The organism is Sphaerotilus uruguayifluvii (genome assembly GCF_013294065.1).
Taxonomy (GTDB): domain Bacteria; phylum Pseudomonadota; class Gammaproteobacteria; order Burkholderiales; family Burkholderiaceae_C; genus Sphaerotilus; species Sphaerotilus uruguayifluvii.
Window position 1 is genome coordinate 21941 of the sequence record NZ_JABSNM010000013.1, and the last position, 54333, is coordinate 76273.

The 54333-nt window shown below is 70.4% G+C and carries 52 protein-coding genes and 3 tRNA genes (1 of these 55 running past the window's edge); 42 read left to right on the top strand and 13 right to left on the bottom strand.

The annotated features are described in order from the left end of the window. The 3 genes from HNQ01_RS14455 to HNQ01_RS14465 form a co-directional block, all read right to left on the bottom strand. Positions 1-85: transfer RNA gene (locus HNQ01_RS14455), tRNA-Leu, on the bottom strand. A gap of 53 nt (positions 86-138) precedes the next feature. Further along, positions 139-223, bottom strand: a tRNA-Leu gene (locus tag HNQ01_RS14460). Positions 224-306: 83 nt separating this feature from the next. After that, positions 307-391: transfer RNA gene (locus HNQ01_RS14465), tRNA-Leu, on the bottom strand. A gap of 110 nt (positions 392-501) precedes the next feature. On the opposite strand from HNQ01_RS14465, the gene rnr reads away from it, so the two are divergent. Beyond that, positions 502-2778, top strand: a complete 2277-nt coding sequence (gene rnr, locus HNQ01_RS14470; RefSeq protein ID WP_173806245.1) for a ribonuclease R — start codon at positions 502-504, stop codon at positions 2776-2778. A gap of 10 nt (positions 2779-2788) precedes the next feature. Here the strand turns inward: rnr and HNQ01_RS14475 are convergent, their stop codons facing one another. The 3 genes from HNQ01_RS14475 to HNQ01_RS14485 are packed head-to-tail and all read right to left on the bottom strand — an operon-like array spanning position 2789 to position 6251. Beyond that, positions 2789-4408: an NAD(P)H-hydrate dehydratase gene (locus tag HNQ01_RS14475; RefSeq protein ID WP_173806162.1), complete on the bottom strand. Its 1620-nt coding sequence runs from the start codon at positions 4406-4408 to the stop codon at positions 2789-2791. Continuing rightward, a complete protein-coding gene (locus tag HNQ01_RS14480) occupies positions 4405-4908 on the bottom strand; it encodes a PIN domain-containing protein (RefSeq protein WP_173806163.1) in 504 nt (167 codons plus the stop codon). Before HNQ01_RS14480 ends, HNQ01_RS14475 begins: the two co-directional genes overlap by 4 nt. Then, positions 4905-6251: an amidase gene (locus tag HNQ01_RS14485; RefSeq protein ID WP_173806164.1), complete on the bottom strand. Its 1347-nt coding sequence runs from the start codon at positions 6249-6251 to the stop codon at positions 4905-4907. Before HNQ01_RS14485 ends, HNQ01_RS14480 begins: the two co-directional genes overlap by 4 nt. Positions 6252-6462: 211 nt before the next feature. Here HNQ01_RS14485 and rpsB point away from each other — a divergent pair, with 211 nt between their 5' ends. From rpsB to HNQ01_RS14565, 16 genes are all read left to right on the top strand, one after another. Beyond that, positions 6463-7206 (top strand): 30S ribosomal protein S2, encoded by a 744-nt coding sequence (gene rpsB, locus HNQ01_RS14490; protein ID WP_173806165.1) that lies wholly within the window; start codon positions 6463-6465, stop codon positions 7204-7206. Positions 7207-7278: 72 nt separating this feature from the next. Then, the gene (gene tsf / locus HNQ01_RS14495) at positions 7279-8175 is read left to right on the top strand and encodes a translation elongation factor Ts (RefSeq protein ID WP_173806166.1); all 897 of its coding nucleotides are present in this window, start codon (positions 7279-7281) and stop codon (positions 8173-8175) included. Between the two features lie 130 nt (positions 8176-8305). Further along, entirely contained in the window at positions 8306-9016 is a 711-nt protein-coding gene (gene pyrH, locus HNQ01_RS14500) for a UMP kinase (protein WP_173806167.1), read from the top strand. A 33-nt stretch (positions 9017-9049) separates the two neighbouring features. Beyond that, entirely contained in the window at positions 9050-9610 is a 561-nt protein-coding gene (gene frr / locus HNQ01_RS14505; RefSeq protein ID WP_173806168.1) for a ribosome recycling factor, read from the top strand. Between the two features lie 4 nt (positions 9611-9614). After that, positions 9615-10379, top strand: coding sequence for a polyprenyl diphosphate synthase (gene uppS / locus HNQ01_RS14510; RefSeq protein WP_173806169.1), 765 nt, complete (start codon positions 9615-9617; stop codon positions 10377-10379). 43 nt (positions 10380-10422) lie between these two features. Beyond that, positions 10423-11259 (top strand): phosphatidate cytidylyltransferase, encoded by an 837-nt coding sequence (locus tag HNQ01_RS14515; RefSeq protein ID WP_173806170.1) that lies wholly within the window; start codon positions 10423-10425, stop codon positions 11257-11259. Next, positions 11256-12482, top strand: coding sequence for a 1-deoxy-D-xylulose-5-phosphate reductoisomerase (gene ispC / locus HNQ01_RS14520; protein ID WP_173806171.1), 1227 nt, complete (start codon positions 11256-11258; stop codon positions 12480-12482). Before HNQ01_RS14515 ends, ispC begins: the two co-directional genes overlap by 4 nt. A gap of 6 nt (positions 12483-12488) precedes the next feature. Further along, positions 12489-13853: an RIP metalloprotease RseP gene (gene rseP, locus HNQ01_RS14525; RefSeq protein WP_173806172.1), complete on the top strand. Its 1365-nt coding sequence runs from the start codon at positions 12489-12491 to the stop codon at positions 13851-13853. A 4-nt stretch (positions 13854-13857) separates the two neighbouring features. Next, positions 13858-16167 (top strand): outer membrane protein assembly factor BamA, encoded by a 2310-nt coding sequence (gene bamA / locus HNQ01_RS14530; RefSeq protein ID WP_173806173.1) that lies wholly within the window; start codon positions 13858-13860, stop codon positions 16165-16167. 23 nt (positions 16168-16190) lie between these two features. Continuing rightward, positions 16191-16718, top strand: coding sequence for an OmpH/Skp family outer membrane protein (locus HNQ01_RS14535; protein WP_286180826.1), 528 nt, complete (start codon positions 16191-16193; stop codon positions 16716-16718). After that, the gene (gene lpxD, locus HNQ01_RS14540) at positions 16715-17776 is read left to right on the top strand and encodes a UDP-3-O-(3-hydroxymyristoyl)glucosamine N-acyltransferase (protein WP_173806175.1); all 1062 of its coding nucleotides are present in this window, start codon (positions 16715-16717) and stop codon (positions 17774-17776) included. The genes HNQ01_RS14535 and lpxD overlap by 4 nt, the downstream gene beginning before the upstream one ends. Next, the gene (gene fabZ / locus HNQ01_RS14545; protein ID WP_286180827.1) at positions 17773-18270 is read left to right on the top strand and encodes a 3-hydroxyacyl-ACP dehydratase FabZ; all 498 of its coding nucleotides are present in this window, start codon (positions 17773-17775) and stop codon (positions 18268-18270) included. Before lpxD ends, fabZ begins: the two co-directional genes overlap by 4 nt. Positions 18271-18284: 14 nt before the next feature. After that, positions 18285-19073, top strand: a complete 789-nt coding sequence (gene lpxA / locus HNQ01_RS14550) for an acyl-ACP--UDP-N-acetylglucosamine O-acyltransferase (RefSeq protein WP_173806176.1) — start codon at positions 18285-18287, stop codon at positions 19071-19073. 18 nt (positions 19074-19091) lie between these two features. Next, positions 19092-20240, top strand: coding sequence for a lipid-A-disaccharide synthase (lpxB, locus tag HNQ01_RS14555; RefSeq protein WP_173806247.1), 1149 nt, complete (start codon positions 19092-19094; stop codon positions 20238-20240). After that, positions 20212-20868 carry a ribonuclease HII gene (gene rnhB, locus HNQ01_RS14560; RefSeq protein WP_173806177.1) on the top strand — a complete coding sequence of 219 codons (657 nt, stop codon included), beginning with the start codon at positions 20212-20214 and terminating at the stop codon, positions 20866-20868. Before lpxB ends, rnhB begins: the two co-directional genes overlap by 29 nt. After that, positions 20865-21644, top strand: a complete 780-nt coding sequence (locus HNQ01_RS14565; RefSeq protein ID WP_173806178.1) for a TrmH family RNA methyltransferase — start codon at positions 20865-20867, stop codon at positions 21642-21644. Before rnhB ends, HNQ01_RS14565 begins: the two co-directional genes overlap by 4 nt. A gap of 18 nt (positions 21645-21662) precedes the next feature. Here HNQ01_RS14565 and ppsR read toward each other — a convergent pair whose 3' ends face one another. Further along, entirely contained in the window at positions 21663-22484 is an 822-nt protein-coding gene (ppsR, locus tag HNQ01_RS14570) for a posphoenolpyruvate synthetase regulatory kinase/phosphorylase PpsR (RefSeq protein WP_173806179.1), read from the bottom strand. Positions 22485-22734: 250 nt separating this feature from the next. Here ppsR and ppsA point away from each other — a divergent pair, with 250 nt between their 5' ends. The 9 genes from ppsA to glmM all read left to right on the top strand — a co-directional run bounded on the left by ppsA (position 22735) and on the right by glmM (position 31710). Continuing rightward, positions 22735-25134 (top strand): phosphoenolpyruvate synthase, encoded by a 2400-nt coding sequence (gene ppsA / locus HNQ01_RS14575; RefSeq protein ID WP_173806180.1) that lies wholly within the window; start codon positions 22735-22737, stop codon positions 25132-25134. 178 nt (positions 25135-25312) lie between these two features. Next, positions 25313-25597: a DUF4212 domain-containing protein gene (locus HNQ01_RS14580; RefSeq protein ID WP_173806181.1), complete on the top strand. Its 285-nt coding sequence runs from the start codon at positions 25313-25315 to the stop codon at positions 25595-25597. Beyond that, positions 25594-27705 carry a VC_2705 family sodium/solute symporter gene (locus HNQ01_RS14585; protein WP_173806182.1) on the top strand — a complete coding sequence of 704 codons (2112 nt, stop codon included), beginning with the start codon at positions 25594-25596 and terminating at the stop codon, positions 27703-27705. Before HNQ01_RS14580 ends, HNQ01_RS14585 begins: the two co-directional genes overlap by 4 nt. A gap of 93 nt (positions 27706-27798) precedes the next feature. Continuing rightward, positions 27799-28161 (top strand): 30S ribosomal protein S6, encoded by a 363-nt coding sequence (gene rpsF, locus HNQ01_RS14590; RefSeq protein WP_173806183.1) that lies wholly within the window; start codon positions 27799-27801, stop codon positions 28159-28161. Positions 28162-28190: 29 nt separating this feature from the next. Further along, on the top strand, positions 28191-28499 hold the full coding sequence (gene priB, locus HNQ01_RS14595; protein WP_173806184.1) for a primosomal replication protein N: 309 nt from the start codon (positions 28191-28193) through the stop codon (positions 28497-28499). A 9-nt stretch (positions 28500-28508) separates the two neighbouring features. After that, positions 28509-28793 (top strand): 30S ribosomal protein S18, encoded by a 285-nt coding sequence (gene rpsR, locus HNQ01_RS14600; RefSeq protein ID WP_173806185.1) that lies wholly within the window; start codon positions 28509-28511, stop codon positions 28791-28793. 11 nt (positions 28794-28804) lie between these two features. Then, positions 28805-29257: a 50S ribosomal protein L9 gene (gene rplI / locus HNQ01_RS14605; RefSeq protein ID WP_173806186.1), complete on the top strand. Its 453-nt coding sequence runs from the start codon at positions 28805-28807 to the stop codon at positions 29255-29257. Positions 29258-29360: 103 nt separating this feature from the next. Further along, on the top strand, positions 29361-30245 hold the full coding sequence (gene folP / locus HNQ01_RS14610) for a dihydropteroate synthase (RefSeq protein WP_173806187.1): 885 nt from the start codon (positions 29361-29363) through the stop codon (positions 30243-30245). A gap of 124 nt (positions 30246-30369) precedes the next feature. Beyond that, positions 30370-31710 carry a phosphoglucosamine mutase gene (gene glmM, locus HNQ01_RS14615; RefSeq protein ID WP_173806188.1) on the top strand — a complete coding sequence of 447 codons (1341 nt, stop codon included), beginning with the start codon at positions 30370-30372 and terminating at the stop codon, positions 31708-31710. A gap of 158 nt (positions 31711-31868) precedes the next feature. Here glmM and HNQ01_RS14620 read toward each other — a convergent pair whose 3' ends face one another. Continuing rightward, positions 31869-32363, bottom strand: a complete 495-nt coding sequence (locus tag HNQ01_RS14620) for a fasciclin domain-containing protein (protein ID WP_173806189.1) — start codon at positions 32361-32363, stop codon at positions 31869-31871. 200 nt (positions 32364-32563) lie between these two features. On the opposite strand from HNQ01_RS14620, the gene pstS reads away from it, so the two are divergent. From pstS to phoR, 7 genes are all read left to right on the top strand, one after another. After that, entirely contained in the window at positions 32564-33601 is a 1038-nt protein-coding gene (gene pstS / locus HNQ01_RS14625) for a phosphate ABC transporter substrate-binding protein PstS (RefSeq protein ID WP_173806190.1), read from the top strand. Positions 33602-33810: 209 nt separating this feature from the next. Beyond that, complete coding sequence (gene pstC / locus HNQ01_RS14630; protein ID WP_286180829.1) at positions 33811-34779, top strand: phosphate ABC transporter permease subunit PstC; 969 nt, start codon at positions 33811-33813, stop codon at positions 34777-34779. Position 34780: 1 nt separating this feature from the next. Continuing rightward, a complete protein-coding gene (gene pstA, locus HNQ01_RS14635) occupies positions 34781-35647 on the top strand; it encodes a phosphate ABC transporter permease PstA (RefSeq protein WP_173806192.1) in 867 nt (288 codons plus the stop codon). A 28-nt stretch (positions 35648-35675) separates the two neighbouring features. Then, complete coding sequence (gene pstB, locus HNQ01_RS14640) at positions 35676-36461, top strand: phosphate ABC transporter ATP-binding protein PstB (RefSeq protein ID WP_173806193.1); 786 nt, start codon at positions 35676-35678, stop codon at positions 36459-36461. A gap of 28 nt (positions 36462-36489) precedes the next feature. Then, complete coding sequence (gene phoU / locus HNQ01_RS14645; RefSeq protein WP_173806194.1) at positions 36490-37194, top strand: phosphate signaling complex protein PhoU; 705 nt, start codon at positions 36490-36492, stop codon at positions 37192-37194. Between the two features lies 1 nt (position 37195). Further along, positions 37196-37897 (top strand): phosphate regulon transcriptional regulator PhoB, encoded by a 702-nt coding sequence (phoB, locus tag HNQ01_RS14650; RefSeq protein ID WP_173806195.1) that lies wholly within the window; start codon positions 37196-37198, stop codon positions 37895-37897. Positions 37898-37913: 16 nt separating this feature from the next. Further along, positions 37914-39269, top strand: a complete 1356-nt coding sequence (gene phoR, locus HNQ01_RS14655) for a phosphate regulon sensor histidine kinase PhoR (protein WP_173806196.1) — start codon at positions 37914-37916, stop codon at positions 39267-39269. Here the strand turns inward: phoR and HNQ01_RS14660 are convergent. From HNQ01_RS14660 to trxA, 4 genes are all read right to left on the bottom strand, one after another. After that, positions 39251-40894: a hypothetical protein gene (locus tag HNQ01_RS14660; protein WP_353621708.1), complete on the bottom strand. Its 1644-nt coding sequence runs from the start codon at positions 40892-40894 to the stop codon at positions 39251-39253. The genes phoR and HNQ01_RS14660 overlap by 19 nt on opposite strands. Before the next feature lie 151 nt (positions 40895-41045). Beyond that, complete coding sequence (locus HNQ01_RS14665; RefSeq protein ID WP_149503281.1) at positions 41046-41303, bottom strand: type B 50S ribosomal protein L31; 258 nt, start codon at positions 41301-41303, stop codon at positions 41046-41048. 125 nt (positions 41304-41428) lie between these two features. After that, positions 41429-42691 carry a transcription termination factor Rho gene (gene rho / locus HNQ01_RS14670; protein WP_173806198.1) on the bottom strand — a complete coding sequence of 421 codons (1263 nt, stop codon included), beginning with the start codon at positions 42689-42691 and terminating at the stop codon, positions 41429-41431. A gap of 258 nt (positions 42692-42949) precedes the next feature. Next, positions 42950-43279 (bottom strand): thioredoxin TrxA, encoded by a 330-nt coding sequence (trxA, locus tag HNQ01_RS14675; protein ID WP_173806199.1) that lies wholly within the window; start codon positions 43277-43279, stop codon positions 42950-42952. Positions 43280-43548: 269 nt separating this feature from the next. Between trxA and HNQ01_RS14680 the strand changes: the two genes are divergently transcribed. The 8 genes from HNQ01_RS14680 (at position 43549) to HNQ01_RS14715 (ending at position 53221) form a co-directional block, all read left to right on the top strand. Next, positions 43549-45303, top strand: a complete 1755-nt coding sequence (locus tag HNQ01_RS14680; protein ID WP_173806200.1) for an HDOD domain-containing protein — start codon at positions 43549-43551, stop codon at positions 45301-45303. A 54-nt stretch (positions 45304-45357) separates the two neighbouring features. Further along, positions 45358-46191, top strand: coding sequence for a TatD family hydrolase (locus HNQ01_RS14685; RefSeq protein WP_173806201.1), 834 nt, complete (start codon positions 45358-45360; stop codon positions 46189-46191). Continuing rightward, positions 46188-46706 carry a DNA-deoxyinosine glycosylase gene (locus HNQ01_RS14690; protein ID WP_173806202.1) on the top strand — a complete coding sequence of 173 codons (519 nt, stop codon included), beginning with the start codon at positions 46188-46190 and terminating at the stop codon, positions 46704-46706. The genes HNQ01_RS14685 and HNQ01_RS14690 overlap by 4 nt, the downstream gene beginning before the upstream one ends. Continuing rightward, positions 46703-47539: a spermine/spermidine synthase domain-containing protein gene (locus HNQ01_RS14695; RefSeq protein WP_173806203.1), complete on the top strand. Its 837-nt coding sequence runs from the start codon at positions 46703-46705 to the stop codon at positions 47537-47539. Before HNQ01_RS14690 ends, HNQ01_RS14695 begins: the two co-directional genes overlap by 4 nt. Continuing rightward, the gene (locus tag HNQ01_RS14700; protein WP_286180830.1) at positions 47536-49353 is read left to right on the top strand and encodes a GspE/PulE family protein; all 1818 of its coding nucleotides are present in this window, start codon (positions 47536-47538) and stop codon (positions 49351-49353) included. The genes HNQ01_RS14695 and HNQ01_RS14700 overlap by 4 nt, the downstream gene beginning before the upstream one ends. 148 nt (positions 49354-49501) lie before the next feature. After that, the gene (locus tag HNQ01_RS14705) at positions 49502-49969 is read left to right on the top strand and encodes a tripartite tricarboxylate transporter TctB family protein (RefSeq protein WP_173806204.1); all 468 of its coding nucleotides are present in this window, start codon (positions 49502-49504) and stop codon (positions 49967-49969) included. A gap of 36 nt (positions 49970-50005) precedes the next feature. Further along, positions 50006-51520 (top strand): tripartite tricarboxylate transporter permease, encoded by a 1515-nt coding sequence (locus HNQ01_RS14710; protein ID WP_173806205.1) that lies wholly within the window; start codon positions 50006-50008, stop codon positions 51518-51520. Positions 51521-51601: 81 nt separating this feature from the next. After that, positions 51602-53221 carry an MFS transporter gene (locus HNQ01_RS14715; protein WP_286180831.1) on the top strand — a complete coding sequence of 540 codons (1620 nt, stop codon included), beginning with the start codon at positions 51602-51604 and terminating at the stop codon, positions 53219-53221. Here HNQ01_RS14715 and HNQ01_RS14720 read toward each other — a convergent pair. Continuing rightward, positions 53152-53751: a phage integrase N-terminal SAM-like domain-containing protein gene (locus HNQ01_RS14720; RefSeq protein ID WP_286180832.1), complete on the bottom strand. Its 600-nt coding sequence runs from the start codon at positions 53749-53751 to the stop codon at positions 53152-53154. The two genes, HNQ01_RS14715 and HNQ01_RS14720, sit on opposite strands and share 70 nt — an antisense overlap. 335 nt (positions 53752-54086) lie before the next feature. On the opposite strand from HNQ01_RS14720, the gene HNQ01_RS14725 reads away from it, so the two are divergent. After that, on the top strand, positions 54087-54333 hold the start of the coding sequence (locus tag HNQ01_RS14725; protein WP_173806206.1) for a toll/interleukin-1 receptor domain-containing protein. The gene runs 548 nt beyond the window's last position; the window shows 247 of its 795 coding nt (coding positions 1-247); the start codon lies at positions 54087-54089; its stop codon lies off the right edge, out of view.

Below are 54333 nucleotides of genomic sequence, written 5' to 3' on the forward strand. Positions count from 1 at the left end.
TGGTGCCCAGGAGAGGACTCGAACCTCCACGGAGTTACCCGCTAGTACCTGAAACTAGTGCGTCTACCAATTCCGCCACCTGGGCCTTGAAATCCTTGACTACGAACGATGACCCGGATCTCGAAGATCATCGCAAGATGGTGCCCAGGAGAGGACTCGAACCTCCACGGAGTTACCCGCTAGTACCTGAAACTAGTGCGTCTACCAATTCCGCCACCTGGGCCTTGAAATCCTGATTACGAGCACGGACCTGGATTTCAAAGGTCTGTGCAAGTTTTGGAATCTCGCGTATGCTGGATTCGCTGTTGGTGCCCAGGAGAGGACTCGAACCTCCACGGAGTTACCCGCTAGTACCTGAAACTAGTGCGTCTACCAATTCCGCCACCTGGGCTCTTGCGCTGTTTCGAAATTTTGTTCCGATCAGCGAAGAACGACAGTGTAGCATGAGAAAAATTCGATCCGCAAGCGTTTTGAGAAGGAATTTCGTTGAACAGCACGCTGATGAGTGAAGTGGAAGGCACGGTGCAAGGCCACCGTGACGGTCACGGCTTCGTGGTGGTGGAGGGCGGCGAGGCCGACATCTATCTGGCGCCGCAGGAGATGAGGGCGGTGCTGCATCGCGATCGGGTCCGGGTGCGCATCGTGCGCTACGACCGCAAGGGCCGCCCGGAAGGGCGGGTGCTCGAGATCCTGGAGCGGCGGCGCGCGCCGATCATCGGCCGGCTGCTGCTGGAGAACGGCGTCTGGATCGTCGCGCCGGAGGACAAGCGCTATGGCCAGGACATCCTGATCCCGAAGAACGCCACCGCGAAGGCCGAGGCCGGCCAGGTGGTCGCCGTCGAGCTGACCGAACCGCCGTCGCTGCATTCGCAGCCGGTCGGGCGCATCACCGAGGTGCTCGGCGACATCGACGATCCCGGCATGGAGATCGAGATCGCGGTGCGCAAGTACGAGGTGCCGCACCGCTTCTCGCCGGAGACGCTGGCGCAGACCGGCAAGCTGCCCGACCGGGTGCGCGCGGCCGACATGAAGCAGCGCATCAACCTGACCGACGTGCCGCTGGTGACGATCGATGGCGAGGACGCGCGCGACTTCGACGACGCGGTCTACTGTGAGCCGGCCAAGGTCGGTCGGCGCAAGGGCTGGCGGCTGGTGGTGGCCATCGCCGACGTCAGCCACTACGTCAAGCCGGGCGACCCGCTCGACGACGATGCCTACGAGCGCGCGACCTCGGTCTATTTCCCGCGCCGCGTCATCCCGATGCTGCCGGAGAAGCTCTCGAACGGGCTGTGCTCGCTCAATCCCGAGCAGAACCGGCTCTCGATGGTCTGCGACATGCTGGTCGATGCCACCGGCGAGGTCGCGGCCTACCAGTTCTATCCGGCGGTGATCTGCTCGCATGCGCGGCTGACCTACACCGAGGTCGCCGCGGTGCTGTCGAACACCCGCGGCCCGGAGGCGCAGCGCCGTGCCGACCTGGTGCCGCACCTGCTGCACCTGCACGAGGTCTACCGCGTGCTGCTCAGGCAGCGCGGCACGCGCGGCGCGATCGACTTCGAGACCACCGAGACGCAGATCGTCTGCGACGACAACGGCCGCATCGAGAAGATCGTGCCGCGGGTGCGCAACGAGGCGCACCGGCTGATCGAGGAGGCGATGCTGGCGGCCAATGTCTGCGCGGCCGACTTCATCCAGGCGGCCAAGCATCCGTCGCTGTACCGGGTCCACGAAGGGCCGACGCCCGAGAAGCGGGTGGCGCTGCAGGCCTACCTGCGCAGTCTGGGCCTGAACCTGTCGATCAGCGACGAGCCCAGGCCGGCCGAGCTGCAGGCGCTGGCGCAGCAGACGCGCGACCGGCCGGATGCGGCGCAGATCCACTCGATGCTGCTGCGCTCGATGCAGCAGGCCATCTACACGCCGATCAACAGCGGCCACTTCGGGCTGGCCTATGACGCCTACACCCACTTCACCAGCCCGATCCGGCGCTATCCGGACCTGCTGGTGCACCGGGTGATCAAGGCGATCCTGGGCAAGCGCAAGTACGCGCTGGTGGTGAAGTCCTCGATCCCGGGTGCGGCCCAGCCGCTGCGTCGCCGCCCGGGTGCCGAGGGCCGGCCCATGCCGAAGATGGAGGGCATCGCGCCGCGCGACCTGGAGGCCTGGGAGGCGGCCGGCGCGCACTGCAGCGCCAACGAGCGCCGCGCCGACGAGGCCTCGCGCGATGTCGAGGCCTGGCTGAAGTGCAAGTTCATGCGCGACCGCCTCGGCGAGGAGTATTCCGGCACCGTGAGCGCCGCGACCAGCTTCGGCCTGTTCGTGCAGCTCGACGAGCTCTATGTCGAGGGCCTGGTGCACATCACCGAGCTGGGCGGCGAGTACTTCCGCTACGACGAGGTGCGCCAGGAACTGCGCGGCGAGCGCACCGGCGTGCGCTACGCGGTGGGCGTGCGCATCCGGGTGCAGGTCAGCCGGGTCGATCTGGACGGTCGGCGCATCGACTTCCGCCTGGTGCGCGATCCGCTGGCACCGGCGCTGCCGCCGGCCGCGCCGGCCGGCAAGGGCGGGCGCGAGCGCGCCCCGTCCCGGGCGCAGGACGAGCTGCAGTCGGTGACCGAGGCCGACCGCGCGGTGCGCCGCGCCGCATCGCGCGAGCGTGACCGCTCGAACAGCGCGCGGCCCTCGCGCAAGGCGGCCAAGCGTGCAGCCAAGTCGGCGACGAAGACGGCCGCCAAGAGCGGTGCGGGTGGCGCCGGCGGCGCGCCGAAGCGCCGGCGCTGAGCGGCGGTTCTCAGCCGTCCTGTCCGTCGGGCACGATGCGGCTGGCCACCAGCGCGCTGCCGCCTGCGGCCAGGCGCTCGGCGCGGCGGCCATGCAGCCAGACGCCACGGCGTGCCGCCAGTTCGGCTTCGTCCAGCGCGGCCTCTGCGCCGGTCGCGCGGCCGCAGGCGATCTGGCCCCACAGGCCGGCGATCCAGCCGGCCAGCACGTCGCCGCTGCCGGGCGTGGCCAGCGCGGCATTGCCGCTGGCGTTGATCCAGGGCGCGTGATGCGGCCCGGGCCGGCCGATCAGCGTCCCCGAGCCCTTCAGCACCACCGCCGCGCCGCTGCGCGCGGCCAGCTCGCGCACCGCGCGCAGCCGGTCGGCCTGCACCTCGGCGGCGCTGCAGCCGAGCAGGCGCGCGGCCTCCAGCGGATGCGGCGTCAGCAGCGTCGGCCCGCCTTCGGCGCCGCGCCGGTGCAGCGCCTGCATCAGTCGCGCATCGGCCGCCAGCGCGTTGAGCGCGTCGGCATCGAGCAGCAGCCGGCCGGCCTGCGCCAGCAGCGGCGCCAGCCGCGCGGCCACCGCCTCGCCGCCGCCGCAGCCGGCCACCACCGTGCTGGATGCCAGGCGCTCGTCCGCCGGGGTCGGCGCGAACATCAGTTCCGGATGCACCGGGTCCAGACGCGGCGCGCCTTCGTCGAGCAGGTCGACCCAGACACGACCGGCGCCGGCCCCCAGCGCCGCGCGCCCGGCCAGCAGCGCCGCGCCGCCCATGGAGCCGGCGCCGCCGAGAATGCGCACGTCGCCGAAGCTGCCCTTGTGCTGCGCATGACGCCGTGCCGGCCACAGCGACTGCAGCCCGGCCGCGCCCTGCAGTCGCGCCGCCGGCGCAGGAAAGTCCGGGTGCGCGAGCTGCACGCCGAGCTCGTCCCACCAGATCTCGCCGGCCTGGTCGCGGCCGTGTGCGGTCAGCAGGCCCGGCGCCAGCGACAGCAGCGCCAGCGTCCAGCGCGCCTGCACGCAGGCGGCGCCGACCTCGAGCGCGCCGGTGTCGCCGGGCAGGCCCGAGGGCAGGTCGACTGCCAGCACCGGCACGCCCGAGCCGTTGCACAGCCGGATCGCGTCGGCGACCGGGCCGCTGGCCGGGCGCGCCAGGCCGCGGCCGAGCAGCGCGTCGATCACCAGGTCGGCGCCGCCGAGCGCCTGCGGCGCCAGCCCGGCGACGATGGCCACGCCGCCGAGCTCGGCCTGCCGGCGCGAGGCGGCGGCATCCGGCGGCCAGGCCTGGGCGCGGCCGTCGTCGCTGTCGCGGCCGATCACGTGCAGCCGCACCTCGCGGCCGGCGCGGAGCAGGTGCAGCGCGGCCTCGAAGCCGTCTCCGCCGTTGTTGCCATGGCCGGCCAGCACATGGATGCGGCGCGCATGCGGCGCCAGCGCCATCGCCAGCCGTGCCACCGCCAGGCCGGCGCGCTGCATCAGCGCGTGCGCAGGCAGCGCCTCGGCCGCCAGCGCATCCAGCGTGCGCGAGGCGGCCGCGTCATGCAGCGGCCACGGGCCCGGTCGGTGCTCGAGCCGCTCGCTCAGCCGCACCGGCCGGTGGTCCGCAGGCAGGACGGGCAGGGCGCGGGCGGCGGTCGATGCGGTCATGGCAGGAGATCCGGAGGGCGTAGGGCGGAGCGGCTGTCGGCCGTGGCCCAGCCTTCCGGCGTGACCACCGCGACGCCGAAGGCGCGCGCGCGACGGGCCAGCCGCCGCAGCGCGTGGTCGCGGGTGATCAGCCAGGGCGTGCGGCGCGACACGGCCAGGTCGATGAAGCACTGGTCGTCGGGATCGGTGCAGCGCAGGCGCTGCGGGTGCGGCAGCGGGCCCGGCGCGCTGACCGGCTGTGCCAGCCGGGCGACTTCGCGGCTGGCCGGCGCGTGCCGCTCGGCCCAGCGCATCAGCGTGGGCAGGTGCAGCAGGCGGCCCAGCACGTCGGTCAGCTCCTCCTGCATCGCCGGGCTGACGATCCAGCGCAGCCGTCCGGCCTCGACGGCCTCGCCGATCGCCAGGCCGCTGGCGTGCCGGAAGACCAGCCAGTCGAGCACGACATTGGTGTCGAGGATGACGTCGACCGCTCCGACCGCCTCGGGCGTCGCGGCGCTCATCGTGCGGTCTCCCTGGCGGACTTCAGCGCGGCCTCGATCTGCAGCGCCAGCGACAGCAGCCGGTCGTCGCGTCCGCCCAGGCTCCAGGCCATCAGGCCCACGGGCGCGGTGCCCGGCGCGTGGCAGGGCAGGCTGATCGCGCAGCCGTCGAGCAGGTTGACCACCGAGGGGTTGCGCAGCAGCCGCGCGTTGACCTCGAAGAAGGCGGCGTCGTCGGCCAGCAGCGGCGCCAGCGGCGGCGGGGTCATCGGTACCGTCGGCGACAGCACCGCGTCGAAGCCTGCCAGCGCGGCCGACATGCGGCCGATCCAGTCGGCGCGCGCGGCGTGCAGCGCCGCCAGCGCCTCGGGCGTGATCGCCGCGCCGCGGCGGATGCGCGCGGCCACCCGCGGGTCGTAGCGCGCGCCGTCGCGCGCCAGAAGCTCGCGGTGCCAGGCCCAGCTCTCGGCGGCGGGCAGGCCGCCGTCCTGCGTCAGGCGCGGCAGCTCGTCGAGCAGCGGCAGGTCGATGGACTCGATCTGCGCCCCGGCCTGCGCGAGGGTCTGCAGCGCGAGCTCGAAGGCCGCGGCGACCGGCGCCTCCAGCGCGTCGAGCATCAGTGTGCGCACCACCGCGAACCGGCGCGCGGCCAGCGGCACCGCGTCCAGGCGCACGATGCGGTCGGCCAGGATCTCGTGCAGCAGCACCGCGTCGCGCACGCTGCGGGTGATCGCGCAGACGGTATCGAGGCTGGGCGCCAGCGGCACGGTGCCGGCAGCGGGCGTCAGCGCCTGGGTGTTCTTGAAGCCGACCAGGCCGTGCAGCGCCGCCGGGATGCGGATCGAGCCGCCGGTGTCGCTGCCCAGTGCCGCCACCGCGGCCCCCGCCGCCACCGAGACCGCGCCGCCCGAGCTCGAGCCGCCGGGCACGCAGGCCGGCGCGGCCGGATCGAGCGCGGCCATCGCCACGTTGGCCGGCGTGCCGTGGTGCGGGTTGATGCCGACGCCGGAGAAGGCGAACTCGGTCATCTGCGTGCGGCCGATCAGCGCGGCGCCGGCCGCGCGCAGCCGGGCGACGGCCGGCGCATCCGCCAGGGCCGCGGGCTGGTCCGCCAGCACGACGGAGCCCGCGGTCGTCACCTGACCGGCGATGTCGTAGAGGTCCTTGATGCTGACCGGCAGCCCGGCGAGCGCGCCGGTGCGTCCGGCCGCCGCCGCGCGCGCGCCCTGCTCGTCGATCGAGACGAAGGCGTGTGCGCAGCGCGGCGAGCGGGCCGCGGCGAGGGCCTGGTCGAGCAGGGTCAGGGCATCGGCTGCGCCCTCGTCGAGCTGCTCGCGCAGCGTGTGCAGGTCGGGGGTGTGCAAGGCTTGCTATACTCTCGGGGTTTGTCCGGTGCCGCGTCGAATCGCGGTGTCCTTCCTGCGCGCGGTGCGCTGGAGCCGACCCCGGTGTTCGGGACGGATGAATCAATCCCGGATCCGACTGGCTGAAGGTGTTGCAGCGAGCTGCGCCCGAGCGGTGCATTTCGCCTGCGATCCGAGTCGGATTCTAGATCCAACCTTTAGGAGTGATCTCATGTCCTTCACGATGCGCGACATGCTCGAAGCAGGCGTCCACTTCGGCCACCAGACCCGTTTCTGGAACCCGAAGATGGCTCCGTACATCTTCGGCCATCGCAACAAGATCCACATCATCAACCTCGAGAAGACCGTTCCGCTCTTCGAGGAAGCCACCAAGTTCGCCCGCCAGCTGGCGTCCAAGCGCGGCACCATCCTGTTCGTCGGCACCAAGCGCCAGGCGCGCGAGATCGTCGCCGAGGAAGCTGCCCGCGCCGGCATGCCCTTCGTCGACCAGCGCTGGCTGGGCGGCATGCTGACCAACTTCAAGACCGTCAAGGGTTCGCTGAAGAAGCTCAAGGACATGCAGGCCCAGGTGGAAGCCGGCCTCGAGTCGATGAGCAAGAAGGAAGGCCTGCTGTTCCAGCGCGAGCTGGCCAAGCTGGAAAAGGACATCGGCGGCATCCAGGACATGGCTGCCCTGCCTGACGCGCTGTTCGTGATCGACGTGGGCTTCCACAAGATCGCCATCGCCGAAGCCAAGAAGCTGGGCATCCCGGTCATCGGCGTGGTCGACACCAACCACAACCCGGACGGCATCGACTATGTCATCCCCGGCAACGACGACTCGGCCAAGGCCGTGGCGCTGTATGCCCGCGTGATGGCTGACGCCGTCCTGGAAGGCAAGAACAACGCCGTCAGCGAAGTCGTCGAGGCCGTCGCCGGCTCGGACGAATTCGTCGAGGTCAGCGACGCCGCCTGAGTCCGCGCGACTCGGCTTGCAAGGGGCTGATTCAGCCCCTTTTTTTCAAGTTTCAGGTTTAGGAGAGTTTCAATGGCTGCGATTACCGCCAAGATGGTTGCCGATCTGCGCGCGAAGACCGACGCGCCGATGATGGAGTGCAAGAAGGCCCTGACGGAAGCCGACGGCGACATCGTGCGCGCCGAAGAGATCCTGCGCGTCAAGCTGGGCAACAAGGCGGGCAAGGCCGCCTCGCGCGTGACCGCCGAAGGCGTGGTCGCCGCGGCCGTCAACGGCACGACCGGCGCCATGGTGGAAGTCAACTGCGAGACCGACTTCGTCTCGAAGAACGAGATCTTCCTGTCCTTCGTGCAGTCCTGCGCCAACCTGGTGGCCGAGCACAACCCGGCCGACGTCGAGGCCCTGTCGGCCCTGCCGCTGGCCATGGAAGACTTCGGCCCGACGGTCGAGGACGTGCGCAAGGGCCTGATCGGCAAGATCGGCGAGAACATGACCATCCGCCGCTTCAAGCGCTACGAGGGTGGCGGCGCGCTGGCCCACTACCTGCACGGCGTGCGCATCGGCGTGATCGTCGAGTACACCGGTGACGCCGTCGCCGCCAAGGACGCCGCGATGCACATCGCCGCGATGAAGCCGGCGGCCCTGTCGTCGGCCGAAGTCTCGGCCGAGCTGGTCGAGAAGGAGCGCAAGATCGCCGCCGAGAAGGCTGCCGAGTCGGGCAAGCCGGCCGAGATCGTCGCCAAGATGGTCGAAGGCTCGGTGCAGAAGTTCCTGAAGGAAGTCTCGCTGCTGGACCAGGTCTTCGTGAAGGCCGCCGACGGCAAGCAGACCGTGGGCGCCTACCTGAAGAGCGCCGGCACCACGCTGGCCGGCTTCACGATGTTCGTCGTCGGCGAAGGCATCGAGAAGAAGCAGGACGACTTCGCCGCCGAAGTGGCCGCGCAGGTCGCCGCCGCCTCCAAGGCCTGATCGGCCTGACGGATGCGTGCCCGGCGAGTCCGGCATGCATCCACTCGGGTGACGAGGGCCTGTGGCGTCTCGTCACCCGGCTGCCCTAAACTCGCGAGATCGTTTTTTTCGCTTATATCGAGGTCACTGCATGCCCGCATACAAACGCATCCTTCTGAAGCTCTCCGGCGAGGCCCTGATGGGCGATGACGCCTATGGCATCAACCGCGCGACCATCGTGCGCATGGTGCGCGAGGTCCAGGAAGTGACGGCGCTCGGATGCGAGGTGGCGGTGGTGATCGGCGGCGGGAACATCTTCCGCGGCGTGGCCGGCGGGGCGGTGGGCATGGACCGCGCCACCGCCGACTACATGGGCATGCTCGCCACCGTGATGAACTCGCTCGCGCTGGCCGACACGATGCGCCAGGAAGGCATGACCGCGCGCGTCATGTCGGCGCTGAGCATCGACCAGGTGGTCGAGCCCTACGTGCGCCCGAAGGCGCTGCAATACCTCGAAGAAGGCAAGGTGGTCGTCTTCGCCGGCGGCACCGGCAACCCCTTCTTCACCACCGACACGGCCGCTGCGCTGCGCGGGGCCGAGATCGGCGCGCAGATCATGCTGAAGGCGACCAAGGTCGACGGCGTCTACACCGCGGACCCGAAGAAGGATCCGTCGGCCACCCGCTACGCGACCCTGACCTTCGACGAGGCGATCGGCCGCAACCTGGCCGTGCTGGACGCGACCGCGTTCGCGCTGTGCCGCGACCAGAACCTGCCGATCAAGGTGTTTTCGATCTTCAAGCCGGGCGCCCTGAAGCGGGTCGTCCTCGGCGAGGACGAAGGCACGCTGGTCCACGTCTGAGTCTGAGCCGCCCCAGGCTTCCGGAGCAAAACGATGAGCATTGCCGACATCAAGAAGAACGCCGACGCCAAGATGGCCAAGTCCATCGAGGCCTTCAAGAACGAACTGCAGAAGATCCGCACCGGCCGTGCCCACCCGGGCATCCTGGACCAGGTGCACGTCGAGTACTACGGCTCGATGCTGCCGATCAGCCAGGTCGCCAACGTCTCGCTGATCGACGCGCGCACCATCAGCGTCCAGCCCTGGGAAAAGGGCATGGGCGGGAAGATCGAGAAGGCCATCCGCGAGTCGGACCTGGGCCTGAACCCGTCGTCGATGGGCGACCTGATCCGCGTGCCGCTGCCGGCGCTGACCGAGGAGCGCCGCAAGGAGCTGACCAAGGTGGTGCGCCATGCCGGCGAGGATGCCCGTGTTGCCGTGCGCAACCTGCGCCGCGACGCCAACGAGCAGGCCAAGAAGCTGCTGAAGGACAAGCTGATCTCCGAGGACGAGGAGCGCCGCTCCAACGACGACATCCAGAAGCTGACCGACCGCACGATCGCCGAGATCGACAAGCTGGTCCAGGCCAAGGAAGCCGAGGTCATGGCGGTCTGACGCGATGGCTGCCGCGTCGAAGACCGCCGGGCCGGCCGTGCCGCGCCACATCGCCATCGTCATGGACGGCAACGGGCGCTGGGCCAACAAGCGCTTCATGCCGCGCATCGTCGGCCACAAGTACGGCGTCGATTCGCTGATCCGCGCGATCAATGCCTGCGCCGACCGCGGCGTCGAGTACCTGACGGTCTTCGCCTTCTCGTCGGAGAACTGGAAGCGTCCCGACGAGGAGGTCTCCGGCCTGATGAACCTGGTGCTGACCGCGGTGGCGAAGTACCTGGCGAAGCTGGCCGCGCTGGGCGTGCGCATCCGCATCATCGGCGACCGGGCCGCGGTGTCGGAGAAGGTGCGGGCGGCCTGGGAACATGCCGAGCGCACCACCGAGGCCAACACCCGCATCACGCTGTCGGTGGCCTTCAACTACGGCGGCCGCTGGGACATCGTGCAGGCGGTGCGCCAGGCGGTGGCCTCCGGGGTGCAGGCCGATCAGGTCGACGAGGCGCTGCTGTCGCGCCACATGGCGATGGCCTATGCGCCCGATCCGGACCTGTTCATCCGCACCGGCGGCGAGGTGCGCATCTCGAACTTCCTGCTCTGGCAGATCGCCTACTCGGAGTTCCACTTCACCGACTGCCTCTGGCCGGACTTCGACGAGCGCGAGATCGACCGGGCGATCGCCGCCTTCGCCGCGCGCGATCGCCGCTACGGCGGCGTGAAGACCGACATCTCCGCCTCCGGCGAGAAGATCACGCTGGCCCCGGACGCCTGAGTCCCGGCGCCCGCCCCGACCCTCCGACACTGTCGCTCCCCGCATGCTCAAGCAGCGCATCATCACCGCAGTGCTCATGCTGCTGGTGCTTCTTCCTGCGCTGTTCGCGCAGGCCCCGTGGCCCTTCGCGCTGCTGACGCTGGTGATGATCGCCGCGGCCGGCTGGGAGTGGTTCCGCCTGAACGGCGCGCCCGGTGCGCCGGCGCTGGCCGGCGGCGCGGTGGTCGCGGCCGGTTCGGCCGCGATGTGGCAGGCCGGCTGGATCGGCCACACGCCGACCGTCATCTGGCAGCTCGCGCTGCCGCTGTGGGTGCTGGGCGGTGCCTGGGTGCTGCGCCGCGGCGTCGCGTCCTGGCCGCAGGCGCCCGCCGCGCTGCGCCTGGCCGGCGGCGTGCTGCTGCTGTGGCTGGCCTGGCTGGCGATCGCCGAGGGGCGCACCCGCGGCCTGAACTTCCTGCTGTCGGTCTTCTGCCTCGTCTGGATGGCCGACATCACCGCCTACTTCAGCGGCCGGGCCTTCGGCCGGCGCAAGCTGGCGCCCTCGATCAGTCCGGGCAAGAGCTGGGAGGGCGTCTGGGGAGGCATGGCCGGCGTGGTCGCGCTGGCGCTGGCCTGGATCGCCTTCGACCGCCAGGGCCTGGCCGACGGGCCGAGCCTGTACACGCTGCTGCTGGCTCGCGGCGGCCTGCCCGGCCTGGTCGTCTCCTGCCTGTTCCTGGCCGCGCTGAGCGTGGTCGGCGACCTGTTCGAATCCCTGGTCAAGCGCAGCGCCGGCGCCAAGGACAGCAGCGCGCTGCTGCCCGGCCACGGCGGCGTGCTCGACCGCATCGATGCCCTGCTGCCGGTGTGTCCGCTGGCGCTTGCCCTGATCTCCGCATGACCGCATCCCTGAACGCTCCGGCCGCTCCGGCGGGCGCACCGCGCCACCGCGTCACCGTGCTCGGCTCGACCGGCTCGATCGGCACCAACACGCTCGACGTGCTGGCCCGCCATCCCGACCGCTACGAGGTCTTCGCGCTGAGCGCGCACAGCCGCGTGGACGAGCTGGCGGCGCAGTGCGCGCGCTGGCGCCCGCGCTTCGCGGTGATGCCGACGGCCGAGCTGGGTCGTGCGCTCTCCGAGCGCCTGCGCGCCGAGGGGCTGGCCACCGAGGTGCTGACCGGCGCGGCCGCGCTCGAGCAGGTGGCGGCGCATCCGGAGGTCGACAGCGTGATGGCGGCCATCGTCGGCGCGGCCGGCCTGTCGCCCTGCCTGGCGGCGGCGCGCGCGGGCAAGCGGCTGCTGCTGGCCAACAAGGAGGCGCTGGTCGTCGGCGGCCAGCTCTTCATGGACGCGGTGCGCGAGGGCGGCGCCATGCTGCTGCCCATCGACAGCGAGCACTCGGCCATCTTCCAGTGCCTGCCCGAGGATCGCGCGAGCTGGGCGCAGCGCATCGACCACATCGTGCTGACCGCCTCGGGCGGTCCGTTCCGCCAGCGCGACCCCGCCACGCTGCGCGAGGTCACGCCCGAGCAGGCCTGCGCGCATCCGAACTGGGTCATGGGCCGCAAGATCTCGGTCGACTCGGCCACGATGATGAACAAGGCGCTCGAGGTGATCGAGGCGCGCTGGCTCTTCGACCTGCAGCCGCGGCAGGTGAGGGTGGTGATCCACCCGCAGAGCATCATCCACTCGATGGTGGTCTGCCGCGACCGCTCGGTGCTGGCGCAGCTGGGCACGCCTGACATGCGCGTGCCGATCGCCTACGGCCTGTCCTGGCCGGAGCGCATCGAGTCCGGTGCCGAGCTGCTCGACTTCCTGGCGCTGAAGGCGCTGACCTTCGAGGAGGCCGACGCCGCGCGCTTCCCCGGCCTGCAGCTGGCCTGGACGGCGCTGGAGGCCGCCCCCGGCAGCACCGCGGTGCTCAACGCCGCCAACGAGATCGCGGTCGAGGCCTTCCTGGCCGGTCGGCTGCGCTTCGACCGCATTCACGCGGTCAATGCCGGCACGCTGGAGTCGATGTCGATTCCCGCCGGCGCGGCCGGCTCGCTCGAGGGCCTGCTGGCGCTCGACGCGCAGGCGCGTCGTCATGCCGCTGAACTCGCCGCCCGTCTGGGCGTCTGAGTCCGCATGAACACCCTGATCGCCTTCCTCGTCACGCTCGGCGTGCTGATCGTCGTCCACGAATGGGGCCACTACCGCATGGCCCGGGCGTGCGGCGTCAAGGTCCTGCGCTTCTCGATCGGCTTCGGCAAGACGGTCTGGGAGCGCCGCATCGGCGAGACCGAGTGGGCGCTGGGCCTGCTGCCGCTGGGCGGCTACGTGCGCATGCTCGACGAGCGCGAGGGCCCGGTGGCCCCGCACGAGCTCGACCGCGCCTTCAACCGCAAGCCGCTGGGCCAGCGTGCCGCCATCGTCGCGGCCGGCCCGCTGGCCAACCTGGTGCTGGCGGTGCTGCTGTACGCGGCCTCGTCGTGGATCGGCACGCAGGAGCCGCGCGCGGTGGTGGGCACGCCGCCGGCCGGCAGCGTCGCGCTGCAGGCGGGGCTGCATGCCGGCGACTGGGTGCGGCGCTGGTCCTCGGCCGACGCCGCCGACTGGCGCGACATCGACTCGCTCAACGACCTGCGCTGGCAGGCCACCAGCGCGGCGCTGGACCGCCGCGACCTGCGCCTGGAGATCACGAACGCCGACGGCGGCGGCCGCCGCGAGCTGCTGCTGCCGCTGGCCGGGCTGGAGGCCGCCGAGGCCGATGCCGCGCTGGTGCGTCGCATCGGCATCGGCGCGGCCTATTCCGAGCCGCTGATCGGCGAGGTCGCCTCGGCCGGTCCGGCCGCGCGCGCCGGGCTGATGCGCGGCGACCGCGTCATGCGCGTCGACGACCGCGAGATCGCCGACGCGGCGGCGCTGCGTGCGCTGATCCGCGATTCGGGCAGCCTGGCCGATCCGGCGCCGCAGCGCTGGCTGGTCGAGCGCGCCGGGCGGCGCCTGGAGCTGACGGTGCGTCCGGCCCGGGTCGAGGAGCGCGGCGTGGCCTTCGGCCGCATCGAGGCGGTGGTGGGCTCGCGGCCGCAGACCGACCTGGTGCGGCTGGACCTGCTCGACGGGCTGGCGCGCGGCGTCGAGCGCACCTGGGAGATGTCGACGATGTCGCTGGCGATGTTCGGCCGCATGATCGTCGGCGAGGCCTCGCTGAAGAACCTGAGCGGCCCGCTGACGATCGCCGACTACGCCGGCCAGTCGGCCGAGCTCGGGCTGGCCTACTACCTGGGCTTCCTGGCGGTGGTCAGCGTCAGTCTCGGGATCCTGAACCTCCTGCCGCTGCCGATGCTCGACGGCGGACACCTCCTGTATTATCTGATCGAGGGTGCCATCGGTCGCCCGATCCCCGACGTGTGGATCGCGCGGCTGCAGCGCGGGGGCCTGATGGTGATCCTGCTGATGATGTCGCTCGCCCTGTACAACGACGTGGCCCGCTACCTGGGCCTGCACTGACCGCATGCGCGCTCCCTCCTTTTCCCCTGTCTTCTCTCCCCGTGCCTGTGCCGCGGCCATGACCGTGGCGATCGCCGGCACGGCGCTGCCCGCGCTGGCGGTCACGCCCTTCACGCTGAAGGACATCCGCGTCGAGGGCCTGCAGCGCACCGATGCCGGCACGGTCTTCGCGTCGCTGCCCTTTCGCGTCGGCGACACCTACAGCGACGAGAAGGGAGCGGCGGCGCTGCGTGCGCTGTTCGCCACCGGCCTGTTCAAGGACGTGCGCATCGAGATCGACGGTCCGGTCGCCGTCGTCGTCGTCGAGGAGCGCTCGGTCATCGGCAAGGTCGACTTCACCGGCACCAGCGAGTTCGACCGCGACACGCTGCTGAAGGCGCTCAAGGACATCGGCGTCGGCGAGGGCCAGCCCTTCGACAAGGCGCTGGCCGACCGCGCCGAGCAGGAGCTCAAGCGCCAGTACCTGACCCGCAGCCTCTACGGCGCCGAGGTGGTCACGACGATCACGCCGGTCGACCGCAACCGCGTCAACGTGACCTTCGCGGTCTCCGAGGGCGGCGTGGCGCGCATCCGCGAGATCCGCATCACCGGCAACGAGGCCTTCTCCGAGGGCACGCTGCTCGGCCAGCTCGACCTGACCACCGGCGGGCTGATGACCTGGTACACGAAGAGCGACCGCTACTCGCGCACCAAGCTCAACGCCGACCTGGAGACCCTGCGGGCCTGGTACCTGAACCGCGGCTACCTCGAGTTCAACGTCGACTCGACCCAGGTCGCGATCTCGCCGGACAAGCAGGACATCTCGATCACCATCAACATCCGCGAGGGCCGGCGCTACACCGTGACCGGCGTGAAGCTCTCGGGCGACTACCTCGGCAAGGACGAGGAGTTCCGCTCGCTGGTGTCGATCCGCCCGGGCGAGCCGTACAAGGCCGAGGACGTGGCCGCGACCCAGAAGGCCTTCACCGACCGCTTCGGCCTGTTCGGCTACGCCTTCGCGCGCGTCGAGCTGGTGCCGCGCATCGACCGCGACACCGGCCGCGTCGAGATCCAGCTCAACGCCGATCCGGGCCGGCGCGTCTATGTGCGCCGCATCAACGTCGCCGGCAACACCAAGACGCGCGACGAGGTGGTGCGCCGCGAGTTCCGCCAGTTCGAGTCGGCCTGGTACGACGGCCAGCGCATCAAGCTCTCGCGCGACCGGGTCGACCGCCTGGGCTACTTCAGCGAGGTCGACGTCGAGACGCAGGAGGTGCCCGGCACCGCCGACCAGGTCGACCTGACGATCAACGTCAAGGAGAAGCCCACCGGCAGCCTGATGGTCGGGGCGAACTTCTCCAGCGCCGACAAGCTGGCCTTCACCGGCTCGATCAAGCAGGACAACGTCTTCGGCTCGGGCAACTACCTCGGCATCGAGCTCAACACCAGCAAGTCCTCGCGCACCCTGGTGCTGTCGAGCGTCAACCCGTACTTCACGCAGGACGGCGTGTCGCGCTCGCTCGACGTCTACTACCGCACCAACAAGCCGCTCAACAGCCAGGGCGAGGCCTACGAGCTGGTCACGCCGGGCGCGGCGGTGCGCTTCGGCGTGCCGTTCTCGGACTACGACACGGTGTTCTTCGGCATCGGCGCCGAACGCACGACGATGCGCTCGGCCACCGCGCTGCCGGAGGCCTTCTACCGCTACCGCTCCACCTACGGCACCTCCAGCACCTCCTTCCCGCTGACGCTGGGCTGGCAGCGCGACGGCCGCGACAGCTCGCTGGTGCCCAACGAGGGCCGCTACCAGCGCGTCAACATCGAGTGGGCCGCCTTCGGCGACACCCGCTACATGCGCAACAACTACCAGATCCAGCAGTACTTCCCGCTGAGCAAGAAGCTGACGCTGGGCCTGAACGCCGAGGTCGGCTATGCCAAGGGCCTGGGCGGGCGCGACTACCCGGTCTTCAAGAACTTCTACGGCGGCGGCCTCGGCACGGTGCGCGGCTTCGACCAGAACTCGCTCGGCCCGGTCGACGTGACCGGCGCCTACCTCGGCGGCACGCAGCGGCTCAACCTCAACGGCGAGCTGTATTTCCCCTTCCCCGGCGTCGGCAACGACCGCACGCTGCGCATCTTCGGCTACCTCGACGCCGGCAACGTCTGGGGCGAGGACGAGACGCCGACCGTCGCCTCGCTGCGCTCCTCGGTGGGCCTGGGCCTGTCGTGGATCTCGCCGATCGGCCCGCTCAAGCTCAGCTGGGGCCAGCCGGTGCGCAAGTTCGCGCAGGATAGAATCCAGCGCTTCCAGTTCCAGATCGGTACCGCATTCTGATGATGAATTCACACTTCCGCCCGATGATCGCCCGCCTGTCCGCCGCCGCAGCCGCTGCGGCCGCCGCGACGGCCCTGCTTGCGGCGCCGGCCGGTGCGGTCGCTCAGGAGCTCAAGATCGGCTATGTCAACAGCGACCGCATGCTGCGCGACGCCGCGCCGGCCAAGGCCGCGCAGGCCAAGCTGGAAGGCGAGTTCGGCAAGCGCGAGAAGGAGCTCAACGATGCCGCCGCGCGCCTGAAGGGCGCGGCCGACAAGTTCGAGAAGGACCAGGTCACGCTGGCCGAGTCCGAGCGCGCCCGCCGCCAGCGCGATCTGGTCGAGCAGGAGCGCGACCTGCAGCGCAAGCGCCGCGAGTTCCAGGAAGACCTGAACCAGCGCAAGAACGAGGAGCTCGCCTCGGTGGTCGACCGTGCCAACAAGGTCATCAAGCAGATCTTCGACAGCGAGAAGTACGACCTGATCCTGCAGGACCCGGTGGTCTTCGCCGGTCCGCGCGTGGACATCACCGACAAGGTGATCAAGGCCCTGAACGCCGCGCCGGCCAAGTGAACCCGAACTTCTCCGTGCGCCTGCACGAGCTGCAGGCCGGGCTCGGGGGAGAACTCGTCGCCGACGCCTCGGTGCCTGAACCGGGCGAGCGGCTGATCCGCCGCATCGGCCCGCTGCAGGGTGCCGATGCCGGCACGATCAGCTTTCTCGCCAATCCGCGCTACCGCGCCCAGCTCGCCGACACCGACGCCGGCTGCGTCATCGTCTCCGAGGCGGCGCGCGAGGCGGTGCGTCCGGGCTGCGTCGCGCTGGTCGTGCCCGATCCCTACCTGCATTTCGCGCGGCTCACCCAGTGGTGGGCGGCGCGCACGCGTGCGCCCGCCGCGGCCGGCGTGCATCCGAGCGCGGTCGTCGCGCCGGATGCGGTGCTGGGCGAGGGCGTCTCGATCGGCGCCCAGGCGGTGGTCGAGTCCGGTGCGGTCCTCGGCGAGGGGGTGGTCGTCGGCGCGCTGGGCTTCGTCGGCGCGGGCGTCGTGGTCGGTGCGCGCACGCGGCTGGCGCCGCGGGTCACGCTGATGCCGGGCACGCGCCTGGGCACGGACTGCCTGCTGCACAGCGGTGTGGTGCTGGGCGCCGACGGCTTCGGCTTCGCGCCGAACCAGGGGGCCTGGGAGAAGATCGAGCAGCTCGGCGGCGTCGTCATCGGCGACCGCGTCGAGATCGGCGCCAACACCTGCATCGACCGCGGCGCGCTCGACGACACCGTCATCGGCGAGGGCGTCAAGCTCGACAACCTGATCCAGATCGGCCACAACGTGCGCATCGGCGAGCACACCGCCATGGCGGGCTGCACCGGCGTCGCCGGCAGCACCCGCATCGGGCGGCGCTGCGCGATCGGCGGTGGCGCCAACATCATCGGCCATCTGGAGATCGCCGACGGCGTGACCGTCTCGGCCACCAGCGTGGTCACGCACAGCCTGCGCAAGCCCGGCCACTACAGCGGGATCTTCCCGATCGACGACAACGCCTCGTGGGAGAAGAACGCCGCCACGCTGCGGCAGCTGCACACCCTGCGCGAACGCATCCGCGCCCTCGAGAAGCAAAGCAAGACATCATGAGCACGACGATCCCGTCCGACGAGTCCCCCGCCGCGCCGCAGCGCACCCCGATCACGATGGACATCCATCAGATCATGAAGAAGCTGCCGCACCGCTACCCGATCCTGCTGGTGGACCGGGTGCTCGACATCGAGCTGCACAAGAGCATCCGCGCGATCAAGAACATCACCTTCAACGAGCCGATCTTCACCGGCCACTTCCCGCGCCGCCCGGTGTTTCCCGGCGTGCTGATCCTGGAGGCGCTGGCGCAGACCTCGGCGCTGCTGTCCTTCACCTCGATGGGCGAGCAGCTCACCGAGGACATGGTGGTCTACTTCGCCGGCATCGACGGCGCGCGCTTCAAGCGTCCGGTCGAGCCGGGCGACCAGCTCATCCTCGAGTCGACGGTCGACCGCGTGCGTGCCGGCATCTACAAGTACAGCGCCCGCGCCACCGTCGACGGCGTGCTCGCCGCCGAGGCCGAGCTGATGTGCACGATGCGTCGCGTCGGCTGAGGCGCCTGCTCTCCATGACGCAGATCCATCCCACCGCGGTGGTCGATCCGGCGGCACGGCTGCACGAGTCGGTCGTCGTCGGCCCCTACACGATCATCGGTCCCCACGTCGAGATCGGTGCCGGCACCACCGTCGGCCCGCACTGCGTGATCGAGGGGCACACGACGATCGGGCGCGACAACCGCATCTGGCAGTTCTGCTCGCTGGGCTCGGACCCGCAGGACAAGAAGTACGCCGGCGAGCCCACGCGGCTGGAGATCGGCGACGGCAACACGCTGCGCGAGTTCTGCACCATCTCGACCGGCACCGTCCAGGACGAGGGCGTCACCCGCATCGGCGACGACAACTGGATCATGGCCTACGTGCATGTCGCGCACGACTGCCGCATCGGCAGCCACACGATCATGGCCAATGTCACCACGCTGGCCGGCCATGTGCGGGTGGGCGACTGGGCGATCCTCGGGGGACTCACCGGGGTGCACCAGTTCAGCCGCGTCGGCGCGCACGCGATGGCGGGATTCGCCTCGCGCATCGCGCAGGACGTGCCGCCCTTCGTGATGGTGGCGGGCAATCCCTGCGAGGCGCACGGCTTCAACCAGGAAGGCCTGAAGCGCCGCGGCTTCGGCCCGGAGCGCATCCTGGCCGTCAAGCAGATGTACCGCGCGCTCTACCGCAAGGGCCTGACGCTGGAGGCCGCACGCGCCGAGATCGAGGCCCTGCGCGCCGAGCATCCCGAGGCCGAGGCCGACATCGCGATGATGCTCGACTTCCTGGCCTCGGCCGGCCGGGGCATCGTGCGCTGACGGATCGACGGGTTGACGATGACGACGAGCGATCCGCGCCTGGGCATGGTGGCCGGCGAGCCCTCCGGCGACCTGCTGGCTCGGCTGCTGCTGGGCGGGCTGAAGCAGCGCTGGCCGGCGCTGCAGTCCTTCGGGCTGGGCGGCCCGCAGATGGAGACCCAGGGCTTCGAGGCCTGGTGGAACTATGACCTGCTGGCGGTGCACGGCTACAGCCTGGAGCTGCTGCTGCGGCTGCGCAGGCTGTTCGCGCTGCGCGCCGAGCTGGGCGACCGGCTGCTGAAGGAGCGCCCCGACGCCTTCATCGGGGTCGACGCGCCCGACTTCAACCTCGGCCTGGAAGCCCGGCTGAAGAAGGCCGGCACCAAGACCATCCATTTCGTCAGCCCGTCGATCTGGGCCTGGCGGGGCGGGCGGATCCACAAGATCCGCGAGGCGGTCGACCATGTGCTGTGCCTGTTCCCCTTCGAGCCGGAGATCTACCAGCGCGCCGGCATCGCCGCGAGCTATGTCGGCCATCCGCTGGCCGACGCGATCCCGTTGGAGGTGCCGCGCGAGGCCTCGCGGGCCGCGCTCGGGCTGCCGCCCGACGCGCGCGTGATCGCGCTGCTGCCGGGCAGCCGGCGCGGCGAGGTGCGCCACATCGCGCCGAGCCTGCTGGGCGCGGCGGCCCTGCTGGCGAAGCAGAACCCGGGCCTGCGCTTCGTGCTGCCGGCGATGCGCGGCGTGCGCGACCTGCTCGATCCGATGGTGGCGAAGTTCGCCGGCCAGTTCGAGCTCGAGGTGCTCGACGGCCGCTCGCACGAGGCGCTGGCCGCCTGCGACCTGACGCTGATCGCCAGCGGCACCGCCACGCTCGAGGCGGCGCTGTTCAAGCGGCCGATGGTCATCACCTACAACATGCACTGGCTGTCGTGGATCCGGATGCAGCGCATGGCCTACCAGCCCTGGGTCGGCCTGCCCAACATCCTGCTGCGCGGCTTCGTCGTGCCGGAGCTGCTGCAGGACTCCTGCACGCCCGAGGCGCTGGCGCAGGCCGCGCAGCAGTGGCTCGACAGCCCCTCGCGCTGCGAGGGCGTCGGCCAGCGCTTCACCGAGCTGCACCAGCTGCTGCGCCAGGACACGGCGCGCCGGGCCACCGATGCCATCGCGCAGGTTCTCGGCCGCTGAGGGCGCGGCGGCGCCCGAGCCGGCGCAGTTCGCGTTCAGCTTCGACCGACCCGGCCTGGTGGCCGGGGTGGACGAGGCCGGCCGCGGGCCGCTGGCCGGACCGGTCGTCGCCGCGGCCGTCATCCTGGACGAGCTGCAGCCCATCGACGGCCTGGGCGACTCCAAGGCGCTGACCGCGCGCCGGCGCGAGCGCCTGTTCGACGAGATCCGCGCCAAGGCGCTGGCCTGCTGCATCGCCGAGGCCAGCGTCGAGGAGATCGACCGGCTCAACATCCTGCACGCGACGATGCTGGCGATGCGCCGTGCGGTCGAGGGCCTGCGCCTGCGGCCGGTCAAGGTGCTGGTCGACGGCAACCGCATCCCGACGCTGCGCATTCCCGCCGAGGCCATCGTCAAGGGCGACGCGAAGGTCGCCGCGATCTCGGCCGCCTCCATCCTGGCCAAGGTCCATCGCGACCGGCTCTGCGCCGAGCTGCATGCCCTCCACCCCGGCTACGGCTTCGATGTCCACAAGGGCTATCCGACCGCGGCCCACCTCGACGCGCTCCATCGCCTCGGGCCCTGCGAGCAGCACCGCCGCTCCTACGCCCCGGTGCGCCGCGCCGAGCTCGAACACGCTTCCCGATGAAAGAACCCCGCCTCATCAGCTCGCGCGCGCATGCGCTGGTCAAGACGCTGCACCGGCTCGCGCGCGATCCGGCGGCCGCGCGTCGCCTCGGCCAGGTCTGGCTCGAGGGCGATCACCTCGCCCGGGCCTTTCTTGCCCGGGGCGGCCGCGCGGCCTGCGCGGTCGTCGGGGCCTCGGCCTGGCTGCAGCCGGGGCCGCGCGAGCTGGCGCTGCAGGCCGGCGAGGTGGTGGTGGTCGACGACGCGCTGCTGCCCGAGATCAGCTCGCTGGAGTCGCCCGCGCCGATCGGCTTCCTGATCGACCTGCCCTCAAGCGGCCAGCAGCCGCTGCTCGGCGTGGCGACCGTGGTGCTCGACCGGCTGCAGGACCCCGGCAACGTCGGCACCATCCTGCGCAGCGCTGCGGCGCTGGGCGTGCGCCAGGTGCTGGCGATGAAGGGCAGCGCGGCGCTGTGGTCGCCGAAGGTGCTGCGCGCCGGCATGGGCGCGCACTTCGCGCTGCATCTGGTCGAGGGTCTGGCGCCGGCCGACCTGGACGCGCTGGCGGTGCCGCTGGTGGCCACCAGCTCGCATGCCGAGGCCGCGATCGACCGGCTGGCGCTGCCCGCGCCCTGCGCCTGGGTCTTCGGCCACGAAGGGCAGGGCGTCGGCCCCGAGCTGATGGCGCGCTGCGCGCTGACGGTGACGATCCCTCAGCCCGGCGGCGAGGAGTCGCTCAACGTGGCCGCGGCCACCGCGATCTGCCTGTACGAGTCGGCGCGCCAGGTGCGCCGCTGAGCGGGGCGCTCCCGACGTTCAGTAGATCAGCCGGTCCGGCCGGATGTCGCGCAGGATGGTCGTGGCGATCTCCTCGATCGACTTGTGCGTCGACGACAGCCAGGAAATGCCCTCGCGCTTCATCATCGCCTCGGCCTCGTTGATCTCGTAGCGGCAGTTCTCCAGCGCGGCGTACTTGCTGCCCGGGCGGCGCTCGTTGCGGATCTGGCTGAGCCGGTCGGCGTCGATCGTCAGGCCGAAGCACTTGTGGCGGTGCGGCAGCAGCATCGAGGGCAGCTTGCCGCGCTCGAAGTCGTCGGGAATCAGCGGGCAGTTGGCGGCCTTGATGCCGTGCTGCATCGCCAGGTAGAGCGAGGTCGGCGTCTTGCCGCAGCGGCTCACGCCCACCAGGATCACGTCGGACTCGGCCAGGTTGCGCGCCGACTGGCCGTCGTCATGCGCCAGCGAGAAGTTGATCGCCTCGATGCGGTCGTGGTACTCCTGGCTCTTGGCGACGTCGGAGAAGCGTCCGACGCGGTGGTTGCTCTTCACGCCCAGCTCGGCCTCGATCGGCTCGACGAAGGTGCGGAACATGTCGAGCACCAGCGCGTTGGCGTCCGAGGTCAGCCGCTCGCGCACCAGCTCGTTGGCCAGCGTGATGAAGACGATCGGGCGCACGCCCTCCTGCGCGAAGGTCATGTTGATCTCGCGCACCACCTGCTCGGCCTTGTCCTCGGTGTCGATGAAGGGGCGCCGGACATGGCGCGGCTTGGTCGCGAACTGGGCCAGGATCGACTTGCCGAAGGTCTCGGCGGTGATCCCGGTGCCGTCGGAGACGAAGAAGACTGTGCGGTTGGGCATGAGCAGGTGCGTATTGATGCTTAAGGGTACAAGTCAGGTACATGATAGGCCGGGATGACCCTAGAATGGCCGCCAATTCGCTTCCCCTGCCGATGCTGCGCCGCCCCGCCCACGCCCGCCCGGAACGACGACAAGTGCGTCGGGTGACAGGCCGCGCCGCCACCGCTCCCGTCTGCCCTGGCTGCCTTCTGCGCCGCGGGGACCGGTCCGGCCCGGAAGCTCCGGTTTTTCTACATCATGGAGCTTTGTCATGTCTTCAACCCAACTGGAAACCGCCCTGGTCGTCCCGTTCGAGCAGCTGCGGATGACCGACGTCGAGACGGTCGGCGGCAAGAATTCCTCTCTCGGTGAGATGATCAGCCAGCTGGCGGCCTCGGGCGTTCGCGTGCCCGGCGGCTTCGCCACGACCGCTCATGCCTTCCGCGAGTTCCTGACGGCCAGCGACCTGACCGGCAAGATCAACGCCCGGCTGGACAAGCTCGACACCGACGACGTGCGCGCGCTGGCCGAGGCCGGCGCCGAGATCCGCCGCTGGGTCGAGGACGCGCCGTTCCCGGCCGACCTCGAGGCGGCGATCCGCACCGAGTTCGCCCGTCTGACCGAGGGCAACCCGGAAGCGTCCTTCGCGGTGCGCTCGTCGGCCACCGCCGAGGACCTGCCCGACGCCTCCTTCGCCGGCCAGCAGGAGACCTTCCTGAACGTCGTCGGCATCGAGGACGTGCTGCACAAGATCAAGGAAGTGTTCGCGTCGCTCTACAACGACCGCGCGATCTCCTACCGCGTGCACAAGGGCTTCGCGCACGCCGACGTCGCGCTGTCGGCCGGCATCCAGCGCATGGTGCGCTCGGACCTGGGCTCGGCCGGCGTGATGTTCACGATGGACACCGAATCGGGCTTCCAGGACGTGGTCTTCATCACCTCCAGCTACGGCCTGGGCGAGACGGTGGTGCAGGGCGCGGTCAACCCGGACGAATTCTACGTGCACAAGCCGGCGCTGCAGCGCGGCAAGTCCGCCGTCATCCGCCGCAACCTCGGCTCCAAGCTGATCCGCATGGAGTTCGCCACGCCGGAGGAAAAGGCCGCCTCGAAGAAGCTGGTCAAGACCACCGACACGCCGCCTGAGCTGCGCAACCGCTACTCGCTGACCGACGAGGAGGTCACGCAGCTGGGCCGCTACGCGCTGATCATCGAGCAGCACTACGGCCGCCCGATGGACATCGAGTGGGGCAAGGACGGCGTCGACGGCCAGCTCTACATCCTGCAGGCGCGCCCCGAGACGGTGAAGAGCCAGGCCGCCGGCAAGGTCGAGCACCGCTACAAGCTCAAGGGCGGCGACCGCGTCGTGCTGGCCGAAGGCCGCGCGATCGGCCAGAAGATCGGCACCGGCCCGGTCCGCCTGGTCCACTCGATCACCGAGATGGAGCGGGTGCAGCCCGGCGACGTGCTGGTCACCGACATGACCGACCCGAACTGGGAGCCGGTGATGAAGCGCGCCAGCGCCATCGTCACCAACCGCGGCGGGCGCACCTGCCACGCGGCGATCATCGCCCGCGAGCTGGGCATCCCGGCGGTGGTCGGCTGCGGCGACGCCACCGAGCTGCTGAAGGACGGCCAGCTGGTCACGGTCGCCTGCTCGGAGGGCGACACCGGCTACATCTACGACGGCCTGCTCGAGATGGAGGTCAGCGAGGTGCAGCGCGGCGAGCTGCCGTATTCGCCGGTCAAGATCATGATGAACGTCGGCAACCCGCAGCTGGCCTTCGACTTCTGCCAGATGCCGAACTCCGGCGTCGGCCTGGCGCGTCTCGAGTTCATCATCAACAACAACATCGGCGTCCACCCGAAGGCGATCCTCGACTATCCGAACATCGATTCCGACCTGAAGAAGGCGGTCGAGTCGGTGGCGCGCGGCCACGCCAGCCCGCGGGCCTTCTACGTCGACAAGCTGACCGAGGGCGTGGCCACCATCGCCGCGGCCTTCTGGCCCAAGCCGGTGATCGTGCGCCTGTCGGACTTCAAGTCCAACGAGTACCGCAAGCTGATCGGCGGCAGCCGCTACGAGCCCGAGGAAGAGAACCCGATGCTGGGCTTCCGCGGCGCGGCGCGCTACGTCAGCAAGGAGTTCGGCGAGGCCTTCGCGATGGAGTGCGAGGCGATCAAGCGCGTGCGCAACGACATGGGCCTGACCAACGTCGAGATCATGGTGCCCTTCGTGCGCACCCTGAAGCAGGCCGAGCGCGTCGTCGACATGCTGGCCGAGCAGGGCCTCAAGCGCGGCCAGAACGATCTGCGCCTGATCATGATGTGCGAGATCCCGAGCAACGCCATCCTGGCCGAGCACTACCTCGAGTTCTTCGACGGCATGTCGATCGGCTCGAACGACCTGACGCAGCTGACGCTGGGTCTGGACCGCGACTCCGGCCTGGAGCTGCTGGCGGCCGACTTCGACGAGCGTGATCCGGCCGTCAAGGCGCTGATCGCCCGCGCCATCGCCGCCTGCCGCGCCCGCGGCAAGTACATCGGCATCTGCGGCCAGGGCCCCAGCGACCACCCGGACTTCGCCGACTGGCTGGCCCAGGAAGGCATCGTGTCGATCTCGCTGAACCCCGACACGGTCGTCGACACCTGGCAGCGCCTGGCCAAGGGCTGATCCCGTTCCCGACCCGGGTCCCGCGGCACGAGGGGGCCGCCCGCAAGGGCGGGCCCCTTTTGCCTTCCTGACCCGCGCGCTGCGGGGGCGGTCCCCGGTGCAGGTCGCCCCTGGTGTCACTCCCGTGGTACCGGTGCAGGCATGCGCGCACAATTCACGCCAGAGGTGACCTGATGTGATGGAAGAGACGACAAGCGCGACGGCGACCGAGGCCGTGGTCACGCGCTACTGGCGCAGCGTGCGCCTGTGGACGCTGCTGGGACTGCTGGTCTGGTTCGGAGTCACCTTCGGCGTGTCATGGTGGGCGCCGGTGCTCGATGCCTGGCGCATCGGCCGCATGCCGGCCGGCTACTGGTGGGCCACGCAGGGCGCGATCGGCGTGTACCTGCTGATCATCGTCGTGCACGGGCGGATCATGGACCGGCTCGAGCGCCAGGACGCGGCCGGCTCCGACCAGCCATGACCGATCGCTCCGGACCGGCGTCCGACGAGACGCGCGTCTTCACGCGCACGCTGAACCGCCGCTACGGCCTGTACACGCTGGGCGTGCTGGTCTTCGTCGGTGCGCTGGCGGCGCTGGAGCGCGCCGGCTGGCCGCGCGGCTGGATCGGCGGCACCTTCCTGATCGCCACCGTCGCGGTCTACGCGGCCATCGGCCTGATGTCGCGCACCACCGACGAGGCCGAGTACTACGTCGCCGGCCGGCGGGTGCCCGCCATCTACAACGGCATGGCCACCGCGGCCGACTGGATGTCGGCGGCCTCCTTCATCGGCACCGCCGGCGTGCTCTATCTGCAGGGCTTCGCCGGCCTGGCCTACATCCTGGGCTGGACCGGCGGCTACTGCCTGGTCGCGCTGCTGCTGGCGCCCTATCTGCGCCGGCTCGGCTTCTTCACCGTGCCCGAATTCCTGGGCGCACGCTACGGCGGCACCTGGCCGCGGCTGGTCGGCGTGATCGCGGTGGCGCTGGTGTGCTTCGTCTACGTGGTGGTGCAGATCTACGGCGTCGGCCTGATCACCTCGCACCTGACCGGCTTCAGCTTCGAGATCGGCATCTTCGTCGGGCTGGGCGGCGTGCTGGTGTGCTCCTTCCTGGGCGGCATGCGCGCGGTGACCTGGACGCAGGTGGCGCAGTACATCGTGCTGATCATCGCCTACCTGACGCCGGTGGTCTGGCTGTCGCTGAACCAGACCGGCAGCCCGTTTCCGCTGTTCTCCTACGGCCAGCAGCTCGAGCACGTGACGCTGCGCGAGCAGATGCTCAAGGACGATCCGGCCGAGCTCGAGGTGATCCGCCAGCTCGGCGTGCGCGCGGCCGACGCGCGCCACAAGCTCGACGACGTGCGCCAGGCGATGATCGACGACGTCGAGACGCTGACGGCGCGCGCGCGCGCGCTGCAGGCGGCCGAGGCGCCGCCCTCGCAGATCCAGCAGGTCGAGCGCCGGCTGCTGAACCGGCCGCAGACCGAGGCGCAGGCACGCGAGTTCTACCGCCGCGAGTACGAGGAGGCCGCGCAGCGTGCTCGCCCGCTGGGCGGCCTGCCGCCGCAGGCGCTGCCGCTGGCTGCCGGCGACCCCGGCGGCGACGCGCAGGCGCAGCGGGACTACGAGCTGGGCCGGCGCAACTTCCTGGCGCTGGTGCTGTGCCTGATGCTGGGCACCGCGGCGATGCCGCATGTGCTGACGCGCTACTACACCACGCCCTCGGTCAGCGAGGCGCGCCGCTCGGTGGGCTGGTCGCTGTTCTTCATCGCGCTGCTGTACCTGGCCGCGCCGGCGCTGGCGGTGATGGTCAAGTACGAGGTCTTCACCAATCTGGTCGGGCTGCCCTTCGACCAGCTGCCCGGCTGGATCCGGCGCTGGGCCAAGCTCGATCCGGCGCTGGTCTCGGTCGAGGACATCAACGGCGACGGCCTGCTGCAGCTCGCCGAGCTGCACCTGGGCGGCGACGTCATCGTGCTGGCCGCCCCCGAGATCGGCGGCCTGCCGCTGGTGGTGACCTATCTGGTGGCCGCCGGCGGGCTGGCCGCGGCGCTGTCGACCGCCGACGGGCTGCTGCTGACGATCTCCAACGCGCTGTCGCACGACCTGTACTTCCGCTTCGTCAACCCGCGCGCGCCGGCGATGCGCCGGGTGATGCTGTCGAAGTTCCTGGTGCTGGTGGTGGCGCTGATGGCGGCCTTCCTGGCCTCGATGCGCTTCGCCGACATCCTGCAGTTCGTCTCGGCGGCGTTCTCGCTGGCGGCCGCGGCCTTCTTTCCGGCGCTGGTGCTGGGCATCTTCTGGCGCCGCGCCAACCGCACCGGCGCGGTGCTGGGCATGATCACCGGGCTGCTGGTGTGCGTGTACTACATGGTGACCAACCACGAGGTGCTGCGGCGTCTCTTCGGCATCGCCCGGCCGCTGGCCGACTGCAGCTGGTGGGGCATCGATCCGGTGGCCGCGGGCGTGTTCGGCGCGCCTGCCGGCGCCGCGGTGCTGGTGCTGGCCAGCCTGCTGAGCGCGCCGCCGGGGCCGCAGGAGCAGGCGGTGATCGACCGGCTGCGCCGCCCCCTTTCCCAGGCGGACTGAAACGCGCTACAATCGCAGGCTTTTCCCTTGCTGCACTCGTGTCTTGACGCCACGGGGCGGCTTTCCGTCAACGGAAATCCTCAAGGAGTCTTCATGCGTCACTACGAGATCGTGCTGCTCGTCCATCCGGACCAGAGCGAGCAGGTTCCGGCGATGCTGGAACGCTACAAGGGTCTGGTCACCGCTTCGGGCGGCCAGGTCCACCGTGTCGAGGACTGGGGTCGCTTCCAGCTCGCCTACCTGATCAACAAGCTGGCCAAGGCGCACTACCTGTGCCTGAACATCGAGTGCAGCAAGGAAACCCTGGCTGAAATCGAGACCGGCTTCCGCTTCAACGACGCGATCCTGCGCCACCTGACGGTGCGTCGCGACAAGGCCGAGACCGGCTCGTCGTCGATGATGAAGCGCGTCGAGAAGGAAGAAGCGCGCAAGTCCCAGCAGGAAGCGAGCGCCTGATCACGGGCTGACGCCCGCGCCCGACCGCGATGAACCAGCTTCTGCTGCAGGCCACCGTCGTCGAGCGCGCCGCGCTGCGCCATACCCCTGCCGGTCTGCCGGCGCTTGATGTCCGCCTGGCGCATGCCTCGCGGGTCGAGCATGCCGGAATGCCTCGGCAGGTCGCGCTGGAGATCCACGCGACCGCCATCGGCGAGACGGCCGGGCTGCTCGGGCAGCTCGGGGTGGGCCAGGAGGCGCTGTTCCGGGGTTTCCTCGGCAAGCAGCGCAGCGGCCGCGGCGTCATGTTCCACATCAGCTCGTTCGAACCCGTCCCTCACACATCCGCATCGAACTAGGAGGTCATCATGCCCCCGCCGCGTAGCAAGTTTTCGAAGGACCGCAAGGTCAAGCGCAACCAGCAGTCCCTGCTGTTCAAGCGCAAGCGTTTCTGCCGCTTCACCGTCGCCGGTGTCGAGTCGATCGACTACAAGGATCTGGACATCCTGCGTGACTTCGTCGGCGAGAACGGCAAGATCACGCCGGCCCGTCTGACCGGCACCCGCGCGATCTACCAGCGCCAGCTGACCGTCGCGATCAAGCGCGCCCGTTTCCTGGCGCTGCTGCCGTACAGCGACCAGCACAAGGTCTGAGGAGAAGCACGATGCAAGTGATCCTGCTCGAGAAGGTCGCCAACCTGGGCACGCTGGGTGATGTCGTCAAGGTCAAGGACGGCTACGCTCGCAACTTCCTGATCCCGACCGGTGCCGCTCGTCGTGCCACCGAGAAGGCCATCAAGGAATTCGAGGCCCGTCGCGCCGAACTGGAAAAGGTCCAGGCCGAGAAGCTCGCCGCCGCCCAGGCGCAAGGCGAGAAGCTGGCTGGCAAGACCGTCACCATCGCGCAGAAGGCCGGCGTCGACGGCCGCCTGTTCGGCTCGGTGACCAACGCCGACGTCGCCGAGGCGCTGAAGTCGCAGGGCTTCGAGATCGTCAAGGCTCAGGTCCGCCTGCCCAACGGCCCGCTGAAGGTCGTCGGCGAGCAGGCCGTGTCGGTCGCCCTGCACCACGATGTGGTGGTGGACGTGACCGTCGCCGTCGTCGGCGAGACCGACTGATCGGCGGATTCCGGAGCCTGATCCGGAATCGCACCCAGAAAGGCCGGCCTTCGCCGGCCTTTTGCATTTTCGGCCGTTCTTCCGTCGCTCCGGAGTCCGTCCCATGTCCCGTCCCGACAGCGCGCCGGTCTGGCGCACCACCCGCCACGCGATCGATCTCGGCCGCGTGCGCATCATGGGCATCGTCAACGCGACGCCCGATTCCTTCTCGGACGGCGGCCGCGACCTGCAGGCCTCGCTGCGGCATTGCGAGACGCTGCTGGGGCAGGGCGCCGACATCCTGGACATCGGCGGCGAGTCGACCCGGCCCGGATCGGAGCCGGTGCCCGAGGCCGAGGAGTGGGCGCGCGTCGAGCCGGTGCTGCGCCATGCGCTGACGCTGGGCGTGGCGGTCTCGGTCGACACCTGCAAGCCGGGCGTGATGCGCCGGGCGCTCGACCTGGGCGTGGACATCGTCAACGACGTGGCGGCGCTGCGCGCGCCCGGCGCGGTCGATGCGGTCGCGGCCCATCCGTCCTGCGGCCTGTGCCTGATGCACATGACCGGCGAGCCGCGCACGATGCAGCACGCGCCGCACCACGACGATGTCGTCGCCGAGGTGGCCGCGCATCTGGCCGGCCGCGTGGCCGAGCTGGAGGCGCGCGGCGTGGGCCGCGCGCGCATCGTGCTCGATCCGGGCATCGGCTTCGGCAAGCGGGTCGAGGACAACTTCGCGCTGATCCGCGGCCAGCAGGCACTGCTCGCGCTGGGCCTGCCGGTGCTGGCGGGCTGGTCGCGCAAGTCCTCGCTGGGCGTGGTGACCGGCGGACGCCCGGTGGGCGAACGCATGGTCGCCAGCGTCGCGGCCGCGCTTGCGGCGGCGCACTGCGGCGCGCGGGTGGTGCGCGTGCACGACGTGGCCGAGACGGCCGACGCGCTCAAGGTGTGGACTGCGGCCGGATTGCTGCCCGGATCGCCGGATCAATTGCAACCAGCTGCAGTCAATTAAGGAAAGCCGGTCGTCTGCGGGTAATCTCCGAGGCGAAAATCCGGGTGTCGCCCTGTAAGCGAATGTGTACCGCTGGTCGGTGGGGCGACGGGAGAGGCACTGGATTCCAGGACTGAATCGAGACATGAGCAGACAATATTTCGGAACCGACGGCATTCGCGGCACCGTCGGCACCTATCCGATCACGCCGGACTTCGCCCTGCGCCTGGGCAACGCCGTGGGCCGCGTGCTGCGTGCCGGCCGGCCCGACGGCGAGCGCCCGGTGGTGCTCATCGGCAAGGACACGCGCATTTCCGGCTACATGCTGGAATCCTCGCTGGAGGCCGGACTGAACTCGGCCGGCGTCGACGTGATGCTGACCGGGCCGCTGCCCACGCCGGGCGTGGCCTACCTGACACGCGCGCTGCGGCTGGACCTGGGCGTGGTGATCAGCGCCTCGCACAATCCCTTCGGCGACAACGGCATCAAGTTCTTCTCCGCCCGGGGCGAGAAGCTGCCCGACGCCTGGGAGATCCAGGTCGAGGCCGAGCTCGAGCGCGAGCCGGTCTGGGTCGACTCGGTGGCGCTGGGGCGTGCGCGCCGGCTGCAGGACGCCTCCGGTCGCTACATCGAGTTCTGCAAGTCGACCTTCTCCAACGAGCTCTCGCTCAAGGGCCTGAAGATCGTCGTCGACGGCGCGCACGGCGCGGCCTACCAGATCGCGCCGGACGTGTTCCACGAGCTCGGCGCCGAGGTGGTGCGCATCGGCTGCGAGCCCGACGGCTACAACATCAACGAGGGCGTCGGCGCCACGCATCCGCGCACGCTGCTGGCGGCGGTGCGCGCGCACAGCGCCGACTACGGCATCGCGCTCGACGGCGACGCCGACCGGCTGCAGATGGTCGACAGCGACGGCCGCATCTACAACGGCGACGAGCTGCTGTACGTGATGGTGGCCGATCGGCTGGCGCAGGGCGAGCGCGTGCCCGGCGTGGTCGGCACCCTGATGACCAACATGGCCGTCGAGCTGGCGATCCGCGATCAGGGCATCGAGTTCATCCGTGCCAAGGTCGGCGACCGCTACATTCTCGAGGAGCTCTCGCGCCGCGGCTGGCAGCTCGGCGGCGAGGGCTCGGGCCACCTGCTGGCGCTGGACCGCCACACCACCGGCGACGGCATCGTCAGCGCGCTGCAGGTGCTGCAGGCGCTGCAGCGCAGCCGCAGGTCGCTGGCCGACATGCTCGAGGGCGTCGAGCTGTTCCCGCAGACGCTGGTCAACGTGCGCCTGAAGCCGGGCCAGGACTGGAAGGCCAGTCGCGCGCTGGCCGAGATGCAGACGGTGGTCGCCGCCGAGCTCGGCGACAGCGGCCGCATCCTGATCCGCGCCTCCGGCACCGAGCCGCTGGTGCGGGTGATGGTCGAGGCGCGCGATGCCGACGTCGCGCGCTCCAGCGCCGAGCGCCTGGCCGCGACGCTGGCCGACTGACCCGGCGCTCCGGCTCCCGCGAGGGAGCCCGGAGGCGTCCGGAGCCGGACGTGACGAGGGGCGATTCCGCAAGGAATCGCCCCTCGTTCCTGGTGCCTCGTGCGGCGGCCGGTGCGGCCCGGAGCCGTTCCCGGCGCCCGGTCACGGCCCGTGCGGCGTCACTTCTTCGGCGGCATCAGCACGCGGTCGACCTTGTCGACCAGACCGTTGCGCGCGGGCAGGTCGGCCTGCACGATCAGCGCCTCGTCGAGCGCGACGAAGTCGCCGGTGCGCGACACGGCCAGCTCGGCGCCGGCGCGGGTGCGCACCTTGCCCTTCATCTCGGCAGCCGGGGTGCGGCCGTCGACCAGATGGTTGCTCACCACCGCGCGGGCCCGCGCCGGGTCGGCGCCGATCTCGTCGAGCGTGCGCTGCGGCAGCGCGCGGAAGGCCTCGTCGCTGGGGGCCAGCACCGTCAGCGCGGCCTCGCCGCGCAGCGCCTCCTCCATGCCGGCGCGCTGCACCAGGCGGGAGAAGGTGCTCAGCTCCGGGTCCTGGGCGATGCGCTCGCCCAGCGTCGGTGCCGGGGCCAGCGCGGCGCAGCCGGCGCTGCTCAGCACGATGGCGGCCAGCAGGCCGCCGAAGAACACGCGCCTGGTGCTCGGGATGCTCATTCGTTTCTCTCCACGATCGGATTCGGGTGCAGGGGATGTCGTGACGTGGAGTGTCCGCACCGCGCGTGACCGATTCGTGACATCGTGGCGCCGAGGCTGTCGCCGCTCGTCGTCACGAGAGTGTCACAGACGACTCCTAGGATCCGCTCCGAGCGGTTTCGGGCCGCACCATCCGCAACAGAAGTCACTGAGGACACGTCATGAATTCGAGCGCTTTCGGTCAGGGTCTCTTCGCCTTCGCGCTGCTGGCCGCAGCGTCGCTGGCCTCGGCCCAGGACGCCACCGGCGCAGGCGCCACCTTCCCGGCGCCGATCTACGCGAAGTGGGCCGATGCGTACAACAAGGCCACCGGCGCGAAGATCAACTACCAGTCGGTGGGCTCGGGCGCCGGCATCAAGCAGATCAAGTCGAAGACGGTCGACTTCGGTGCGTCCGACATGCCGCTGAAGGACGAGGAACTGGCCGCCGACGGCCTGGTGCAGTTCCCGACCGTCATCGGCGGCGTCGTGCCGGTGGTCAACATCAAGGGCATCCAGCCTGGCCAGATCAAGCTGACCGGCCAGGTGCTGGGCGACATCTACCTCGCCAAGATCACCAAGTGGAACGACGCGGCGATCGCCGCGCTGAACCCGGGCGTGCCGCTGCCGGATGCCGCGATCTCGGTCGTGCGCCGCGCCGACGGTTCGGGCACCTCGTTCATCTTCACGAACTACCTGTCGAAGGTGAACGCCGACTGGAAGGCCAAGGTCGGCGAGGGCACCGCGGTCAACTGGCCGACCGGCGCCGGCGGCAAGGGCAACGAGGGCGTGTCGGCCTTCGTGATGCGCCTGCCCAACTCGATCGGCTACGTCGAGTACGCCTATGCCAAGCAGAACAAGATGTCGCATGTCCTGCTGAAGAACAAGGACGGCCAGTTCGTCGCGCCGGATGACGCCAACTTCAAGGCCGCCGCCGCCGGCGCCGACTGGAGCCGGTCCTTCTACCAGGTGCTGACCGAGCAGGCCGGCAAGGAAGCCTGGCCGCTGACCGGCGCGACCTTCATCCTGATGCACAAGAACCAGGACAAGCCGGCGCAGGGTGCCGCCTCGCTGAAGTTCTTCGAGTGGGCCTACGCCAACGGCGACAAGATGGCTGCCGACCTCGAGTACGTCTCGCTGCCGGACGCGGTCAAGTCGCTGGTGCGCAAGCAGTGGGGCGACATCAAGGACGGCTCGGGCAAGGCCGTCGCCTACAAGTGATCCCCGGGGCCGGCGGTGCCGGCGCGTGTGCCTGAGACGGGCACGCCGTCGCGATCCCGGTCCTCCGCGCCTTCCGTGCCAGGGCGAGCCGCGCTGCCGTCGCAGCCGCGCTCGCCCTCGGCCTGTCAAGACCCCATGCTTTCCACAGAGGAGAGGGAACCATGGCCGCTACACTGCCGGCAGATCCTTCGCAACCTGCATCCCTGAAGATGGCCAAGAGTTCCGGCTCCGGAGGCCCGCGCCCGGTCACCCGGGCGGCCTGGGCCGACCCCCTGTTCGCGCTGCTGGCGCGTGGCAGCGCGCTGCTGACGCTGGCGCTGCTGATCGGCATCATCGTGTCGCTGATCGGCGGCGCGATGCCGGCGATCCGCGAATACGGCCTGTCCTTCCTGTGGCGCAGCGAATGGGATCCGGTCGAGAACCGCTACGGCGGCCTGGTGATGATCTACGGCACGCTGATGACCTCGGCCATCGCGCTGCTGATCGCCGTGCCGGTGAGCTTCGGCATCGCGCTGTTCCTGACCGAGCTGTCGCCCTCGTGGCTGAAGCGCCCGCTGGGCATCGCCGTCGAGCTGCTGGCGGCCGTGCCGTCGATCGTCTACGGCATGTGGGGCCTGATGATCTTCGGCCCGATCCTGTCCGAGTACGTGCAGATGCCGCTGCAGGGCTTCTTCAGCGGCGTGCCCGGCCTGGGCGAGCTGTTCTCCGGCCCGCCGGTGGGCATCGGCATCCTGTCGGCCGGCATCATCCTGGCGATCATGATCATCCCGTTCATCGCCTCGGTGATGCGCGACGTGTTCGAGGTCACGCCGCCGATGCTCAAGGAATCGGCCTACGGCCTGGGCTCGACCACCTGGGAGGTGGTCTACAAGGTGGTGCTGCCCTACACGAAGACCGGCGTCATCGGCGGGGTCATGCTCGGCCTGGGCCGCGCGCTGGGCGAGACGATGGCGGTCACCTTCGTGATCGGCAACATGAACCAGCTCAACTCGCTGTCGCTGTTCGAGGCGGCCAACAGCATCACCTCGGCGCTGGCCAACGAGTTCGCCGAGGCCGGCGAGGGCCTGCACCAGGCCTCGCTGATCTACCTGGGCCTCGTGCTGTTCTTCATCACCTTCGTCGTGCTGTCGCTGTCGAAGGTCCTGCTGGCCCGCCTGAAGAAGGGCGAGGGACGCTGACATGACTTCCTCCTCCCTGCTCGAGTCGCGCGCGGCGATGCATGGCCGCCGCAAGTGGGTCAACCGCGTCGCGCTGGCGATGTCGATGGCGGCGATGGCCTTCGGCGTGTTCTGGCTGATCTGGATCCTGTTCGAGACGGTGCGCATGGGCCTGGGCGGCCTGGCCCTGTCGACCTTCACCGAGATGACGCCGCCGCCGCAGGCGGAGGTCGGCGGCCTGGCCAACGCGATCTTCGGCTCGCTGCTGATGGTGGGCCTGGCCACGCTGATCGGCACGCCGATCGGGGTGATGGCCGGCGTGTACCTGGCCGAGTACGGCCGCTCCGGCTGGCTCGGCAGCACGACGCGCTTCATCAACGACATCCTGCTGTCGGCGCCGTCGATCGTCGTGGGCCTGTTCATCTATTCGGTCTGGGTCAACCGGGTCAAGAACTTCTCGGGCTTCGCCGGCGTGCTGGCGCTGGCGCTGATCGTCATCCCGGTGGTGATCCGCACCACCGAGAACATGCTCAGCCTGGTGCCCAACGCGATGCGCGAGGCCGCCTACGCGCTGGGCACGCCGAAGTGGAAGGTCATCCTGACGATCACGCTGAAGTCGGCCCGCGCCGGCGTCATCACCGGCGTGCTGCTGGCGGTGGCACGCATCTCCGGCGAGACCGCGCCGCTGCTGTTCACCGCGCTGTCGAACCAGTTCTGGACCTCGAACCTGAACGAGCCGATGGCCAGCCTGCCGGTGACGATCTTCAAGTTCGCGATGAGCCCGTACGAGAACTGGCAGAAGCTGGCCTGGGCGGGGGTCTTCCTGATCACCGTCGGCGTGCTCGCCCTGAACGTCGTCGCGCGGACCTTCCTGCGCAACAAGCACTGATACCGCACTGATTTTCCGAGGTACCCCCATGGACGCCCAAGTCGCCATGCCGACGACCGAGAAGGTCAAGCTGTCGGTCCGCAACCTGAACTTCTACTACGGCCAGTTCCACGCGCTGAAGAGCATCAACATGGACATTCCCGAGAAGAAGGTCACCGCCTTCATCGGGCCGTCCGGCTGCGGCAAGTCGACGCTGCTGCGCACCTTCAACCGCATGTTCGAGCTCTATCCGGAGCAGCGCGCGCAGGGCGAGATCCTGCTCGACGGCCAGGACATCCTGACCAGCAAGGAAGACATCTCGCTGATCCGCGCCCGCGTCGGCATGGTGTTCCAGAAGCCCACGCCCTTCCCGATGTCGATCTACGACAACATCGCCTTCGGCGTGCGCCTGTTCGAGAACCTCTCGCGCGTCGAGATGGACGAGCGCGTGGAGTGGGCGCTGAAGAAGGCCGCGCTGTGGACCGAGGTCAAGGACAAGCTCGACAAGAGCGGCGCCGGCCTGTCGGGCGGCCAGCAGCAGCGCCTGTGCATCGCGCGCGGCATCGCGATCAAGCCCGAGGTCCTGCTGCTCGACGAGCCGTGCTCGGCGCTCGATCCGATCTCGACCGGCAAGATCGAGGAGCTCATCGACGAGCTGAAGTCCGACTACACGGTGGTCATCGTCACCCACAACATGCAGCAGGCCGCGCGCTCGTCGGACTACACCGCCTACATGTACCTGGGCGACCTGATCGAGTTCGGCCCGACCTCGGACATCTTCATGAAGCCGCGCCGCAAGGAGACCGAGGACTACATCACCGGCCGCTTCGGCTGACCCCGCCCCCGCCACGAGGACTTCCGCGATGGACAAGCATCTTTCCAGCCAGTTCGACGCCGAGCTCAGCGGCATCTCCACCCGCGTGCTCGAGATGGGTGGCCTGGTCGAGTCGCAGGTGGCCCAGGCCATCATGGCGCTGGCCCAGTTCAGCACCGAGACCGCCACGCAGGTGATCCGCATCGAGGAGCGGGTCAACCAGATGGAGGTCGAGATCGACCGCGACCTGTCGTCGATCATCGCGCGGCGCCAGCCCACCGCGCGCGACCTGCGCCTGCTGATCGCGATCTCCAAGACGATCGGCAACCTCGAGCGCGTCGGCGACGAGGCCGCGCGCATCGCCCGCACCGTCCAGGGTCTGGTGAGCACCGGGGTGTCGAGCCGCCTGCGCTTTCCGGTGAGCGATGTCTCGCACGAGGCCAGCCTGGCGACCAACCTGCTGCGCAAGGCCCTCGACGCCTTCGCGCGGCTGGACACGCTGCAGGCGCTCGAGGTGATCCGCCAGGACAACGAGATCGACCGCGAGTTCGACGGCCTGATGCGCAAGCTGATCACCTACATGATGGAGGATCCGCGCACCATCTCGGCGGCGATCGACCTGGTCTTCGTCGCCAAGGCGATCGAGCGCGTCGGCGATCACGCGAAGAACCTGGCCGAGCAGATCATCTACATCGTCAAGGGCACCGACGTGCGTCACAGCCCGCCCGACGCGGTGGCCGATCTGGTCAAGTGACGTGACGCGCTGCCTGATCGTCGAGGACGAGCCGGCGATCGCCGAGCTGATCGCCGTCCACCTGCGCCACGCCGGGCACGAGGTCGCCCTCGCGGCGACCGTGCCCGAGGCCCGGGCGGCGGTCGACGCGGTGCTGCCCGACCTGGTGGTGCTGGACTGGATGCTGCCCGGCGGCACCGGGCTGGAGCTGGCGCGCCACTGGCGGGCGGCGGCACGCACCCGCGAGCTGCCGATCCTGATGCTGACCGCGCGCAGCGACGAGGCCGACATGATCGCCGGACTCGACGCCGGGGCCGACGACTATCTGGTCAAGCCCTTCTCGCCGGGCGCGCTGATGGCGCGCATCCGTGCGGTGCTGCGCCGGCGCGCACCGGCGGCGCTGGGCGAGGGCCAGCTCCAGGTCGGCCCGATCCGGCTCGACCAGGGCGCGCACCGGGTCGAGGTCGACGGGCGGACGCTGCGGCTCGGGCCGACCGAGTTCCGGCTGCTGCAGCACCTGATGGCGCATCCGGAGCGGGTGCACAGCCGCTCGCAGCTGCTCGACCGGGTCTGGGGCGATCATGTCTTCATCGAGGAGCGCACCGTCGATGTCCACATCAAGCGCCTGCGCGAGTCGCTGGCGCCGGCCGATGCCGGGCGGATGATCGAGACGGTGCGCGGGGCCGGCTACCGCCTTCTGCGCGACCGGCCGGCGAGCGACTGAACCACACGGGAACATCATGAGTCTGGCGCTCAAGCGCCTGCTGGTCCTGCTGCGTGACCTCAGCCTGCTGGCGATGCTGGGGGGCGTGGCCGGACTGAAGCTGGGAGCCCCGGTGCTCGGCACCTGGATCGGCGCGCTGCTCGGCGCGGCCTGGGCCGGATGGCGCGACGCGCGCCGCGCCGGCCGGCTGATGCGCTGGATGCGCGGCGACATGGAGGCGGCGGCGCCGCGCGACGGCGAGCTCTGGGGCGAGCTGGCCTACCGCACCGAGCGCGCGCTGCTGCTGCGCGAGCGGGCGCTGCAGGCCGAGCGCGAACGCCTCGCCGAATTCCTCAGCGCGATCGACGCCTCGCCCAACGGCGTGCTGCTGCTGGGCGCCGACGAGCAGATCGTCTGGCTCAGCCAGGTGGCGGCCGTGCACCTCGGACTGGACCGCGAGCGCGATCTCGGCCAGCGCATCACGAACCTGGTGCGCGCGCCGGCCTTCGTCTCGACGCTGCAGTCCGGCAGCGCCGAGCCGGTGCTGATGAACGGCCGCGCGCTGCAGCAGATGCTGTCGGTGCTGGTGCGGCGCTACGGCCAGGGCCAGTGCCTGGTGCTGACCCAGGACGTGACCGAGCGGCTGCGCAACGAGGCGATGCGACGCGACTTCGTCGCCAATGTCTCGCACGAGATCCGCACGCCGCTGACGGTGCTCGGCGGCTTCGTCGAGACGATGGCGACGCTGCCGCTCGGCGAGGAGGAGCGCGCGCGCATGCTGACGATGATGTCGCAGCAGACCGCGCGCATGCAGACGCTGGTGGCCGACCTGCTGACGCTGGCGCGGCTGGAGGGCAGCCCGCAGCCGCCGCCGGGCGACTGGCATGCGGTGGCCGACCTGCTCGAGCGCATCGGCATCGAGGTCGAGGGCCTGTCGCGCGGCCGCCACCGCCTGGTGCTGCCCGACCCGGAGGACGCGGCGCTGCAGGGTGTCGAGATCGCCGGCAGCCTGGGCGAGCTGATGTCGGCGATGACCAACCTGGCGAGCAACGCGGTGCGCTACACGCCCGATGGCGGGCGCATCGAGATCGCCTGGACCTGCCGCGAGGGCGGCGGCGCGGTCTTCGAGGTGCGCGACAGCGGCATCGGCATCGCGCCGGAGCACCTGCCGCGGCTGACCGAGCGCTTCTACCGCGTCGACGGCAGCCGCTCGCGCGAGACCGGCGGCACCGGCCTGGGCCTGTCGATCGTCAAGCATGTGGTGCAGCGCCACGGCGCGGAGCTGACGATCGACAGCCAGCCCGGCCAGGGCTCGACCTTCCGCATCCTGTTCCCGGCGTCGCGCGTGCACTGCCGCGCCGCCGCGCCGGCCCTTCAGGACGCGCGGCGGTAGATCAGGATCACCTCGTCGCGGTCGGTCGGCCGGCGCACCCGCGCCTGCAGCGTCCAGCCGGGCACCTGCGGCGAGCGCTGGCGCGTCTCGGGCGTGCCGATGCGCTCGTGGTGGTCGAGCACCATCCAGCGGCATTCGAGGCGGCGCGGGTCGCGCGACAGCGTCCAGTGGCCGTGCACCTCGAGCGCGGCGAGCTGGCTGCGGCTGAAGCCGGGCGCGACGAGGCAGCCGCCTTCGGGCAGATGGCGCGCGAGCTGGGTCACCATCGGCCGGTAGCTGCGCGCGTAGTCGAGCACCGGCAGCCACAGCGTCATCAGCAGCAGCCAGCCCAGCGCGACGCCGCCGGCCGGCAGCACCAGGCTCTTCCACAGCGCCTGGCGGTGCCGCCCGGTGCGCCAGCGCACCAGGGCCAGCCAGGCCAGCGTGCCGGCGGCGGCCAGCGCCAGCGCCAGCGGCTGGAAGACCGGCACGAAGCCCGGCGCCAGCCGCGCGATGTTGATGGCCGGCTGCGCCGGCACGCCGGTGTGCATCGACAGGTAGATGATCCAGATCGTCAGCGCGCTGGCGCTGAAGAAGAAGACCGAGAACCAGTCGATCGCCGCGCTGACGCTGCGCCTGAGCGTGGGCAGCGCGAAGGCGGCCATGATCGCCAGCGCCGGCAGCGCCAGCATCAGCGCGCGGTCCGAGCCGCCCATGCCCAGGCTGGCCGCCAGCGCGATCAGCAGCACCGCCAGCGGCACCGACAGGTGGCGCTTGAGCAGCTGGCGGCGCCAGCGCCACAGCGTCCAGGCCGCCATCGGGCCGATCGGCCAGGTGAACCACAGCAGCAGCTGCAGCGTGCCGCCGGGGTCTTCCGGCGCCTGCAGGCGCCAGATCCACGCCTGCAGCACGGTGGCGGTGGCGACCTCGAGCACGGCGCCGGCCAGCAGCCAGGGCACCAGCCGTCGCGCGTCGGCATAGCTCGAGCGCAGGCTGATCAGCATGCCGGCCAGCGCCAGCAGCAGCCCGGTCGTGGCCGCGCCGCTGGCGGCCATCAGCATCGGCGCCAGCAGCACCGCCAGCCGTGCGTGCCAGGGCCGGTAGGGGCTGGCAGCCAGGCCGTAGAGCATCACGGCCGTCGCGGCCAGCTGCACCAGCTCCGGCGTCGTCTCGTGGCCGAGCTGCAGCAGGCCCAGCGGCGCGATCAGCGCCAGCAGCGCGCCGTCGGCGATCGCGCGGGCGTAGTCGACCGGATGGGCCTCGCCGCCAAAGGCGAAGGCCACCGGCTGGGCGGCCTCGGTGCGCGCCAGGTGCAGCGTCGCGTACCACACCAGCGCCATCGTCGCGGCCAGCAGCAGCGCGAAGGGAATGCGCGCGGCCAGCGCCGGATCGAGTCCCAGCGGCGACAGCAGCGCCATCGCGGCCGCGCCGATCCAGTAGGGCAGCACGCTGCCGTCGCCGGGCAGGCCGGCGATCGACGGGTGCAGCCAGCCCGACTCGCCGCGCAGCAGGCTGGTCATGTAGCCGTAGGCGGTGATGTCGGCGTTCTTCCACGGGTCGCGGCCGAACACCCCCGGCAGCAGGTAGGCGGCGCACAGCAGCAGCAGCCCCAGCCGTGGCAGGCGCTCCACGGCACGTTGAGGCACCAGTGCGGGTGTGGGTCGGGTGTCGGTCACGGGCAGGCGGCGCGGCCGGACCGCGCAGGCAATAAAAAAGGCAGCCCGGGCTGCCTTCGTGGCGCGCGGCCCGCGCAGTGGCCGGCCGTGCTTCGATTCCGGTGGCCCGGAGATCGGGAGATCAGCGCTTGATGCCGACCTTGAACTTGTTGCGGAACTTCTCGACGCGACCGCCCAGGTTGTCGACGCTCTTCTGCTGGCCGGTGTAGAACGGGTGCGTCTCGCTGGTGGTTTCCAGCTTGAACAGCGGCAGCTCGCGGCCGTCTTCCAGCGTGATCTTTTCCTTGGTCGGAGCGCACGAACGCGTCACGAACTGGAAGCCGTTGGACAGGTCGACGAAGCAGACGTCGCGGTAGTTCGGGTGGATGCCGTCTTTCATGGGGATGCTCGCTGTGGTGCCGGGAGCCACCGCCCGCACCATGCGTAGCAGCACTTTCCGACAGCGGAAAAACCTCGATTATAGCCCGTGCCCGGCGGGCACGGGAAGGGCGCGCGCGAGCGGTCTCAGCCGCCGCGGCGCATCAGGTCGAAGAAGTCCAGGTTGCTCTTCGTCGACTTCATCTTGTTGAGGATGAACTCCATCGCCTCGATCTCGTCCATCGGGTAGAGCAGCTTCCGGAGGATCCAGGTCTTCTGCAGGATCTCGGGCTTGAGCAGCAGCTCCTCGCGGCGCGTGCCCGACTTGTTCAGCAGGATCGACGGGTAGACGCGCTTCTCGGCCATGCGGCGGTCCAGGTGGATCTCGCAGTTGCCGGTGCCCTTGAATTCCTCGTAGATCACCTCGTCCATGCGGCTGCCGGTGTCGACCAGCGCGGTGCCGATGATGGTGAGCGAGCCGCCTTCCTCGACGTTGCGCGCCGCGCCGAAGAATCGCTTGGGGCGCTGCAGCGCGCCCGCGTCGACGCCGCCGGTCAGCACCTTGCCCGAGGAGGGCAGCACGTTGTTGTAGGCGCGCGCCAGGCGGGTGATCGAGTCCAGCAGGATGATCACGTCCTTGCGCAGCTCGACCAGGCGCTTGGCGCGCTCGATCACCATCTCGGCGACCTGGACGTGGCGGGCGGCCGGCTCGTCGAAGGTCGAGCTGATGACCTCGCCGCGCACGGTGCGCTGCATCTCGGTCACTTCCTCGGGACGCTCGTCGACCAGCAGCACGATCAGGTGCACGTCGGGGTTGTTCGCCACCAGCGCGTGCGCCAGGTGCTGCATCATCACGGTCTTGCCGCTCTTCGGCGGCGCGACGAGCAGCGCGCGCTGGCCTTTGCCGATCGGCGCGATCAGGTCGATGATGCGGCTGGTGATGTTCTCCTCGCCGCGGATGTCACGCTCGAGCCTGAACTGTTCCTTGGGGAACAGCGGGGTCAGGTTCTCGAACATGATCTTGTTCTTCGATTCCTCCGGCGTCAGGTTGTTGACGCGGTCGACCTTGACCAGCGCGAAGTAGCGCTCGCCGTCCTTCGGCACGCGCACCTCGCCCTCGATCATGTCGCCGGTGTGGAGGTTGAAGCGGCGGATCTGGCTGGGCGACAGGTAGATGTCGTCGGTCGACGCCAGGAAGCTGGTGTCGGGCGAGCGCAGGAAGCCGAAGCCGTCGGGCAGCACTTCGAGCACGCCGTCGCCGAAGATCTGCTCGCCCTGCTTGGCGCGCTTCTTCATGATCGCGAACATCAGCTCCTGCTTGCGCAGGCGGCTGGCATTCTCGATCTCGAGCGTCTCCGCCATCCGGACGAGCGCCGAGATGTGTTGAGCCTTGAGTTCGGAAAGGTGCATAGGGTCGGGCCCTGAAATCAGGCCTTGCCGGTGCCAGCCGGACAGGCCGAAGGGGTCGGACCCCTCCGGATCCTGCGGCTCGCCGAGGACCGCGGCCGCATCGGATCGCGATGCGGCATGCGGACGGTGAGGGGGCTGGGGAGGGGGCCGACGCTGCGCGCTCCAGCGTCTGCGTCAGGGGCAGCAATCCGGGCTGGACCGGCGCGCAGTGGCATTCGTCATGTCTGCAGCAGCGGGCGCTGCTGCAGACCGGACGAATTATAGGTTGGACTTGATGAAATCGGTCAACTGCGCCTTGTTCAGCGCGCCGACCTTGGTCGCGGCGAGCTCGCCGCCCTTGAAGATCATCAGCGTCGGGATGCCGCGGATGCCGAAGCGCGCCGGCACGTCGCGGTTGTCGTCGACGTTCATCTTGGCGACGACCAGCTGGCCGTTGAACTCGCCTGCCACCGCATCGAGCACCGGCGCGATCGCCTTGCACGGGCCGCACCACTCGGCCCAGTAGTCGACCAGCACCGGCTTGTCGGCATTGAGCACGTCGGCTTCGAAGGAGGCATCGGAGATGTGTTTGATGAGGTCGCTGCTCATGGGAATTCCGTCGAGGGACAGAGAAGGCCGGTCCTGACGGCCGGCCGGGAAATCGATGCTGCAATTCTGGCACGAACCGGCCGGGCCCGCGTCCGACGGGCCTGCGCGAGGCGGCGCCGGATCGCCCGGGTTTCTGCCGATCCGATCGGATTCGGTCGATCAGCAGGGGATTCACCGGGGTTTGCCGGCCATTTCCATGCATGAGAGCGTGCAGTGCCGGCGTCCAATCGGCGCATGACGAACACCGACGATCGCCCCCGATCGCAAGCATGATGACCCAGGACGCCTCCGCCGCCGCTCCGGCTCCCGACACCGATGCTGTCGCCACCGCCGCGTCGGCGTCCACCGCTGCGGCGCCCGCGGCGCCGGCCCGCAACTTCGGCCATTACGGGCTGGTGCGGCTGCTGGGCAGCAGCTCGCTGACGATCGCCTGGCTGGCGCGCGACAACCGCAGCGGCGCGATGGTGCGGCTGCTGGCGGCGCGCCAGCCGGTCAACTCCGAGACGGTGCGGGCCCGCTGCGTCGAGGAGGCGCGCCGAGCCTCGCAGCTCAACCACCCGCGGCTGCTGCCGGCGCACGAGGTGGGCTGCGTCGACCGCTTTCCCTTCGTCACCAGTGCCTGCGATCCGGCGCTGCCGCCGCAGCGGGTCGAGGAGCGCTTCTCGCCGCCGGCGCTGCGCTCGCTGATCCGCAACGGCTGCGAGATGCTCGAGGGCCTGGCCTACGCGCACGAGGCCAGCATTCCGCATGGCGACCTGGGCCTGCACACGCTGGCCTTCGACGCGAACGACCGGGTCTCGCTGTGGGGCCTGGGCCTGGGCGTGGCGATCGCCAGCACCCGACCGCAGGGCATTCCGACCGCCGGCGGGCTGGGCGGAGGCCTGCTCGGGCGCGAGATCGCCGCGGCCAGCCTGCTGATCCAGCACTGGATCCAGGGCGAGCCGCCGCACGGCGAGAGCGACATGCCGGCGCTGCTCGACCGCTGGCCGACCAGCGACCTGCGCCTGCCGCCGGAGCTGCCGATGCCGATCGCCGACTCGCTGCGGCTGCTGCTCGATCGCGCGGTCGAGACCAATCCGCAGCGCCGCTTCATCCATGCGCGCAGCTTCCACCGCGCGCTCAGCGGCTGGCACTACACCGAGTATCCGGAGGACGGCGGCCTCGACGCGATGCTGCAGGGCCTGCTGCGCCGCAACGGCCTGTTGCCGGCGGCGGACAAGCTGCGCGAGCGGGTCGCGCACATCGTCGGCATGGACAAGGGCCGGCTCGACGAGATGGTCGACTCGCTGATGCAGGACCTGGCGCTGACGATGTCGATGCTGCGCGCGGCCAATGCCAGCGAGATGGCGGTGGCCGGCGAGGGCGCGGTCGTCACCAGCCCCAAGCGGGCGATGGCGCTGCTGGGCACCGACGGCCTGCGCCGCGTCGCCGGCAGCCAGAAGCAGTGGCCGGGCACCGCCAAGCCGCATCACGCGACGCTGCTGCTGCAGGCCATCGAGCGCGCGCAGCTGGCGGCCCACCTGGCCGCCGAGGTCGCGCCGGGCGGCTCCGACGCCGAGGGCGCGATGCTGGCGGCGACCTTCCAGAACCTCGGCCAGGTCCTCGGCCTCTACCATTTTCCCGACGAGATCGCGCAGATCCAGCGCCTGGTGCTGTCGAGCCGCGGCACCGACAAGGCGATCACGCCCGATCTGGCGGCGATGTCGGTGCTGGGCGTCGACCTGCAGACGATGGCGCTGGCCTTCATGCGGCTGTGGGGCGTGGCCGAGCCGCTGCGCCACCTGGTGCGGCCGCTGGCCGAGGATGCGGTGGTGCGCTCGCCCGAGACCCTCGAGGCCTGGTCGCGGCTGCTGGGCAGCTTCGCCAACGAGGTGGTGCGCATCACCGACCTGCCGCAGCCGAACCAGCCCGCGGCGCTGGCCACGCTGATCGGGCGCTACCATTCGACGCTCGGCCTCGACGAAGGCCAGGTGCGCGGCGCGATGCGGCGCGCCCGCGAAAAGCTCTCGCGCCACATGCGCTGACCCTCCGGCCGATCCGGCGCCCCGCCGGTGCGGGCCGGTCACCCCCGGCCCGCGATGCCCCTCTGGATCGACACCCACTGCCACCTCGACGCCCCCGAGTTCGACGCCGACCGCGATGCGGTGCTGGCGCGTGCCCGCGCAAGGGGCGTCTCCTGTCTGGTGCTGCCCGCCGTCACGGCCGACCATTTCGAGCCGCTGCGGCATCTGGCCGAGCGCACCGGCCAGCCCTACGCGCTGGGCCTGCATCCGCTGTGGACCGGCGCGGCCGAGCCCGAGGATTCGCTGGCGCGGCTGGACGCGATGCTGGCGGCCACGCGGGACGATCCCCGCCGGGTGGCGGTGGGCGAGATCGGCATCGACGGCTTCGAGCCCGGCCTGGACGCGGCGCGCCAGCGCCATTTCCTGGCCGAGCAGCTCAGGCTGGCGCGCCGCCATGACCTGCCGGTCATCCTGCATGTGCGCCGCTCGGCGGACGCGGTGCTGGCGCTGCTGCGGCGCCATCCGGTGCGTGGCGGCATCGCGCATGCGTTCAACGGCAGCGAGCAGCAGGCGCGCGCCTTCGTCGACCTGGGCCTGAAGCTGGGCTTCGGCGGCGCGATGACCTTCGAGCGCGCGCTGCAGATCCGCCGCCTGGCTACGGCGCTGCCGGCCGAGGCCATCGTGCTCGAGACGGACGCGCCCGACATCCCGCCGCACTGGCTCTACCGCACCGCCGCCGAGCGCGCAGCCGGCCAGAGCAGCCGCAACGAGCCCGCCGAGCTGCCGCGCATCGCCGAGACGCTGGCCGTGCTGCGCGGCTGGAGCCTGGAGGAGACGGCCGCGATCACCCGCGCCAATGCCTGCGCCGCGCTGCCGGGGCTGGCGGCGCTGATCGGTGCGGCGACATGAGCGGCACCGGCGCGCCCGAGGCTCTGCCGCTGGCCGGCTTCGGGCCGGTCGTGGGGCCGCGCACCCGGCTGATGGTGCTGGGCAGCTTTCCCGGCGTAGCCTCGCTGGCGCAGCAGCAGTACTACGCCCACCCGCGCAACCAGTTCTGGCCGATCCTGTCGGCGCTGTGGGGCCTCGACCTGTGGGCCTTGCCGTATCTTGACCGGCTGGAGGTGCTGCGCGAGCGCGGGCTGGGGCTGTGGGATGTCTATGCGCGGGTGCGCCGCGAGGGCAGCCTGGACAGCGCGATCGAGGCGGCCGAACTCAACGATCTGGCCGGCCTGCGCCACATCGCGCCGGGGCTGGAGGCGGTGGCGCACAACGGCGCGGAGTCGGCGCGCACGATGCGCCGGCTGCAGGCGCTGGGCTTCGCGGTGCACCGCCTGCCCTCGACCAGCCCGGCGAACGCCGGCTGGTCCTTCGAGCGCAAGCTCGCGGCCTGGCGGGAAACATTCGCGCGCTACGATCTGGCATGACTTCCGCTTCCCGTTCCCGCCGCCGCGACGGCGAGCTGCCTTCCGCGACGATCTCCGAGTTCGATGGCGTGCGCTACCTGCACCTGGGCGACACGCCGTGGGTGCAGGGCGCGATGCGGCTGCGCAAGCCGCGCGCGCTCGAGCTCGACTATGTGCAGCGCATGATGGCCTGGACGCTGCTGCGCGATCCGGCCGTGCTCGACGACACCCGCGTGGTGCAGCTCGGCCTGGGCGCCGCGGCGCTGACGCGCTTCTGCCACGGCGAGCTGGGGCTGCGCACCACCGCGGTCGAGCTCAACGCGCAGGTCGTGGCGGCGTGCCGGCAGTGGTTCCGGCTGCCGGCCGACGACGAGCGGCTGTCGGTGCAGATCGCCGACGCCGGCGCCTGGGTGCAGGACGCGGCCCACCACGGCAGCGCCGAGGTGCTCAGCGTCGACCTCTACGACCACGAGGCCGCCGCGCCGGTGCTCGACGACGACGAGTTCTACCGCGGCTGCCACGACGTGCTGACGGAGGGCGGCGTGATGACGGTCAACCTGTTCGGGCGCAACGCCAGCTTCTCGCGCAGCGCGCGCCGCATCGAGGCCGCCTTCGCCGCGTCGGGCGGCACGGTGCGCATGCTCGCGCCCACGCCCGAGGGCAACACCATCGTGCTGGCGGTGCGCGCCGGAACGATTCCCGACGAGGCGGTGCTGCGCGAGCGCGCCGCCGCCGTCACCGCGCGCTGCGGCCTGAAGGCGGTGCGCTGGCTCGGGCTGATCCAGCCGCTGCCGCCGGTGCGTGCGCCCCGCAGGCCCAAGGCCGCCTCGTCCGTGGCGGAGCCGTCCGAATGAGCGGCCCGGCGCGGCGCACGGTGCCGGCCGCCACCGAGCCGGGCGGGCCGCTCACCTGGCGCCAGATGCTGGGCTGGCTGGTCGAGGACGGCCGGGTGCGCCCGGACGAGGCGGTGCAGCTCGCGCAGCGCCTGGGCGCGGGCGACAGCGCCCAGCATCCGCTGGTGCGCCTGGCCGGGGCCAGCCTGGTCGACGCCCGCGACGGCCGCGCGCTCGACCTGGAGGCGCTGACGCGCTGGCTGGCGCAGCGCGCCGGCCTGGCCTATCTGCGCATCGATCCGCTGAAGGTCGACGTCGCGCGGGTCACCGAGGTGATGTCGGCCGGCTACGCCGAGCGGCGCCGGGTGCTGCCGGTGCAGGTCGGCGCGACCGAGGTGGTCGTCGCCACCGCCGAGCCCTTCGTCACCGACTGGGTCGACGAGATCGCGCGCCACACCCGGCGCACCGTGCGCCGGGTCGTCAGCAGTCCGCTGGAGCTGGCGCGCTACACGACCGAGTTCTACCAGCTCGCCCGCTCGGTGCGCGCCGCGCAGAAGACCGGCGAGGTCAGCGCCAGCGTCAACTTCGAGCAGCTGGTCGAGCTGGGCAAGCACCGCCAGCTCGACGCCAACGACCAGGGCGTCGTGCAGGTGGTCGACTGGCTGTGGACCTACGCCTTCGAGCAGCGCGCCAGCGACATCCACCTCGAGCCCCGGCGCGAGCAGTGCCTGATCCGGCTGCGCATCGACGGCGTGCTGCACACCGCCTACCAGCTGCCGCAGACCGTCATGGCCGCGGTGACCGCGCGCATCAAGCTGCTCGCGCGCATGGACGTGATCGAGCGCCGCCGGCCCCAGGACGGCCGCATCAAGACCCGCAGCCCGCGCGGCGACGAGATCGAGATGCGCCTGTCGACGCTGCCCACCGCCTTCGGCGAGAAGCTGGTGATGCGCATCTTCGACCCGGAGACGGCGGTGCAGCCGGTCGAGGCGCTGGGCTTCGGCGCGGCCGACGCCGCGCGCTGGCAGCGCCTGGTCGCGCAGCCGCACGGCATCGTGCTGGTCACCGGCCCGACCGGCAGCGGCAAGACCACCACGCTCTACGCCACGCTGCGCGCGCTGGCCACCGACGAGGTCAATGTCTGCACCATCGAGGACCCGATCGAGATGATCGAGCCGGCCTTCAACCAGACGCAGGTGCAGGCGGCGGTCGAGCTCGACTTCGCCAGCGGCCTGCGCACGCTGATGCGCCAGGACCCCGACATCATCATGGTCGGCGAGATCCGCGACCTGGCCACCGCCGAGATGGCGGTGCAGGCGGCGCTGACCGGTCACCTGGTGTTCTCGACGCTGCACACCAACGATGCGGCCAGCGCGGTGACCCGGCTGCTCGACCTGGGCGTGCCGGCCTACCTGATCGGCGCGACGCTCTCGGGCGTGCTGGCGCAGCGCCTGGTGCGCCGGCTCTGTCCGGACTGCCGCGCGCCCGACGCGGCGCTCGCGCCCGAACTGCTCCAGGCCGCGCTGGGCCGGCTGCCGGTGCTCGAGCCCGGCGAGCCCTTGCGGCCGATGCGCCCGGTCGGCTGCCCGGCCTGCCGCCAGACCGGCTACCGCGGCCGGCTCGGCCTGTTCGAGCTGCTCGAGGTCGACGCGGCGGTGCGCTCGGCCATCGGCGCCGAGCCCGACCTGGCGCGGCTACGCCGGGCGGGACTGGCCGGCGGCCTGCAGCCGCTGCGCCGCGCCGGCCTGCGCCTGGTCGCGCAGGGCCAGACCACGCTCGACGAGGTGCTGCGCTCGACGCCGGCGTGGGAGGAGGGGGGCGGCTCGCTGCAGTGATCGGGGGTGATCCGGCCGCGAATGGGCTGGAAATCAGGGTTTTCCCTTGTGATCTGACGTCATCCCGCTAAGTGGTCCCCACAGCTGCGCACCCCGGGAGCCTTCCTAGAATCGCGTCATCCGATTTCCAACATTGAGGAGATGACGCATGAAGATAGGAAACCAGAGGGACTTCTGGTCGGGGCTGATGTTCATCGCGGTCGGAGCGGCCTTCGCCGTCGGCTCGCTGGACTACAGCTTCGGCAACTCGGCCCGGCCCGGCCCGGCCTACTTTCCCTTCGGCCTGGGCGTGCTGATGGCCATCCTGGGCGGCGTCGTGCTGCTGGGCGCGTTCAAGGCCAGGAACGCGGACGGCAATCCGGTGGGCGCCTTTGCCTGGAAGCCGCTGCTGATCATCCTGGGCACCATCACGCTGTTCGGCTTCCTGCTGCCGCGCGCGGGCATGTTCATCACGCTGCCGATCCTGGTCATCGGCTCGGCCATGGCCAGCGACGAGTTCAAGCTGAAGGAGGCGCTGCTCAACGCCACGATCCTGACGGTGATGTCCTGGGCGGTGTTCTCGAAGGGCCTGGGCCTGACGATCCCGCTGCTGCCGGCCTTTCTCGGCGGCGCCTGATCCGGCCATCGAACCCCAAGAACACGGAGACACCTGATGGACCTGATCCATAACCTGTCGATCGGCTTCCAGGCCGCTGCGACCTTCCAGAACCTGTTCTACGCGCTGATGGGCGCGATCCTGGGCACGCTGATCGGCGTGCTGCCGGGCCTCGGCCCGGTGGCGACGATCGCGATGCTGCTGCCCAGCATCTACTCGCTCGACGCCACGCCGGCGCTGATCATGCTCGCCGGCATCTACTACGGCGCGCAGTACGGCGGCTCGACCACCGCGATCCTGATCAACGTGCCGGGCGAGGCCTCCTCGGTGGTCACGGCGCTGGACGGCTACCAGATGGCCCGCAAGGGGCGTGCGGGCGCGGCGCTGGCCGCGGCCGGCCTGGGCTCGTTCTTCGCCGGCTGCGTGGGCACGCTGGTGATCGCCGCCTTCGCGCCGCCGCTGACCGAGCTGGCTTTCCAGTTCGGCCCGGCCGAGTACTTCTCGCTGATGGTGCTGGGCCTGATCGGCGCGGTGGTGCTGGCCTCGGGCTCGCTGGTCAAGGCGATCGCGATGATCCTGCTGGGCCTGCTGCTCGGCCAGATCAACACCGACGTGATCTCGGGCGTGCCGCGCTTCAGCTTCGACATTCCTGAGCTGACCGACGGCATCGGCTTCGTGACGATCGCGATGGGCGTGTTCGGCTTCGGCGAGATCATCGTCAACCTCAGCGTGCCCTCCGAGGAGCGCGAGGTCTTCACGAAGGACGTCAAGGGCCTGATGCCGACGAAGCAGGACGTGAAGGACGCCTTCCCGGCCGTGCTGCGCGGCACCGCGCTGGGCTCGATCCTGGGCGTGCTGCCCGGCGGCGGTGCGCTGCTGGCCTCGTTCGCGGCCTACACCGTCGAGAAGAAGTCCAAGGGCCGTCCGGGCGAGGTGCCCTTCGGCCAGGGCAACATCCGCGGCGTGGCCGGCCCCGAGTCGGCCAACAACGCCGGCGCGCAGACCAGCTTCATCCCGATGCTGACGCTGGGCATTCCGCCCAACGCCGTGATGGCGCTGATGGTGGGTGCGATGACCATCAAGGGCATCCAGCCCGGCCCGCAGGTGATGTCGAGCAACCCCGAGCTGTTCTGGGGCCTGATCGCGTCGATGTGGATCGGCAACCTGCTGCTGGTGATCCTGAACCTGCCGATGATCGGCATCTGGATCCGCCTGCTGACGGTGCCCTACCGCTTCCTGTTCCCGGCCATCCTGGTGTTCTGCTGCATCGGCCTGTACACGCTGAACAACAACAACTTCGACGTCTACGCCGCGGTGCTGTTCGGCTTCGTCGGCTATGTGTTCAGCAAGCTCGACTGCGAGCCCGCGCCGCTGCTGCTGGGCTTCATCCTGGGCCCCATGATGGAAGAGAACCTGCGCCGCGCGCTGCTGCTGTCGCGTGGCGACTGGACGACCTTCATGAGCCGCCCGCTGTCGGCCGGCCTGCTGATCGCCGCGGCGCTGATGGTCGTGGTGGTGATGCTGCCCTCGATCAAGAACAAGCGCGAGGAAGCCTTCCAGGACGCGGACTGACACGGCGTCCCGCCCTGAGCGCATTCCTGCCAAGGCCCCACCCCCCGGTGGGGCCTTTTTCATTTGCATGATGTCCGCACGATGCCCCTGATCCCGAAGTCGATGCTCGACCCCGAGCGCCTGCCGCAGGCGCTGCAGCCGCTGCGCCTGCCGGTGTTCCGCATGCTCTGGCTGGCCTGGCTGGCGGCCAACCTGACGATGTGGATGAACGATGTCGCGGCCGCCTGGCTGATGACGCAGCTCACCGACAGCGCGGTGATGGTGGCGCTGGTCTCGGCGGCGTCGACGCTGCCGGTCTTCCTGCTGGGCCTGCCCAGCGGGGCGCTGGCCGACATCGTCGACCGCCGGCGCTGGTTCGCCTCCACCCAGCTGTGGGTGGCGCTGGTGGCCACGCTGCTGGCGATGCTGGCGCTGGCCGAGGGCATCACGCCGCACCTGCTGCTGGTGCTGACCTTCGCCAACGGCATCGGGCTGGCGGCGCGCTGGCCGGTGTTCGCGGCCATCGTGCCGGAGATCGTGCCGGCGGCCTCGCTGTCGGGGGCGCTGGCGCTGCAGGCGATGGCGATGAACCTCTCGCGCATCCTCGGCCCCATCGTGGCCGGCGCGGTGCTGGCGGCCTCGGGCAGCGCGGCGGTGTTCGTGCTCAATGCGGTGCTGTCGCTGCTGGCCTTCGCGCAGATCCTGCGCTGGAAGAGCAGCCCGCGCATCAGCGCGCTGCCGGGCGAGCGCTTCGTCGGCGCGATGCGGGTGGGCGTGCAGCATGTGGCGCAGAACCCGCGCATGCGCGCGGTGCTGCTGCGGGTGTTCGTGTTCTTCTTCCTGAGCACTGCGCTGACCGCGCTGCTGCCGCTGGTGGCGCGCCGGCTCGGCGGCGGGGCGGGGGGCTTCACGCTGCTGATGGCCTGCATGGGGGGCGGCGCGATGACGGCCGTGATGATGCTGCCGCGACTGCGCGAGCGCCACAGCCGCGACCGCATCGTCGGCCTGGGCTCGCTGATCGTGGCGGGGATGACGCTGGTGGTGGCGTTGGCGCCCTGGCTGTGGCTGGCCGCGCTGGGCATGGCGCTGGCCGGCATGGCCTGGATCGCCACCGCCAACACGCTGACGATGTCGGCCCAGCTGGCGCTGCCCAACTGGGTGCGCGCGCGCGGCATGTCGACCTACCAGATGGCGCTGATGGGCGGCTCGGCCGCCGGCGCGGCGACCTGGGGGCATCTGGCGGGCTGGACCTCGGTGCCGACGGCGCTGATCGTGTCGGCCGCCTGCGGGCCGCTGGTGCTGCTGGCGGTGCGCGGCTTCACCGTCTCCGGCCAGGAGGCGGACCTGCGCCCGGCGCTGCCGGCGGTGCCGCCCAATCCGGCCACCGACATCGGCCCGGACGAGGGGCCGGTGATGGTGACGGTGGAATACCTGATCGATCCGGCGCGCGCCGCCGACTTCGCCGAGGTGATGCGGCTGACGCGGCGCGCGCGGCTGCGCCAGGGGGCGCTGTCGTGGGGCCTGTTCCGGGATACCGAGCGGCCGGGGCGGTATGTCGAGTACTTCGTCGACGAGACCTGGGTCGAGCACCTGCGCCGACTGGAGCGCTTCACGGCCGACGACGTGCAGCTGCGCGGGCGGCGGCTGGCGTTTCACCTGGGGGCGGAGGCGCCGAAGGTACGGCGGTATGTGGGGGAGGCGCTGGAGGGGGTGGGGCGGTGATTCAGGCTCAGGCCGCCAGCAGCGCATCCAGCGGGCTGCGTGTCGTGCCGGCGGCGATCTTGAGGACGTGGGTGCAGATCATGGTCGTGCTCACGTCGCTGTGACCGAGCAGTTCCTGCACGGTGCGAATATCGGTGCCACCCTGCAGCAAGTGCCTGCTCGCGGGTATTTGCGGTCCAGTGCGTGCGGTGTTTCGACCGCGCCATCTCGTTCATCCAGGGCAAATCGACGCCGATCACCTCGCGATAGAGGAACAGCAGTGCCGACAGCGCCTGTTTGTGTGTCGAGACAGAGACCCGCCGCACGTTGGTCAGGTGGGTCAGGAACGCCTCGACCTCGGCGGCGCCCATGTCCTTGGGGTGGCGCACGCCGTGGAATCGGATGTAGGCGCGGCTCCAGGACAGGTAGGCCTCCTCGGTCTTCAGGCTGTAGTGCAGGTACCGGATGCGCTCGCGCAGCTGGTCCAGCAGGCGCTTCGACTGCAGCGGCGGGCGGTCGGCCGACGTGCTGCGGCGAGGTGGGTGGTTCATGCGGGCAGTCTGGCGTGGTGGCGGCCGGAGGCCAATCGCCCTGAAGCGGGATGCGGGTGGGGGCCGGCGTGCTTTGATAGACGAAAAACGTGCTGGCGGCTATGCTGATCGGCCATGTGCAGGCGGCCTGACTGGCTGTGCTCGGTGCAGGGTTTCACGGTCCATTTAGGGGGAGGTTATGCGTCAAGCTGCGGAAAAATTTCAATGCTGACAACAAATTGCGTGCCGTTCCGGCGCCAGGTTAGATGGCGGCGACCACGTTAGACAGCAGGGCCGTGAGGTCTAAATTACGTTAGGCAGCAGAGAGATGCGCAGCTAGCCACTACGAGACGTCAATGGCCTCTGTATTTCTTTGCCACGCATCGGAAGACAAACAGCAAGTAGAGGCGATGCAGCTGGCGCTCGCCAATGCAGGCGTCAATGTCTTCTACGATCAGGAGAGCCTTCCAGCCGCGGGCGACTACCAGGCTCGCATCCGCGCGGCCATCAAGCAATGCGACGTATTTGTCTTTGTCGCTTCGCCTGCATCTATCATGCCCGGCAGATTCACCCTAACCGAACTGAAGTTTGCACGCGAGCGCT

What these genes read in the sequence shown, in the direction of transcription:
- HNQ01_RS14515 (WP_173806170.1), top strand. Translation starts at nt 10,423, where the DNA reads ATGCTCAAGCAGCGCATCATCACCGCAGTGCTCATGCTGCTGGTGCTT.
- bamA (WP_173806173.1), top strand. Translation starts at nt 13,858, where the DNA reads ATGCGCGCTCCCTCCTTTTCCCCTGTCTTCTCTCCCCGTGCCTGTGCC.
- pstB (WP_173806193.1), top strand. Translation starts at nt 35,676, where the DNA reads ATGGACGCCCAAGTCGCCATGCCGACGACCGAGAAGGTCAAGCTGTCG.
- ispC (WP_173806171.1), top strand. Translation starts at nt 11,256, where the DNA reads ATGACCGCATCCCTGAACGCTCCGGCCGCTCCGGCGGGCGCACCGCGC.
- HNQ01_RS14695 (WP_173806203.1), top strand. Translation starts at nt 46,703, where the DNA reads ATGACTTCCGCTTCCCGTTCCCGCCGCCGCGACGGCGAGCTGCCTTCC.
- rnhB (WP_173806177.1), top strand. Translation starts at nt 20,212, where the DNA reads ATGCCATCGCGCAGGTTCTCGGCCGCTGAGGGCGCGGCGGCGCCCGAG.
- HNQ01_RS14705 (WP_173806204.1), top strand. Translation starts at nt 49,502, where the DNA reads ATGAAGATAGGAAACCAGAGGGACTTCTGGTCGGGGCTGATGTTCATC.
- pstA (WP_173806192.1), top strand. Translation starts at nt 34,781, where the DNA reads ATGACTTCCTCCTCCCTGCTCGAGTCGCGCGCGGCGATGCATGGCCGC.
- HNQ01_RS14585 (WP_173806182.1), top strand. Translation starts at nt 25,594, where the DNA reads ATGACCGATCGCTCCGGACCGGCGTCCGACGAGACGCGCGTCTTCACG.
- HNQ01_RS14680 (WP_173806200.1), top strand. Translation starts at nt 43,549, where the DNA reads ATGATGACCCAGGACGCCTCCGCCGCCGCTCCGGCTCCCGACACCGAT.
- priB (WP_173806184.1), top strand. Translation starts at nt 28,191, where the DNA reads ATGAACCAGCTTCTGCTGCAGGCCACCGTCGTCGAGCGCGCCGCGCTG.
- HNQ01_RS14580 (WP_173806181.1), top strand. Translation starts at nt 25,313, where the DNA reads ATGGAAGAGACGACAAGCGCGACGGCGACCGAGGCCGTGGTCACGCGC.
- HNQ01_RS14620 (WP_173806189.1), bottom strand. Translation starts at nt 32,363, where the DNA reads ATGAGCATCCCGAGCACCAGGCGCGTGTTCTTCGGCGGCCTGCTGGCC.
- pstC (WP_286180829.1), top strand. Translation starts at nt 33,811, where the DNA reads ATGGCCAAGAGTTCCGGCTCCGGAGGCCCGCGCCCGGTCACCCGGGCG.
- tsf (WP_173806166.1), top strand. Translation starts at nt 7,279, where the DNA reads ATGGCTGCGATTACCGCCAAGATGGTTGCCGATCTGCGCGCGAAGACC.
- glmM (WP_173806188.1), top strand. Translation starts at nt 30,370, where the DNA reads ATGAGCAGACAATATTTCGGAACCGACGGCATTCGCGGCACCGTCGGC.
- lpxA (WP_173806176.1), top strand. Translation starts at nt 18,285, where the DNA reads ATGACGCAGATCCATCCCACCGCGGTGGTCGATCCGGCGGCACGGCTG.
- HNQ01_RS14700 (WP_286180830.1), top strand. Translation starts at nt 47,536, where the DNA reads ATGAGCGGCCCGGCGCGGCGCACGGTGCCGGCCGCCACCGAGCCGGGC.
- trxA (WP_173806199.1), bottom strand. Translation starts at nt 43,279, where the DNA reads ATGAGCAGCGACCTCATCAAACACATCTCCGATGCCTCCTTCGAAGCC.
- rpsR (WP_173806185.1), top strand. Translation starts at nt 28,509, where the DNA reads ATGCCCCCGCCGCGTAGCAAGTTTTCGAAGGACCGCAAGGTCAAGCGC.
- rho (WP_173806198.1), bottom strand. Translation starts at nt 42,691, where the DNA reads ATGCACCTTTCCGAACTCAAGGCTCAACACATCTCGGCGCTCGTCCGG.
- uppS (WP_173806169.1), top strand. Translation starts at nt 9,615, where the DNA reads ATGGCTGCCGCGTCGAAGACCGCCGGGCCGGCCGTGCCGCGCCACATC.
- HNQ01_RS14715 (WP_286180831.1), top strand. Translation starts at nt 51,602, where the DNA reads ATGCCCCTGATCCCGAAGTCGATGCTCGACCCCGAGCGCCTGCCGCAG.
- HNQ01_RS14535 (WP_286180826.1), top strand. Translation starts at nt 16,191, where the DNA reads ATGATCGCCCGCCTGTCCGCCGCCGCAGCCGCTGCGGCCGCCGCGACG.
- fabZ (WP_286180827.1), top strand. Translation starts at nt 17,773, where the DNA reads ATGAGCACGACGATCCCGTCCGACGAGTCCCCCGCCGCGCCGCAGCGC.
- rseP (WP_173806172.1), top strand. Translation starts at nt 12,489, where the DNA reads ATGAACACCCTGATCGCCTTCCTCGTCACGCTCGGCGTGCTGATCGTC.
- phoU (WP_173806194.1), top strand. Translation starts at nt 36,490, where the DNA reads ATGGACAAGCATCTTTCCAGCCAGTTCGACGCCGAGCTCAGCGGCATC.
- folP (WP_173806187.1), top strand. Translation starts at nt 29,361, where the DNA reads ATGTCCCGTCCCGACAGCGCGCCGGTCTGGCGCACCACCCGCCACGCG.
- ppsA (WP_173806180.1), top strand. Translation starts at nt 22,735, where the DNA reads ATGTCTTCAACCCAACTGGAAACCGCCCTGGTCGTCCCGTTCGAGCAG.
- HNQ01_RS14685 (WP_173806201.1), top strand. Translation starts at nt 45,358, where the DNA reads ATGCCCCTCTGGATCGACACCCACTGCCACCTCGACGCCCCCGAGTTC.
- rpsB (WP_173806165.1), top strand. Translation starts at nt 6,463, where the DNA reads ATGTCCTTCACGATGCGCGACATGCTCGAAGCAGGCGTCCACTTCGGC.
- frr (WP_173806168.1), top strand. Translation starts at nt 9,050, where the DNA reads ATGAGCATTGCCGACATCAAGAAGAACGCCGACGCCAAGATGGCCAAG.
- HNQ01_RS14720 (WP_286180832.1), bottom strand. Translation starts at nt 53,751, where the DNA reads ATGAACCACCCACCTCGCCGCAGCACGTCGGCCGACCGCCCGCCGCTG.
- HNQ01_RS14480 (WP_173806163.1), bottom strand. Translation starts at nt 4,908, where the DNA reads ATGAGCGCCGCGACGCCCGAGGCGGTCGGAGCGGTCGACGTCATCCTC.
- HNQ01_RS14690 (WP_173806202.1), top strand. Translation starts at nt 46,188, where the DNA reads ATGAGCGGCACCGGCGCGCCCGAGGCTCTGCCGCTGGCCGGCTTCGGG.
- rplI (WP_173806186.1), top strand. Translation starts at nt 28,805, where the DNA reads ATGCAAGTGATCCTGCTCGAGAAGGTCGCCAACCTGGGCACGCTGGGT.
- rnr (WP_173806245.1), top strand. Translation starts at nt 502, where the DNA reads ATGAGTGAAGTGGAAGGCACGGTGCAAGGCCACCGTGACGGTCACGGC.
- HNQ01_RS14710 (WP_173806205.1), top strand. Translation starts at nt 50,006, where the DNA reads ATGGACCTGATCCATAACCTGTCGATCGGCTTCCAGGCCGCTGCGACC.
- HNQ01_RS14475 (WP_173806162.1), bottom strand. Translation starts at nt 4,408, where the DNA reads ATGACCGCATCGACCGCCGCCCGCGCCCTGCCCGTCCTGCCTGCGGAC.
- lpxB (WP_173806247.1), top strand. Translation starts at nt 19,092, where the DNA reads ATGACGACGAGCGATCCGCGCCTGGGCATGGTGGCCGGCGAGCCCTCC.
- phoR (WP_173806196.1), top strand. Translation starts at nt 37,914, where the DNA reads ATGAGTCTGGCGCTCAAGCGCCTGCTGGTCCTGCTGCGTGACCTCAGC.
- pyrH (WP_173806167.1), top strand. Translation starts at nt 8,306, where the DNA reads ATGCCCGCATACAAACGCATCCTTCTGAAGCTCTCCGGCGAGGCCCTG.
- HNQ01_RS14665 (WP_149503281.1), bottom strand. Translation starts at nt 41,303, where the DNA reads ATGAAAGACGGCATCCACCCGAACTACCGCGACGTCTGCTTCGTCGAC.
- rpsF (WP_173806183.1), top strand. Translation starts at nt 27,799, where the DNA reads ATGCGTCACTACGAGATCGTGCTGCTCGTCCATCCGGACCAGAGCGAG.
- pstS (WP_173806190.1), top strand. Translation starts at nt 32,564, where the DNA reads ATGAATTCGAGCGCTTTCGGTCAGGGTCTCTTCGCCTTCGCGCTGCTG.
- HNQ01_RS14565 (WP_173806178.1), top strand. Translation starts at nt 20,865, where the DNA reads ATGAAAGAACCCCGCCTCATCAGCTCGCGCGCGCATGCGCTGGTCAAG.
- ppsR (WP_173806179.1), bottom strand. Translation starts at nt 22,484, where the DNA reads ATGCCCAACCGCACAGTCTTCTTCGTCTCCGACGGCACCGGGATCACC.